Below are 57,671 nucleotides of genomic sequence, written 5' to 3' on the forward strand. Positions count from 1 at the left end.
CTTACTTGATTGTGTCAGGAAGTTTGGATGGAGTGAGTTTACAGACCACCTTGAAAGAACTTGGCTATCAAGGATTTGTTTCGAATGGAGAAGATCCATTTTCGATAGTCTTACTATTGACTGTCACCCCTATGGTGCTACTGAGTTTAGCTATTTTTCTGCTGACCTTTATGAGTTTGACTCTGATTTATCGGATAAAATCCCTCCGTCAAGCAGGGATTCGTTTAATAGCTGGTGAAAGCTTGTTTGGGGTTGCTCTCAGACCAGTATTAGAAGATATGAGACAGCTTATCTTCTCGGTGCTGGTATCCAGTTTTTTGGGATTGGGGGTTCTCTGGTATCAAGGTGCCTTGTTTATGGCAACGGTGCAACTGGTCATCATTGGTCTTTTGCTTTATGGATTGGCCTTGGTAGGGATTTCTACCTTATTAAGTGTCGTGTATCTACTTGGTTTACAGGAAAATAGTCTGGTGGATCTATTGAAAGGGAAACTCCCTCTCAAACGGATGATGACATTGATGATGGTGGGGCAACTCTTGGCCGTGCTGGTGGTCGGCTCGAGTGCGACTGCTCTCCTACCCCACTACCGTGAAATGCAGGAGATGGAGAGAGCTAGCGATAAATGGAGTCAGTCCTCAGATCGTTACCGTCTATCCTTTGGTTGGTCTAGTGCATTTGCCGATGAAGAAGGAATGCGTAAGGATAATCGTGAGTGGCAGACATTTACTGAAGAACGGTTAGCCAATACAGACTCTTTTTATATCATGAGCAATGTTGACAAATTCTCAAATGGCGCAGAAGTGGACCTAGATGGCAATCGTCTCAGTGACTATACACCGTCAGGGAATGTCATCTATGTCTCACCGCGCTATCTGATAGAAGAAAAGATTACCGTTTCTTCAGAGTTTATGGACAAGATGCAAAACTTGTCTGAGGGAGAGTTTGGGCTGATCTTACCTGAGAGCTTGCGAGAGCAGTCTGCCTACTATCAAGGATTATTTACAGATTACCTGCAAAATTTTTCATCTGAAAGTGTAGAGGCGACGAGTCAGAAACACTACCTCCCACAGGTAAGGCTAGCTTTTACAGAAACAGGACAGGAACGCTTCCTCTATAACGATGGGTACAAGACGACACGCCAGTACCTAAAAGATCCGATTATTGTAGTTTTAACGCCGCAAGCGACTGGAACAAGACCTGTTGCAGGGATGTTATGGGGAACTACGGCTAATAGTGCCTTGAAACTAGATCGATATGGAGACAGCATCACAGCTCTAAAAGAGCAAGGTCTGTATCACAAGGTTTCTTACTTGGTAAAAAGCCAGCTATTTTTTGCCAAGGTACTCAATGACAAACGGATGGAGTTTTACTCTCTCCTTATTGGGACGATTTTGACCCTGTCTACGGCTATCTTGTTATTTGATTCCATGAATCTTCTCTATTTTGAGCAGTTTAGACGGGAGATCATGATTAAACGTCTTTCTGGTATGACAATCTATGAGCTTCATGGCAAGTACTTACTGGCGCAAGGAGGAGTTCTCTTGCTTGGCCTAGTCCTATCTAGTGTTTTGACAGGAGATAGCTTGATTAGCGCTTTAGTTGTAGCTTTATTTACTCTTAACGCCCTCTTGATTTTAGTAAGGCAGGATAAAAAAGAAGAAGCTGGTAGTATGGCAGTATTGAAAGGAAAATAAGATGATTGATATTCAAGGATTGGAAAAGAAGTTTAATGACCGCGCGATTTTCTCTGGTTTAAATCTCAAGCTGGAGAAGGGCAAGGTTTATGCCTTAATCGGAAAGAGTGGAAGCGGAAAGACGACTTTACTTAATATCTTAGGAAAGCTAGAAAAGATAGATGGTGGAAGGGTTCTCTATCAGGGGAAAGATTTAAAAACCATTCCCACTCGCGAGTATTTTCGAGACCAGATGGGCTATCTATTTCAAAATTTTGGCCTTTTAGAAAACCAATCAATCAAAGAGAATTTGGATTTGGGCTTTGTTGGTCAGAAAATCTCAAAAGTAGAACGTTTGGAAAGGCAAGTGGAGGCTTTAGAAAAGGTTAATCTAGGGTATTTGGATCTAGAACAAAAAATTTATACTTTATCTGGGGGAGAGGCCCAACGAGTTGCCCTTGCGAAGACTATTTTGAAAAATCCACCCTTGATTTTGGCAGATGAACCAACAGCAGCTCTTGATCCTGAAAATTCAGAGGAGGTTATGAATCTCTTGGTGGGCTTGAAAGATGAAAATCGAATGATCATCATTGCGACCCATAATCCCCTAGTCTGGAATAAGGCCGATGAAATCATTGATATGAGGGAGCTTGCTCATGTGTGAAAAAATTCGTATTCGCAGGGTATCTGATTATCCTAGTGCCAGAGGTGGTTTAGAAGATATTCTCATCATGGAAAATATGACCAATCATCTCCTTTTGGTTCAAATCCGAGTGAATGGCTATTTGCTTGATTTTGCTAGCATTGAAGGGCAAAGGCAAAAGCATTATCGTTTGAAAAATTTACCTCAAACGGTTGAACTGACAGTGGACGATGTGGAGGAGGATGTAGATTTGACCCTACCTGAAAATCGAAGTTATCAAGAAGCTGATTTTTTCGAACGGATGTTTCGAGAGAACCGATAAATCCACCTTTAAAGATTTTCAAGACTATCTTTCTTCATGAGGAAAGATAGTTTTTTGGTATGATTTTCACCCCCAAAATACAAGGGGAATGTGTTACAATAGTAGTAGCAGATAATAGAAAAGAGAATAGATGAGAATTGCAGATTATAGCGTGACCAAGGCAGTGCTGGAGCGTCACGGTTTTACCTTTAAAAAGTCCTTTGGGCAAAATTTTTTGACGGATACCAATATTCTTCAAAAGATTGTAGATACGGCTGAGATTGATGACCAGGTTAATGTTATCGAAATCGGGCCAGGTATTGGTGCCTTGACGGAGTTTCTGGCTGAGCGTGCAGCAGAGGTCATGGCCTTTGAGATTGACCACCGTTTGGTGCCGATTTTGGCAGATACCCTACGTGATTTTGACAATGTGACCGTAGTCAACGAGGACATTCTCAAGGTCGATTTGGCGCAACATATCCAGAATTTTAAAAATCCTGACCTGCCAATCAAGGTAGTGGCTAATTTGCCTTACTACATCACAACGCCCATTCTCATGCACTTGATTGAAAGTGGGATTCCTTTTAGTGAGTTTGTGGTCATGATGCAAAAGGAAGTGGCGGACCGCATTTCCGCTCAACCGAATACCAAGGCTTATGGTAGCTTGTCGATTGCGGTTCAGTACTACATGACTGCCAAGGTTGCCTTCATCGTACCTCGTACGGTATTTGTGCCAGCGCCAAACGTGGACTCTGCTATTTTGAAAATGGTACGTCGTCCAGAACCAGCCGTAGTAGTGGAAGACGAGAACTTCTTCTTTAAGGTTTCCAAGGCTAGTTTTACCCATCGCCGCAAGACCTTGTGGAATAACTTGACAGGTTACTTTGGTAAGACTGAAGAGGTCAAGGACAAACTGACCAAAGCTCTAGACCAAGCAGGCTTATCACCAAGTGTGCGTGGGGAAGCTCTCAGCTTGGCAGAATTTGCCAGCCTAGCAGATGCGCTTAAAGGGCAAGGACTTTAAAATGCAGGGACAAATCATTAAAGCCTTGGCTGGGTTCTACTATGTAGAGAGTGATGGCCAAGTCTATCAAACACGCGCGCGTGGGAATTTCCGTAAAAAAGGCCATACTCCCTACGTTGGGGATTTGGTCGACTTTTCTGCGGAGGAAAATTCAGAAGGCTATATCCTCAAGATTCACGAACGGAAAAACAGTCTGGTTCGTCCGCCTATTGTCAATATTGACCAAGCTGTGGTGATCATGTCCGTCAAGGAACCGGACTTCAACAGCAATTTACTGGATCGCTTCTTAGTTCTTTTGGAACACAAAGGCATCCATCCCATCGTCTATATTTCCAAGATGGACCTACTGGAAGATAGAGGGGAACTGGATTTTTATCAACAGACTTATGGTGATATCGGCTACGATTTTGTAACCAGTAAAGAGAAACTCCTTCCTTTGTTAACTGGCAAGGTTACAGTTTTCATGGGGCAGACAGGTGTTGGGAAATCAACTCTTCTCAATAAAATCGCACCTGATCTCAATCTTGAAACAGGAGAAATCTCAGACAGTCTGGGTCGCGGTCGCCATACCACTCGAGCTGTTAGTTTTTACAACCTCAATGGGGGTAAAATCGCAGACACACCAGGCTTTTCATCACTGGATTATGAAGTATCAACGGCTGAAGACCTCAATCAGGCATTTCCAGAGATTGCCACTATCAGTCGAGACTGCAAATTCCGCACTTGTACCCATACCCATGAGCCTTCTTGTGCGGTCAAGCCAGCTGTAGAAGAAGGAATTATTGCCACCTTCCGTTTTGACAACTACCTGCAATTCCTCAGTGAGATTGAAAATCGCAGAGAAACCTATAAAAAAGTCAGCAAAAAAATTCCAAAATAAGGAGAAACCTATGTCTCAATACAAGATTGCTCCGTCAATTCTGGCAGCAGATTATGCCAACTTTGAACGTGAAATCAAACGCCTAGAAGCAACTGGGGCAGAATATGCCCATATCGATATCATGGATGGGCACTTTGTGCCACAAATCAGTTTTGGTGCAGGTGTGGTCGAAGCTCTTCGACCTCATAGCAAGATGGTCTTTGATTGCCACTTGATGGTGTCAAACCCTGAGCATCATTTAGAAGACTTTGCGCGTGCAGGTGCGGATATCATCAGTATCCATGTGGAAGCAACACCTCATATTCATGGTGCCCTCCAAAAAATTCGTTCACTCGGTGTTAAACCTTCGGTTGTCATTAACCCTGGTACGCCTGTTGAAGCGATTAAGCACGTGCTTCACCTAGTTGACCAAGTCTTAGTCATGACGGTTAACCCTGGCTTTGGTGGGCAAGCCTTTCTACCAGAGACCATGGATAAGGTCCGTGAGTTGATTGCTCTACGTGATGAAAAAGGCTTGAACTTTGAAATCGAAGTCGATGGCGGGATTGATGGCCAAACTATTGCTCAAGCCAAAGAAGCTGGTGCGACCGTTTTTGTAGCAGGTTCCTATGTCTTTAAGGGAGATGTCAATGAGCGAGTACAAACTCTCAGAAAACAACTGGACTAGGGTTGCCGTTTTTGCAGGCGGAGACCGCGGTCATTATCGGACGGACTTTGATAGTTTTGTCGGTGTGGATCGAGGATCGCTCTGGGTCTTGGAAGAAAATCTATCTCTTGCTCTAGCGGTTGGAGATTTTGATTCTGTGACCGAAGAAGAGCGACAGGTGATTCAAAAACGTGCCCAGCATTTTGTCCAAGCCCGACCAGAAAAGGATGATACAGATCTGGAATTGGCTCTCTTGACTATCTTTGAGAAAAATCCTCAGGCTCAGGTCACTATTTTCGGTGCTTTGGGTGGCCGTATTGACCATATGTTGGCCAATGTCTTTCTACCTAGCAATCCTAAGTTAGCCCCCTATATGCGCCAGATAGCGATTGAGGATGGGCAAAACTTGATTACCTATTGTCCAGAAGGGACCAGTCAGCTAGAACCCCGCTCGGACTACGACTATCTAGCCTTTATGCCAGTTCGGGATAGCCAGCTGACCATTCTCGGAGCCAAGTATGAGTTGACAGAGGAAAATTTTTTCTTTAAAAAAGTGTACGCTTCTAACGAATATATAGATAGGGAAGTGTCGGTGACTTGCCCAGATGGCTATGTGGTTGTCTTGCATAGCAAGGACAGGAGGTAGGATGGAAAGTTTACTTGTTCTATTATTAATTGCCAACCTAGCTGGTCTCTTTCTAATTTGGCAAAGGCAGGATAAGCAGGAAAAACATCTCAGCAAGAGCCTAGAGGATCAGGCCGATCATCTGTCAGACCAGTTGGATTATCGTTTTGAACAAGCCAGACAAGCTAGTCAGTTAGATCAAAAAGATTTGGAAGTGGCTGTCAGTGACCGTTTGCAAGAAGTGCGAATGGAATTGCACCAAGGCTTGACTCAGGTCCGTCAAGAAATGACAGATAATCTCTTGCAAACTAGAGATAAGACCGACCAACGGCTTCAAGCCTTGCAGGAATCAAATGAGCAACGTCTAGAACAAATGCGCCAAACGGTCGAGGAAAAACTAGAAAAGACCTTGCAGACGCGCTTACAAGCTTCCTTTGAGACAGTTTCCAAGCAACTGGAGTCTGTCAATCGTGGCCTTGGAGAAATGCAGACAGTTGCCCGTGATGTTGGAGCCCTCAATAAGGTTCTCTCAGGAACCAAGACGCGAGGAATTCTGGGTGAATTGCAATTGGGGCAAATCATTGAAGACATCATGACCCCTGCCCAGTACGAAAGAGAATACGCAACGGTTGAAAACTCCAGTGAACGAGTGGAGTATGCCATCAAGTTACCTGGACAAGGCAACCAGGAATATGTCTACCTGCCGATTGACTCCAAATTTCCTTTGGCTGATTATTACCGTCTAGAAGAAGCCTATGAAGCAGGAGATAGGGATGAGATTGAACGCTGTCGTAAGTCACTCTTAGCAAGCGTCAAGCGCTTTGCCAAGGATATTAGGAACAAGTACATAGCACCACCTCGGACGACCAATTTTGGAGTTTTATTTGTCCCTACCGAAGGTCTCTACTCAGAAATCGTTCGCAATCCGGTCTTCTTTGATGATTTGAGGCGGGAGGAGCAGATTATTGTCGCAGGTCCAAGTACCTTATCAGCCCTTCTTAACTCCCTATCGGTTGGCTTCAAGACTCTCAATATCCAAAAGAGTGCCGACCATATCAGCAAGACTCTTGCCAGTGTCAAGACCGAGTTTGGCAAGTTTGGTGGTATTCTGGTCAAGGCACAAAAGCATCTCCAACATGCCTCTGGCAATATTGAGGAATTATTAAACCGTCGCACTACAGCTATCGAGCGGACGCTCCGTCACATTGAGTTGTCAGAAGGTGAGCCTGCGCTTGATCTACTCCATTTCCAAGAAGATGAGGAAGAATATGAAGATTAGTCACATGAAAAAAGATGAGCTATTTGAAGGCTTTTATCTAATCAAGTCAGCTGACCTGAGACAAACTCGCGCTGGGAAAAATTACCTAGCCTTTACCTTCCAAGATGATAGTGGCGAGATTGAAGGGAAACTCTGGGATGCCCAACCTCATAACGTTGAGGCCTTTACCGCAGGTAAGGTTGTCCACATGAAAGGACGCCGAGAAGTTTATAACAATACCCCTCAAGTCAATCAAATTACCCTTCGCCTGCCTCAGCCTGGTGAACCCAATGACCCAGCTGATTTCAAGGTCAAGTCACCAGTTGATGTCAAGGAAATCCGTGACTACATGTCGCAAATGATTTTTAAAATTGAAAATCCTGTTTGGCAACGGATTGTCCGAAAGCTCTACACCAAGTATGATAAGGAATTTTACTCCTATCCAGCTGCCAAGACCAACCACCATGCCTTTGAAACGGGTTTGGCTTATCATACGGCGACCATGGTGCGCCTGGCAGATGCCATTAGCGAAGTCTATCCACAGCTCAATAAGAGTCTGCTCTATGCGGGGATTATGCTGCATGACTTGGCTAAGGTCATCGAGTTGACGGGACCAGACCAGACCGAATACACAGTGCGAGGCAATCTCCTTGGGCATATAGCTCTGATTGATAGTGAAATTACCAAGACGATTATGGAACTTGGCATTGATGATACCAAGGAAGAAGTCGTTTTGCTCCGCCATGTCATCCTCAGTCACCACGGCTTACTTGAGTATGGAAGCCCAGTCCGTCCACGCATTATGGAGGCAGAGATTATCCATATGATTGACAATCTGGATGCCAGCATGATGATGATGTCAACAGCTCTTGCTTTGGTGGATAAAGGAGAGATGACCAATAAAATCTTCGCTATGGACAATCGTTCCTTCTATAAACCAGATTTAGATTAATAATTTAAGAAAAATGAACATTTTTTAGGATAAGAATGTTCGTTTTTTTATGTGAATATGGTATAATAGATAAAATATCAAAATTAAATGAAGTGGGAAATAGAAATGAAATTAAGAAGAAGTGATCGGATGGTTGTCATTTCCAACTATTTGATTAATAATCCTTATAAACTAACTAGTCTCAATACTTTTGCTGAAAAGTACGAATCTGCTAAATCATCCATCTCAGAAGATATCGTCATTATCAAACGCGCCTTTGAGGAAATTGAAATCGGTCATATCCAAACAGTAACTGGTGCTGGTGGAGGTGTCATCTTTACACCATCAATCTCAAGCCATGATGCCAAGGAAATGGTTGAGGACTTGCGTGCCAAGTTGTCAGAGAGTGACCGTATCTTGCCAGGTGGTTACATCTACCTGTCTGATCTGCTTAGCACACCAGCCATCTTGAAAAATATTGGTCGTATTATTGCCAAGAGCTTTATGGATCAAAAAATTGACGCGGTTATGACAGTAGCGACCAAGGGTGTTCCACTTGCAAATGCAGTTGCCAATGTCCTCAATGTTCCTTTTGTCATTGTGCGCCGTGACTTGAAAATTACCGAAGGTTCAACGGTCAGCGTCAACTACGTTTCAGGTTCAAGTGGTGACCGTATTGAGAAAATGTTCCTTTCAAAACGCAGTCTCAAGGCAGGAAGCCGTGTCTTGATTGTGGATGACTTCTTGAAAGGCGGAGGAACTGTCAACGGGATGATCAGTCTCTTGCGTGAGTTTGATTCAGAATTGGCTGGTGTAGCGGTCTTTGCGGACAATGCCCAAGAAGAACGTGAAAAGCAGTTTGACTACAAGTCACTCTTGAAGGTAACCAATATTGATGTCAAGAACCAAGCCATCGATGTTGCGGTTGGCAATATCTTTGACGGAGATAAATAAGAGATAGAACTAAAGGTTGGAACGATAGTCCCAGCCTTTCTTTGCAAATAGAATAGAAGGAAACTTATGAAAACACCATTTATCAATAGAGAAGACTTAGAAGCGATTGTTGCCGAGTTCCCTACTCCCTTTCACTTATATGATGAGAAGGGGATTCGTGAGAAGGCAAGAGCCGTCAACCAAGCCTTTTCGTGGAACAAGGGCTTTAAGGAATATTTTGCAGTTAAGGCTACTCCAACACCAGCTATTTTGAAAATTCTCCAAGAGGAAGGCTGTGGTGTGGACTGCTCTAGTTATGTAGAGCTTTTGATGAGTCATAAACTGAATTTCCCTGGTTCTGAGATCATGTTCTCTTCAAACAACACGCCAGACAAGGAATATGCCTATGCGCGTGAATTGGGTGCGACCATTAACTTGGATGCCTTTGAAGATATTAAACATCTAGAGCATGCAGCAGGCATTCCAGAAATCATCTCATGTCGTTACAATCCTGGAGGTGTTTTTGAGCTAGGGACAGACATCATGGACAATCCTGGAGAAGCCAAGTTTGGCATGACCAAGGACCAGCTCTTTGAAGCTTTTGCCATCTTGAAGGAAAAAGGAGCCAAGACTTTTGGGATTCACTCCTTCCTAGCGTCCAATACCGTGACCCATCTCTATTATCCAGAGTTGGCTCGTCAGCTTTTTGAATTGGCTGTTGAAATCAAGGAACAGTTGGGCATTTCGCTAGACTTTATCAATCTTTCTGGAGGTATTGGTGTCAACTATCGTCCTGAGCAGGAGCCAAATGATATTGCCTTGATTGGTGAGGGAGTTCGTAAGGTATATGAAGAGGTCCTTACGCCAGCAGGTCTTGGTCAGGTCAAGATTTTTACTGAATTGGGTCGTTTTATGCTCGCCCCTCACGGTGCTTTGGTCACAAGAGTTACCCATAAGAAGGAAACCTACCGTACCTATCTCGGTGTGGATGCATCAGCAGTCAACCTTATGCGTCCAGCCATGTACGGAGCCTACCACCATATTACTAATGTGACCCATCCAGATGGACCAGCTGAAGTGGTAGATGTGATTGGTTCACTTTGTGAAAACAATGATAAATTTGCAGTGAATCGTGAACTTCCTCATACAGAAATCGGTGATTTGCTGGTAATTCATGATACAGGTGCCCACGGTTTTTCAATGGGCTACCAGTATAATGCTAAACTTCGTTCTGCGGAAATTCTTTATACTGAAGAAGGCAAAGCCCGTCAAATCCGCCGTGCAGAGCGTCCTGAGGACTATTTTGCAACCTTGTATGGTTTTGACTTTGAAGAATAAAATGATAAGTAATTGAAAATGAAATTGAAAAACAGATTGCTTTCTAAAAAATAGACAAAAATCTTGTTTTTCCTTCAAGTCGTGATATAATAAAACTATAAAACGTTTTCAAGGAAGGTAACGATATGTCTGAAGAAACAATTGATTATGGACAAGTGACAGGAATGGTGCATTCAACGGAGAGCTTTGGTTCGGTAGACGGACCTGGTATTCGCTTTATTGTCTTTTTGCAGGGCTGTCACATGCGTTGCCAATATTGCCACAACCCAGATACTTGGGCCATGGAGTCCAACAAATCACGTGAACGGACGGTAGATGATGTCTTGACAGAAGCCTTGCGCTACCGCGGTTTCTGGGGGAATAAGGGTGGGATTACAGTCAGTGGAGGAGAAGCTCTCTTGCAGATTGATTTCCTAATTGCCCTCTTTACCAAGGCTAAGGAACAAGGAATCCACTGTACCTTGGATACCTGTGCACTGCCTTTCCGTAATAAACCACGTTACCTTGAGAAGTTTGACAAACTTATGGCTGTTACTGACTTGGTTCTCTTGGATATCAAGGAAATCAACGAAGAACAGCACAAGATTGTTACTAGCCAAACCAATAAAAATATCTTGGCCTGTGCCCAGTATCTATCAGATATTGGAAAACCTGTCTGGATTCGCCACGTGTTAGTTCCGGGATTGACAGATAGAGATGATGACTTGATTGAACTTGGTAAGTTCGTCAAGACCCTCAAAAATGTTGATAAGTTTGAAATTCTACCTTATCACACCATGGGTGAGTTCAAATGGCGTGAATTGGGAATCCCTTATTCGCTCGAAGGGGTCAAACCTCCAACAGCAGACCGCGTCAAGAACGCTAAAAAACTCATGGATACCGAAAGTTACCAAGACTATATGAAACGTGTACATGGATAGAAAAGAAGCCTGATGGAAAAGAGCCCACTGAAAAAGTCATCAATTGATGGCTTTTTTGTTATACTAGAGATGAGGTGAAATGATGCTTGATAATCAGTTAACTATGGATGTCAGTCCTTATTCTAGTTTGTATAATATCGTGGTTCCTAAAACCCACTTTTTTCGTCAGCTAACTGAACTCTGTGATTTTAGCTTTATTCATGATGAACTAGAAAAGAATTATCGTCCCGATTTTGGGTGTAAAGCTTATTCACCGATTATGATGTTCAAATATCTCTTGTTAAAAGATATTTATAAGTTATCAGATGTCGATGTGGTGGGACGTTCCTTGTCAGATATGGCCTTTAAATTTTTTCTTGGTCTAGCTCCTGAGGATTCTGTTATCGAGCCATCCTCTCTGACAAAATTTAGAAAGCTAAGAATTAAAGATGACAAACTGCTTGATGTATTGATTCAGAAGTCTGTTCAAATTGCACTCGAACACAACTTGATTAAGAGTAAAATCCTCATTGTGGATGCCACTCACACCAAATCTCATTATAATCATAAGAAACCCCAAGAAATTCTTAGGAAGCGTTAAAAAGCTTTACGTAAAACGATTTATCAACATTCAGAAGATATCAAAATAGAATTTCCAAAGAAACCCCAAGAAGATAAACTCGAAGCAGAATTGACATATACAGAGGAGTCAATGGCTATGGTTAAAAAACACGAGGAACTCTTAGCCCTACCGGCTGTCTCTCAAAAGTTCAATTACCTAAAAGAGGCTGTTGAGGACGACTTAGAATACTTGGAAGCTTCTGTTAAGGAGGAGACTAGGCTCGGACATAAGACAGCCGACAGCTCTTTCTATGGATATAAAAGTCATATCGCTATGACGGATGAACGGATTATTACTGCTTGTGTGGTCACTTCTGGCGAACAAAGTGATAGGAAATATTTACCTGAGTTATATGCTAAAACAAAGGAAAATAGTCTGGCCATCGAGACTATTATTAGTGATGCGGCTTATTCAGTAAAGGACAATATTCAACTAGCTCGCAAAGAAAAGATTCATTTGGTGTCAAAACTGAACCCTTCTGTTTCAAAAGGTTACCGTAAAGAAGAGGATGGGTTTGAATTTAATAAAGACGCAGGGCTATTTGTCTGTCCTGAAGGACACATGGCTATTCGCAAAACAAGGACAGGGAAAAAATATCAAAATAAGAATCAAGTTGTCACTCATTACTTTGACATTGAGAAGTGCAAGAGTTGCCTTTCCAAGGAAGGTTGTTATAAGGAGGGGACAAAGTCTAAAACTTATTCATTAGCTATTAAGAGGAACGACCATCTTTTCCAGAAGAAATTTCAGGAAACATCTTATTTTAAAGAAATTACCAGACATCGCTATAAACTCGAAGCGAAGAATGTCGAACTAAAACATAGACATGGCTTTGATGTCGCAAGGGCATCAGGTCTTTTCAACATGGAATTACAGGCAGCAACAAGTATATTCGTGGTCAATATGAAACGAATTATGACCTTAATAAATACAAAATAACCGAGGAATTCGCTCAAATTGATGAGAGATTCCTCGGTTTTCAGTTTATTAAAAGTAAGAGGCTTATTTTTTCAGTGGGCTAAGTTTTTAATGTTTGTCTTTTATATATCTAATCTTCAAATTGTTTAATAATAAAACATTAAAAGGCGTATCTAAAAAATGTAAATGCTTGCTAAAAACGGATTTTCATAAAAATCTTCTTTTTAAAAAATAGAATTATGTTAAAATACTAAAGAGGTGTAAATTATCAGATTATTTCAGCCGTACAGTGTAATTTGTAGATATTTCATAATTTTACGGCCTTTCAAAAATAGGATTGATTTTATTTGTAAGTAATGAAAAGTTTGAGAACAATTTAGTCACGTTCTACTTCAACGTATAAGTATTAGTTTAGGTGATGATAAAAATTAATTGTCCTACCATATTTGAATAGAGTTTTTTGAGAAATGGTTTAATCTTTACTTTGTATAGCACAGACTTTTCTGGAAAGGAGTATTAAGAAAGATTTTACGAAGAATAAATAATTTGATAATCAAAAAGACAGTCAAAGAGTAACTTGAAAGATATTATTGCAATAGGAGATATTTGAATGAAGGAAGTTTTAAAATTAAGAAAACGCAGAACAGGCCAATGGGTAACTGTTGCTGGTATGGTATTAATTGGTGCATGTATGACAATCGGGAATACAGTGGTTTTTGCAGATGATACTCAAACATACCCGATTGAGGCATCAAATAGTAATAAATTTAATTTAACGGACTCCCCCTCTCCTTTAAGTAGTGAAAATTTAGGAACAAATAATCGAGGGCATGAGGTAGCTACTTTACCATCTACAGGACACGTTGATTCAAGTGCCAAAACCACACCAGAATATTTGATGAGTGAATCGTCAACTGTTTCTTTAGTCACAAGTGATGTGGCGACTACAGAGACCTCAACCTCAGTATTGGCTAGTCTTTCTGAAGTCGCACCAACTAAGTCAACCGACAGCTCTGAAACGCTAGTGCCCTCAACTTTATCGGAAGATCCAAAGCATTCATCAACTTCAGAGGGGGCAGTAGCTGAAGTTAAAAGCCACTCTGAAACACTAGTAGAACATTCTACTAATAGTAATAATGAAGAGGAAAGTGGTGATAATTTAATTTACGATATACACAATCAAGAAGTGACAATTACTGATATCAAGCGAAAAGAAACAATTAAAAAACTGATTATTCCTCAAAGAATTTCTAATTATAGAGTCACCGAAATAGGTTCTTCAGCTTTTTCAGGTTCTAGTTTGAAGGAAGTAGTATTACCAAAAACGTTAACGAAGATAGGCGATTCTGCCTTTAGAGGTACCCAGTTGACAAAACTTACCCTTCCAGAAGGCGTAACTGAGATAGGCTCTTCAGCTTTTTCAGGTTCTAGTTTGAAGGAAGTAGTATTACCAAAAACGCTAACACAGATAGGCAGTTATGCTTTTAGTGAGACACAGTTGAGAGAGATCACTCTTCCAACCAGTGTCACAACTATAGGAAGTAGAGCCTTTGGATCTATTGATAGTTTAAGCAGCGTTGTTATTCCAAAGAATTTGAGTAATGCTTATGGAGCTTTTGAGGGTTCACAACATCTCAAGACAATTCATTTTGAAGAAGGCATAACTAAGATAGCTGACGGTCTTTTTAAAGGTTCAGGGATTTCGAGCATAACAATTCCTAAGACAGTCACTGAAATAGGATACGAAGCTTTCCGTAATACAAGAATTACAGAACTTTATATTCCAGACAGTGTTACTAAGTTAGGTGATAATTCCTTTAGTTTTTCTGATAACTATTCTAATGATTTACCTTCTCTTACTAAAGTTAGCTTGCCATCAGAGTTGCAATCAACTAGTTCACCATTCTATGGACAGAAGAATCTCAAGGAAGTAGTGCTTCGTGGAAATTGGAAGACAATTCCAAGTGGATTGTTTTCTGGAACAGGAATTGAAAAACTAGTGATTCCAGAGGGTGTTACTGAAATAGGTTCTTCAGCTTTTTCAGGTTCTAGTTTGAAGGAAGTAGTATTACCAAAAACGTTAACGAAGATAGGCGATTCTGCCTTTAGAGGTACCCAGTTGACAAAACTTACCCTTCCAGAAGGCGTAACTGAGATAGGCTCTTCAGCTTTTTCAGGTTCTAGTTTGAAGGAAGTAGTATTACCAAAAACGCTAACACAGATAGGCAGTTATGCTTTTAGTGAGACACAGTTGAGAGAGATCACTCTTCCAACCAGTGTCACAACTATAGGAAGTAGAGCCTTTGGATCTATTGATAGTTTAAGCAGCGTTGTTATTCCAAAGAATTTGAGTAATGCTTATGGAGCTTTTGAGGGTTCACAACATCTCAAGACAATTCATTTTGAAGAAGGCATAACTAAGATAGCTGACGGTCTTTTTAAAGGTTCAGGGATTTCGAGCATAACAATTCCTAAGACAGTCACTGAAATAGGATACGAAGCTTTCCGTAATACAAGAATTACAGAACTTTATATTCCAGACAGTGTTACTAAGTTAGGTGATAATTCCTTTAGTTTTTCTGATAACTATTCTAATGATTTACCTTCTCTTACTAAAGTTAGCTTGCCATCAGAGTTGCAATCAACTAGTTCACCATTCTATGGACAGAAGAATCTCAAGGAAGTAGTGCTTCGTGGAAATTGGAAGACAATTCCAAGTGGATTGTTTTCTGGAACAGGAATTGAAAAACTAGTGATTCCAGAGGGTGTTACTGAAATAGGTTCTTCAGCTTTTTCAGGTTCTAGTTTGAAGGAAGTAGTATTACCAAAAACGTTAACGAAGATAGGCGATTCTGCTTTTAGTGGGACACAATTGACAAAACTTACCCTTCCAGAAGGCATCACCGAAATAGGTTCTTCAGCTTTTTCAGGTTCTAGTTTGAAAGAGGTAGTATTACCAAGTACGCTAAGGAAGATAGGAAATTCTGCTTTTAGTGGGACACAGCTGACAAATATGTCGGTTCCTTCTAGTGTTAGGGAAATTGGCTCTTATGCCTTTAATAGTACGCTACTTGAGGCAATTAATTTACCTTATGGTTTGCAAATAATCGGTAGTGGAGCTTTTAGAAACACCAAGCTCAAAACAATTGAGATCCCAGAAGGTGTGACTTATCTTGATGATTACACTTTAGCCAATATTCCAACACTGAAGTCTGTGTATCTTCCAAAAAGTTTGACAACTCTCGTTCAGTCTTGGGATACACCTTCTGAAAGCATAGAATATCATGTTTATCTGGATTCTTTTGCTTTAGAATATATGATTGAAAAACAACTTAACTTTAAACTTCGTGATGAAAATGTAGCAAATGATGACAGTAAAGTATTAGACAGCAGCAATTCTTACTATCTGACAACGACAACAGGTACTCGTCGACAAGGATATTTAGGTCTAGACCTAAAGTACGCTATAAAAAAAGATAAATCAAGTGATGATGGTAAGTATGTTCTTCACCTCAATATACCATCTACAACGAAAGTTTTTGAAAGTAAAATACGAGTAAATGGCCAAGATGTAACGGCAACAGTTTCTAATGGTTATCTAGATATTCCAGTTTCTGAAGAGGTGGGTAAGATTAAGTTAACTTTGATGACAGAAAATAGAGAACTCACTAATGTCCGTTTATTTGCACAGCTTTCCTATCAAAAAGATAGAAAAAAAGTATCCGAAAATATTGGAGCTATCAATGTTAATATACCTGTCTTAACACTAACAGCTAATCAGGTAACATCAAGGAGTTACTCTCGTATTAGTGGGGTAGCTGACCCTAATGACCAGGTAATTGCTTATCTTGATGATATGGTTGTTGGTCAAGTCAAGATTAAAAAAGATGGAAGTTATACCTTTGATGTACCTCTGGTTACTCCTGTAGACAATAAAGAATATACAATCAAAGTGAAGGCTTTATCATCAGATGGTCGAGAAATCAGTGAGACAACAACAGTTCGCTATGAGAAAAATTATCCTGAGTTAGTGAACTTTATCATGCGTCATAATGGCTACACTTATAATTTGAAAGAGAACCAAGACAAAGTTCCAGTTATCAGTTTTAGACCTGGTGGACAATTTGATTTTGAAGTTGAGTATACAAATACTGAACAGATAGAAAATATTTATTTGGTAAGTGTCAGAGAGGGAATCAAAAAGTATGTTCAGCTTTATTATGATGAAAATTTAAAAAAATATATTTATCATGGCTACTTTGATGAAAAAAATACTTCTTATGTCCCAGGAAAATTAGAACTTCAGATTATTAATAAGGAAAAACGTATTCCCTCTATTCTAGTTGAACTAGAAGGTAAAAAGGTTGACTATTTAAGCAGTGAGTTTAAAGAAAAATATAAAATAATTGACGAGTTAAACCGAGATAAGTTTGTTACTCGAATTATCAATAGGGAAACACAGAAGGTTGTATTAACAGAAGAAATATCAATAGATATATTAAAAGAATTGTTTGATAATATTCAAAACAATTCTGAATCTCAACCTAAAAAATCTTCAATTTTAGTTAAAGAGAAAGAAAATAATTTAGGATTTAGGTCTGCTGAAGGAACCAAGGGAGAACCTATATTAAATCTATTTTATGCTTTATTGTTGGAAGAAGCAGGAATAATTAATCTGAATCAATTTCTCAATCCTGCAAAATTTGCACTCGATGAATTATACAAAATACCAGAATTAATTTTTAGAAAGTATGCAGGTCTTTCAAAAGATCTTACTACCGTTAGTGACAATGTGTTTGATGGTATTAAGGATAAACTACTTGAAAATAAAGCTGTTAAAGATGAAATCGCAAAAGTTCCTGGTTTAGACAAGGTAGTAAATAATATAGGGCTTTTTCAAGAATTAGGAAATTTTGTGCTGAAGTGGTCCATGTTAGAATTACTCGAACAACTTTTAGAAAATCCTAAACTAGTAATTCAAGGGAATTACAAATATAATGCACTTCAAACTATCAAAAGAGAGAAAAATAATTTTATTAATTCTTCAATTAAGTCAATTGGGGTTAGCGCTGCTTCTATTGGTATTCACGTACGTTTAGGTGCTCTAATATATGATTTTGGTGCAACTTTTTATAATTTTAGTAGAGGTTTAGGTGGTGAGCTAAAGAAATGGGAACGCATTCCTACAGTATCGGGTCTCCCTGAGTCATTTTATGAAAATATTATTGATGACTTAAAAATTGGTGCTCCAACATTAACTGACTGGAAGGTAAAAACTCCTTCCAATAATACAAATTCCAATAATACAAGAGAAGAAGATATAGGCACAAAAGTCAATTCTAATTCACTTGATGCCTCAAATTTATTTTCTGTAAGATACACTACACCTCATAATAATTTATCTAGATTTACTTCATTTAATATACCAGCTTTTAAATTCGTTGTTGACCCATCAGGAATAGTAATAAATAATGTTTCAAAGAATCCAGTAACGGGAGCAACAATTAATCTTTATTATCAAGGAGAGAATGGTGAGGAGGTTTTATGGGATGCAGGGGAGTATTCGCAGTTTAATCCTTTGGTGACGACAGTTAATGGTGAGTATGCTTGGGATGTGCCTGAAGGCTTCTGGAAAGTCAAGGTAAGTAAAGAGGGATATGAGTCTGCAGAGTCTGATTGGCTACCGGTACCGCCACCTCAGACAGAAGTACACTTTAACTTGAAACCATTGTCCTATAAGATAGCTTATAAAGTTGGAGATGGCATATTAAAGGAAGATGTTCCAAGGAGTTACCAAACTGATGTAGACACGGAGTTGCCTTATCCTGTTCGTAAAGGATACGTTTTTACAGGATGGTATTTAGATGATAATTTCTCAGGTGAACCTTTCTTTAATACATTGTTCGATAAAGCAGGTGACAAGGTGCTTTATGCTAAGTGGGAAAAGGACACAAAAATTTTAAGTGATGATAATAACGTTGTTACGGTGACAGTTTCTGGAAATGATGTAAATGTGATTGGCAAGGTTGTTAAAAAGGAAGTTACTAATGCTGATATCTTGGAAAAGGTTGGGGATCATAATAACCTTCTTATGGAAATTCAAGCTTTAGATGATGATGGTAATGTAGTATCCTTATCTGAAGATGCTGAAATTAAACTAGCAGTGATTTCAGGTCGAAAACCTTATAAGGTGTTACATTATGTAAAAGATAAGTCGACTTTTGAGGAGGTACCATTTAATTGGAATGAAAAGGACAAGAACATTTCCTTAACCACGTCAACTTTAGGGGTTTATTTGATTCAAAATAAATTGACAGAAAAACAAATGACTTCCAAGGTTCGTCAAGAAAGTCGAGTTCTTAAGACAGATAAGATTGAATATATTGATGATTCAAATCTCGATGCAGGCAAAGTTCGAGAAGTTGCAGCAATAAACGGAAAAGTTTTAGTAGAAATCACAGACGTATATGTAAATGGTGAGTTGCAATCAAGCACAGAAAAAGAATTATCACGTATTGAGCCGCAAGCTAAGAAGGTTTATCGAGGAACAAAACAGGTATCACAAGTTCCAGATGTTGCACCAATTGAACACAGTAAACCAGAGGCTATTCTTGAAACCAAGGTTCGTCAAGAAAGTCGAATTCTTAAGACTGATAAGGTTGAATATGTTGATGATTCAAGTCTCGATGCAGGCAAAGTTCGAGAAGTTGTAGCAATAAACGGAAAAGTTTTAGTAGAAATCACAGACGTATATGTAAATGGTGAGTTGCAATTAAGTACAGAAAAAGAATTATCACGTATTGAACCGCAAGCTAAGAAGGTTTATCGAGGAACAAAACAGGTATCTTACGTCCCAGATATTGCACCAATTGAGATTATTAGAATCGAACGTAATAATATTACGAAAGAGCATCAAGGGGTTTCTACTGTAATAAATACTAAGATAGAGCAAGTAGTGATGAATCAATCGTCTTCAGAACCTTTTTCATCAAAAGAAACAACCATAAGAACTAAAGGTTATTTACCAAATACAAGTAGTGAATATGGTTATGGTTTTGAGTTGGCAGGTATTATTGCTTTAGCAACGGCTCATTTTGGAATCATCTCAAATAAGAGAAAGAAAAATATAAAAAACTAGTTATTAGTGATGGATTAACTCAACTTTAAGAATTATTCCACATTAAGACTAATGAGAAAGTTCTCAGAAGTGATATTCGGCTCTATAATATTTGTAGTGGGTAAATCCCCTATGAATATTATAGAGCCTATTTTGTTGTAGAAAAAAAGTCCCATAAGATCTATAATGAAAAGCGACAAAATAACTCATTATAAAGATTTATATGGAACAATTACATTTTATCACAAAACTTCTCGATATCAAAGACCCTAATATCCAAATTATAGATATCGTTAATAGAGATACCCACAAAGAAATCATCGCTAAACTGGATTATGAGGCTCCAACTTGTCCTGATTGCGGAAGCCAAATGAAGAAATATGATTTTCAAAAACTATCTAAGATTCCTTACCTCGAAACGACTGGTATGTCTACCAGAATCCTTCTGAAAAAACGCCGTTTTAAGTGCTATCAATGCTCTAAAATGATGGTCGCTGAAACTTCTATCGTCAAGAAGAATCACCAAATCCCTCGTATCATCAACCAAAAGATTGCTCAAAAGTTGATTGAAAAGACTTCTATGACCGATATTGCCTCATCAGCTGGTCATATCAACTTCAACTGTTATTCGCAAAAGCTCAATGATTTTCACTTTGAGCATGATTTTTCTCGCCTTCCTGAGATTATGTCTTGGGATGAGTACGCCTTCACCGAGGGAAAGATGAGCTTCACTGCACAAGATTTTGACAAGCTCAATATCATCACTGTTCTTGAGGGCAGAACACAAGCTATCATTCGAAATCACTTTGACTTAGCTAAATAGCTTTTTCCGTGTGCTAAAATCGTTCTTGATCGTTTCCATATTGTCCAACACTTGAGTCGTGCTATGAGTCGTGTTCGTGTCCAAATCATGAATCAGTTTGAACGAAAATCCCATGAATACAAGGCTATCAAGCGTTACTGGAAACTCATTCAACAAGATAGTCGGAAGCTCAGCGATAAACGTTTTTATCGCCCTACTTTTCGCATGCACTTGACCAATAAAGAGATTCTAGATAAACTTTTGAGCTATTCAGAAGACTTGAAATACCACTATAATCTCTATCAACTCTTGATGTTTCACTTTCAGAATAAAAAGCCTGACAAATTTTTCGGACTCATTGAGGACGATCTAAAGCAGGTTCATCCTCTTTTTCAGACTATCTTTAAAACCTTTCTAAAGGACAAAGAGAAAATCATCAATGCCCTTCAGTTACCCTATTCCAATGCTAAATTGGAAGCCACCAATAATCTAATCAAACTTATTAAGCGAAATGCATTTGGATTTCGAAACTTTGAAAACTTCAAAAAACGGATTTTTATTGCTCTGAATATCAAAAAAGAAAGGACGAAATTTGTCCTTTCTAGATCTCAGCTTTTCATCAACCCACTACAGTTGACAAAGAGCCAATCTACGTAGCTTTATCTCGAACGTTGTTTTCCAGCGTTGCGATTTTTGTGTTTTTTCTTGTTTGTAATAGCAGTTGGTTGTTCAGGAGTTACGTCTTTTCGTCCGTTTGCTGTTGAGAAAGCACTTGCTTTTGGTGGATTCTTCGCCAATTCTTCACGGACTTTTTTGCGAAGTTTTGGACGAACGATATAGTTGACGATAAACTGTTGGAGAATCATCATGAAACCACCGACAACCCAGTAAAGTGTGACACTGGCTGGTGAAATGAGGGAGAAGACGACAATCGTGATTGGGCTCACGTAAGCCATTTTCTTGATTTGATCTCTTTGCGTTTCATCTTCTACTCCGTGAAGTGAAAGGAGCGATTGAAGATAGTAAAGGACACCAGCGAAGGCAACCAACATCATACTTGGAGAACCTAGAGGAATACCTAGGTAACTTGCTTGAGCAACTCCTTCAGTATGTTGGGCAGCAAAGTAGATAGCAGAGAAGAAAGGCATTTGAAGGAGGATAGGGAAGCATCCTACACCACCAAACATGCTGATACCGTGCTCTTTTTGAGCGGCAAAGAGAGCTTGTTGGGCTTCGAGTTTTTCTTCTTGAGTAGTCGCTTCCTTGAGGCGAGTTTGATGTGGCTCAAGGATGTGCTTGAGGGCGTTCATCTTTTCAGAGTGAAGCGTTGCCTTCCATGATTGGTAGATACCAAGTGGCAAGATAATCAAGCGTACGATAATAGTTACGATAATGATAGCCATACCAAAGCCTAGACCTTTATCAGTAGCGAAGTACTTGATAGCTTCAGCCATAGGCGCTCCGAAAGTATTCCAAATAAATCCTGTGGGTTCTCCTGTTGCTTTATCGACGCTGACACAGCCAGTCAAGACAAGCAACATAGCCACTCCCATAGCCGAGAGTGCAAAACGTTTAATAGATTTCACTGTTTTTATTCCTTCTTTAAAAATTATACCTTTCTATTCTACTGTTTTTTTACAAAATATACAATAGTTCTAGAGACCTAATTTGCGATTTTGAAGTCAGGGTAGGGAGGAAAGTTACTCAATTGGACATCTAAGTAGCTGACTTTTGAAAAAGGTGTGGGTCCTTTTCGGATTTCTTGGATAAATTTTGCCATGATAGCAGATGAGTCTGCTTGGGCTAAGATCTCCACTGTGCCATCGTCGTTATTCCAGACACGGCCTGTGATGCCACCAATTTCAAGTGCCAAGCTGTAAACACCCCAACGAAAGCCGACTCCCTGTACCCTGCCTTGGGCAATCATTCTAACCTTTTGCATACCAAACCCCTTTGATTGTGTTATAATATTTCTATGACTATTATAACCTCAAAAGCTAATTCTGTGGTAAAAAATGCCAAGAAATTACACCAAAAAAATACCGCAAGTCTACCTATTTGATTGAAGGCTGGCACTTGTTTGAAGAAGCTGTTCAAGCTGGAGTGACGATTGAGAAGATTTTTGCCCTAGAAAGTTACCGAGATCAGTTAGCCTCTTTTCCGCAAACTGTCTGGGTATCAGAAGATATTTTACTAGATTTGGCAGATTCTCAGACTCCACAGGGAATTGTTGCCGTCGTTCAAAAAGAAGAAGTAGGGCAAGCTGACTTTAGTCAGGGCAAGTTCTTGTTTTTGGAAGATGTGCAAGATCCTGGTAATGTGGGAACTATCATTCGAACTGCGGATGCAGCAGGTTTTACTGGAGTGATTGTTTCAGATAAGTCAGCAGACATCTACAGTCTCAAGACCCTACGTTCTATGCAAGGCAGTCATTTCCATCTGCCCATTTATCGGATGTCTAGTCAAGCGCTTCTCGAGGAAGCTAAAAAGGCAGGTATCCCAGTGCTAGCAACCACACTTTCCAAGAATTCTAAAGACTATCGTGACTTGCCTCATTTAGATCAATTTGTCTTGGTTATGGGGAATGAGGGTCAAGGAATTAGTCCTCTCATGACTGAAAGTGCAGACCAGTTGGTCCACATTAGCATGAAGGGGCAGGCAGAGAGTCTCAATGTTGCAGTTGCAGCAGGTATTTTGATTTTCCATTTAAGCTAATTTTAACTTTCTTTGCTATAATCAAGGAAAGATGTTCATAGAAAAGGAGAAAAAGATGAATCACACTATTATTCACGACCGCGCAGGTCTCAATCAATTTTACGCTAAGGTTTATGCCTTTGTTGGTCTGGGAATCGGACTATCCGCTTTGGTATCAGGTCTTATGTTGACGGTCTTTCAGTCTCAGTTGGTTTACTTTTTGATGCAGGGGCGTCTCTGGTTGACCATTGCAACCTTTGCAGAGTTGGCCTTGGTTTTCGTTGCCAGTAGTATGGCTTCAAGGAATAGTCCAGCTGCTCTTCCAGTATTTTTACTTTACTCTGTTTTAAACGGATTTACCCTTAGTTTTGTGGTAGCCTTCTATACTCCAGGTACAGTTTTATCAGCCTTCGTGTCGAGCGCCCTTCTCTTCTTTGTCATGGCGGTAGTCGGTATGTTCACTAAGAAAGACTTGAGTGGGATTGGTCGAGCAATGATGGCTGCTCTTATCGGTTTGCTGATTGCCATGGTAGTCAATATTTTCTTGGCTAGCGGTTTCTTTGATTATATGATCAGCGTAGCCATGGTCTTGGTCTTCTCTGGGCTGATTGCTTGGGACAATCAAAGGATTCGCCTTGCTTATGAACAATCGCAAGGTCGAGTAGCGACAGGTTGGGTTGTGTCAATGGCTCTCAGTATCTATCTTGATTTTATCAATCTTTTCCTAAGTATTTTACGTATCTTTGGTCGCAATGATTAAAAGGTCTATGAAATCAGTGTTTTGAGTGACACTGATTTTTTTTTAATTTTCTCTTTTCTTTTTTGGGAAATAGGTGTATAATGCTTTTAATTAAATTTTTGAGGAGTAGCCTATGAAGAAAAGTTTTATCCATCAACAAGAAGAAATTTCTTTTGTCAAAAACACTTTTACCCAGTATTTGAAAGATAAGCTAGAAGTCGTCGAAGTTCAAGGTCCTATCTTGAGCAAGGTCGGTGACGGGATGCAGGATAACCTGTCTGGTGTGGAAAATCCAGTATCCGTCAAGGTTTTGCAGATTCCTGATGAAACCTATGAAGTGGTTCATTCGCTTGCTAAATGGAAACGCCATACCCTAGCTCGTTTTGGTTTCGGTGAGGGTGAAGGTCTTTTCGTCCACATGAAAGCACTTCGTCCAGACGAAGACTCGCTGGATGCAACCCACTCTGTCTTTGTGGATCAGTGGGACTGGGAAAAGGTCATTCCAAATGGTCAACGTAATATTGCCTACCTAAAAGAAACAGTTGAGAAGATTTATAAGGCCATTCGTTTGACAGAACTAGCTGTTGAAGCTCGTTATGACATTGAGTCTATCTTGCCAAAACAAATCACTTTCATCCACACAGAAGAGTTGGTAGAACGCTACCCAGACTTGACACCGAAAGAGCGTGAAAATGCTATCTGTAAAGAATTCGGAGCTGTCTTCTTGATTGGTATTGGTGGCGAGTTGCCAGACGGTAAACCGCACGATGGACGCGCACCAGACTACGATGACTGGACAAGTGAGTCTGAAAATGGCTACAAGGGTCTTAACGGCGATATTCTTGTCTGGAATGAGTCTCTAGGTGGAGCCTTTGAGTTGTCTTCTATGGGAATCCGTGTAGATGAAGAAACTCTTCGTCGCCAGGTTGTCATCACAGGTGATGAAGACCGCTTGGAATTGGAATGGCACAAGGCTTTGTTGAATGGCTTATTCCCATTGACAATCGGTGGAGGAATTGGACAATCTCGTATGGCCATGTTCTTACTTCGCAAGAAACATATCGGAGAAGTGCAAACAAGTGTTTGGCCTCAAGAAGTCCGCGATACTTACGAAAATATTTTGTAGAGAATCGAACCGCAAGGTTCGGTTTTCTTTCTCTTTTCGCCCATAATTTGGTATAATAAACGGTATGAAAATCGTATCAGGAATCTATGGGGGACGCCCCCTCAAGACGCTAGAAGGCAAGACGACAAGACCTACTTCGGATAAGGTTAGGGGAGCCATTTTTAACATGATTGGTCCCTACTTTGAGGGGGGACGAGTCTTGGACCTGTATGCAGGTAGTGGTGGTTTATCTATAGAGGCAGTCTCGCGTGGCATGTCCAGCGCTGTTTTAGTGGAGCGAGACCGTAAGGCTCAGGCCATCGTGGCTGAAAATATTCAGATGACCAAGGAAGTTGGAAAATTTCAACTCCTCAAGATGGATGCAGAAAGAGCCTTGGAACAGGTATCTGGGAAATTTGACCTCATTTTCTTAGACCCTCCTTATGCCAAGGAACAAATCGTAGCAGATATTGAAAAAATAGCTGAGAGAGAGCTTTTTTCTGAAGATGTCATGGTCGTGTGTGAGACGGATAAGGCCGTTGAACTTCCAGAAGAAATTGCCTGCCTGGGTATCTGGAAGGAAAAAATTTATGGAATTAGTAAGGTGACAGTCTATGTCAGATAAGATTGGCTTATTCACAGGTTCATTTGATCCGATGACAAATGGGCATTTGAATATCATTGAACGGGCTAGCAAACTCTTTGATAAGCTCTATGTGGGTATCTTTTTTAATCCCCACAAACAAGGATTTCTCCCTATCGAAAATCGTAAACAGGGGTTAGAAAAGGCTGTGAAACATTTGGAAAATGTTGCAGTCGTGTTTTCTCATGATGAATTGGTAGTTGATGTTGCGAAAAGACTGGGGGCTACTTGTTTAGTGCGAGGCTTGAGAAATGCGGCGGATTTACAATATGAAGCCAGTTTTGATTACTACAACCATCAGCTGTCTCCTGATATAGAGACCATTTATTTACATAGTCGACCTGAACATCTCTATCTCAGTTCATCAGGCGTTAGAGAGCTTTTGAAGTTTGGTCAGGATATTACCTGCTATGTTCCCGAGAGTATTTTGGAGGAAATAAGAAATGAAAAAAAGATTAGATGGCCCTTATACGTCATTGCGGCCTTGATTGTGACTTTCTTGGCATTTGTAGTGCCCTTGCCCTACTATATAGAGGTTCCAGGTGGTTCGGAAGATATTCGCCAAGTCCTTAAAGTAAATGACACAGAAGATAAGGAAGCTGGTGCCTATCAATTCGTTACGGTTGGTGTCCAGCACGCTACTTTAGCTCATATGATTTATGCTTGGTTGACGCCTTTTACAGATATTCGTAGTGCCCAAGAGACTACAGGTGGCTCTTCCGATGTTGAATTTATGCGAATCAATCAGTTCTACATGCAAACATCGCAAAATATGGCCAAATATCAAGGACTGAAAACAGCTGGTAAAGATATCGAACTTAAATATCTTGGAGTTTATGTCTTGACTGTGACGGATAATTCGACCTTTAAAGGGATTCTCAATATTTCTGATACGGTCACAGCAGTCAATGATCAGACCTTTGACAGTTCCAAAGATTTGATTGATTACGTAAATTCTCAAAAACTAGGGGACTCTGTCAAGGTGACCTATGAAGAGGATGGGCAAACCAAGTCTGCAGAAGGAAAAATTATTACTCTAGAAAATGGCAAAAATGGGATTGGAATCGGTTTGATTGACCGTACGGAAGTGACCAGTGATGTCCCAATTCGCTTTTCAACAGCTGGTATCGGCGGACCAAGTGCTGGTCTCATGTTTAGTCTGGCCATCTATACCCAAATAGCTGACCCTGGTCTTCGTAATGGCCGTATCGTTGCCGGTACCGGAACTATTGACCGCGATGGGAATGTGGGGGACATTGGAGGTATTGATAAGAAAGTTGTAGCTTCGGCTAGAGAAGGTGCCGCTATTTTCTTTGCCCCTGATAACCCTGTTAGCGAAGAAGAACAAAAAGCGCATCCAGATGCGAAAAACAACTACCAAACAGCCCTGGAAGCAGCCAAAACAATCAAGACAGATATGAAAATCGTGCCAGTTAAAACCCTACAAGATGCAATTGATTACTTGAAAAACAATCCCTAGTTTTAAGTGAAGTTTCTAAACTAGCGCACAAACAGAGAAGATGGTATAATAGTCAAATGGTTCAATTATTATTCACTCTAAGCAGTCACATGCTCTTTATTTATGTGAGTTTTTACCTTTTAAAGAATCTTGTTAGATGGGAAAAGGTTTTAAAAGTGACAACTGAGAATACAGGAAAAGTTCGTTTATTGATTGCTCTTTTCAGCATTGTAATGGGCTATATCATGAGTTCTTTCTTTATCAGTCTGTATCAACTGTGGCAAGAAGCGCTTAGAGGATTATTATAAAATCAATAGTAAAGGAAACAAGTATGGAAAAAATTGTGGTTCAAGGTGGCGATAATTGTCTGGTAGGAAGTGTTACGATCGAAGGAGCAAAGAATGCAGTCTTGCCTTTGTTGGCAGCGACTATTCTAGCCAGTGAAGGAAAGACCGTCTTGCAGAACGTTCCTATCTTGTCAGATGTTTTCACTATGAATCAGGTGGTTCGTGGTTTGAATGCCAAGGTGGATTTTGATGAGGAGGCTCATCTTGTCGAGGTAGACGCGACTGGCGATATCACTGAGGAAGCTCCTTACAAGTATGTCAGCAAGATGCGTGCATCTATCGTTGTCTTAGGACCAATTCTTGCCCGTGTAGGTCATGCCAAAGTATCCATGCCAGGTGGTTGTACGATTGGTAGCCGTCCTATTGATCTTCATTTGAAAGGTCTAGAAGCTATGGGGGCTAAGATTAGTCAGACAGCTGGTTACATCGAAGCCAAGGCTGATCGCTTACATGGAGCTCATATCTATATGGATTTCCCAAGTGTTGGTGCTACTCAGAACTTGATGATGGCAGCGACTCTGGCTGATGGTGTGACAGTGATTGAAAATGCTGCGCGTGAGCCTGAGATTGTTGACTTAGCCATTCTCCTAAATGAAATGGGAGCCAAGGTTAAGGGTGCTGGTACAGAGACTATTACCATTACTGGTGTTGAGAAACTTCATGGTACGACTCACAATGTAGTCCAAGACCGTATCGAAGCAGGAACCTTTATGGTGGCTGCTGCCATGACCGGTGGTGATGTCTTGATTAAAGACGCTGTTTGGGAGCACAACCGTCCCTTGATTGCTAAATTGCTTGAAATGGGAGTGGAAGTGACGGAGGAGACTGAAGGAATTCGAGTTCGCTCTCAACTAGAAAATCTAAAAGCTGTTCATGTAAAAACCTTGCCCCACCCAGGATTTCCAACAGATATGCAGGCTCAATTTACAGCCTTGATGACAGTCGCAAAAGGGGAATCAACTATGGTGGAGACAGTTTTTGAAAATCGTTTCCAACACCTAGAAGAAATGCGCCGTATGGGCTTGCACTCTGAAATTATCCGTGACACAGCTCGTATTGTTGGTGGACAGCCTTTGCAGGGAGCAGAAGTTCTTTCAACTGACCTTCGTGCCAGCGCAGCCTTGATTTTGACAGGTTTGGTAGCACAAGGAGAAACTGTGGTCGGTAAATTGGTTCATTTGGATAGAGGTTACTACCGTTTCCATGAGAAGTTAGCGCAGCTGGGTGCTAAGATTCAGCGGATTGAGGCAAGTGATGAAGATGAATAAGAAATCAAGCTACGTAGTCAAGCGTTTACTTTTAGTCATTCTGGTACTGATTTTAGGCCTTCTAGCCCTAGGAATTGGTTTAATGGTAGGTTATGGGATCTTGGGTAAGGGTCAAGATCCATGGGCTATCCTGTCTCCAGCAAAATGGCAGGAATTGATTCATAAATTTACAGGAAATTAGGCTGGGAGACCAGCCTTTTTCTAGAGATAAGGAGAAATATGAACAAAAAAACAAGACAGACACTGATTGGACTGTTAGTGTTATTGCTTTTGTCTGCAGGGAGCTACTATATCAAGCAGATGCAGTCGACAACTAATAGTCCTAAAACAAAGGTTAGTCAGAAAAAACAAGCGTCTGAAGCTCCTAGTCAAGCATTGGCAGAAAGTGTCTTAACAGACGCGGTCAAGAGTCAAATAAAAGGGAGTCTTGAGTGGAATGGATCAGGTGCTTTTATCGTCAATGGTAATAAAACAAATCTAGATGCCAAGGTTTCAAGTAAGCCTTACGCTGATAATAAAACAAAGACAGTGGGCAAGGAAACTGTGCCAACCGTAGCTAATGCCCTCTTGTCTAAGGCTACTCGTCAGTACAAGAATCGTGAAGAAACTGGGAATGGTTCGACTTCATGGACTCCTCCAGGATGGCATCAGGTTAAGAATCTAAAGGGTACTTATACCCATGCGGTCGATAGAGGTCATTTGCTAGGTTATGCCTTAATCGGTGGTTTGGATGGTTTTGATGCCTCAACAAGTAATCCTAAAAATATTGCTGTTCAGACAGCCTGGGCAAATCAGGCGCAAGCTGATGATTCGACAGGGCAAAACTACTATGAAAGCATGGTGCGTAAAGCCCTGGACCAAAACAAGCGTGTTCGTTACCGTGTAACCCTTTATTACGCTACAAATGAGAACTTAGTTCCTTCAGCTTCACAGATTGAAGGCAAGTCTTCAGACGGAGAATTGGAATTCAATGTTCTAGTTCCCAATGTTCAAAAGGGACTTCAACTGGATTACCGAACTGGAGAAGTAACGGTTACTCAGTAAAAGATAAGATAAACTCCTATGTCACTTGTGGATGTAGGGGTTCTTTTTTGGACAATTTAGGTCGGATTACAAATAGACATTGAGAAAAAATAATATGTACTGGACTAAATTTTGTGATATAATAGAAGGTAAGATACTATTTTAGGAGAAGAACTATGGAAGACCCAAGTAGTCAGAATTTGTTGCTACAATTTGTTTTATTGTTTATCTTGACGGTGTTAAATGCCTTTTTCTCAGCCACAGAAATGGCCATGGTGTCACTAAACCGTGCGCGGGTTGAACAAAAGGCAGAAGAAGGAGATAGACGCTATATCCGTCTGCTGAAGATACTAGAAAATCCTAATCACTTTTTATCAACCATTCAAGTAGGGATCACCCTGATTACGATCTTATCAGGGGCGAGTTTGGCAGACACTCTGGGACGAGAAATTGCATCTTGGCTTGGAAATGGTGAAACAGCTTATGCCGTTGCAAGTTTTCTATCTTTAGCATTTTTGACTTATATTTCCATTGTTTTTGGGGAATTGTATCCTAAGAGAATCGCTCTTAATCTAAAGGATGCCTTGGCGATTCGTACAGCGCCAGTTATTATTGGATTGGGGAAACTAGTTAGTCCCTTTGTTTGGCTCTTATCTGCATCTACCAATTTCTTGAGTCGCTTGACTCCGATGACCTTTGACGATGCTGATGAAAAAATGACCCGTGATGAAATTGAGTACATGCTGACAAATAGTGAAGAAACACTAGATGCTGACGAAATTGAGATGTTACAGGGGATTTTTTCATTGGACGAATTGATGGCCAGAGAAGTCATGGTTCCTCGAACGGATGCCTTTATGGTGGATATTCAGGATGATAGTCAAACCATTATCCAAAGTATTTTAAAACAAAATTATTCTCGTATCCCTGTCTATGATGGAGACAAGGATAACGTGATTGGGATCATTCACACCAAGAGTCTTCTTAAGGCAGCCTTTGTAGACGGTTTTGATAACATTGTATGGAAGAGAATTTTACAAGATCCACTTTTTGTTCCTGAAACTATTTTTGTGGACGACTTGTTAAAAGAATTGCGCAATACCCAAAGACAAATGGCAATTTTGCTAGATGAATACGGTGGGATGGCTGGTTTGGTAACCCTTGAAGACCTCTTAGAGGAAATCGTTGGGGAAATCGATGACGAAACAGATAAGGCAGAAATCGAAGTTCATCAAATCGGAGAAGATACTTATATCGTTCAAGGTACCATGAATCTCAATGATTTTAATGACTACTTTGATGTTGAACTGGAAAGTGATGATGTTGATACCATCGCTGGTTATTATTTGACAGGAGTGGGGACCATTCCAACGACTGAGAAACTCAGTTATGAATTAGTCAGCCAAAACAAACAGCTTATCCTAACCAATGATAAGGTGAAAAATGGACGTGTTACCAAGGTAAAAGTCCAAATTACCGAAGTTGAAATAGAAGAAGAAACAGAGTAAACTAGAGGCTTTTGTCACCAGGTGTGACGAAGCTTTTTTCAGTTGATTTCATACTCTTCGAAAATCAAATTCAAACCGCGTTAACGTCGCCTTGCCGTACGCAAGTACAGCCTACGGCTAGTTTCCTAGTTTGCTCTTTGATTTTCATTGAGTATCAAAAGATTGTCTCCTAAAAAGAAGTCTGTCCCAAATTTGCTCCAAAAATTTTTGTAAGTTATATGTATCCATTAGAAGAAAAAGAAAAAAGCCCTCCAAACTGGGCTTTCTATTAATTTGAAACCTGATAAATCAAGTTATAGAAGGCGGTAGACGGATTTGAACCGACGATCAAGCTTTTGCAGAGCCGTGCCTTACCACTTGGCTATACCGCCTTAACGTTTATTATTATACCTTGAAAATCATTCTCAGTCAATAGTTTTTTCAGATTTTTTGTATGAATAAGCCTAAATATTCTGAAAATTCGTTTACTTTTCTTGAAATCTATGATATAATTGATAACGACCTATATTTTATAAGAGGAGTAAAGAAATGAAAAAAAGTCAAGTGCTTGCTGTAGCGGGAGCTACCTTATTAGCGTCAGGAGTTCTAGCTGCGTGTTCAAACACTAGTTCAAATAATGCGAAATTAGCAAAAGATTACCAATATGTTTATCAAACAGATCCAGAAACCTTGGATTATATCGTTAGCAATATTGATTCAACATCATTTATCACAACAAATGCTGTAGATGGTTTATTAGCTAATGATAAATATGGTAATCTAGTTCCTTCTATTGCCGAATCATGGACAGTTTCAAAAGATGGTTTGACGTATACCTATAAAATCCGTCAGGATGCTAAATGGGTGACAGCAGAGGGAGAAGAATATGCTCCTGTAACTGCTAAAGACTTCGTTACTGGTTTGAAACATGCTGTAGATGGAAAATCAAAAGGACTTTCAATCGTTAGCTCTTCTATCAAGGGATTGGATGCATATATCAAGGGTGAAACAAAAGACTTTTCAACGGTTGGTGTAAAAGCACTTGATGATCAAACTTTAGAATATACCTTGAATCAACCAGAAACTTTCTGGAATGATAAGACAACTAGCGGTGTCATGATGCCGGTTAATGAAGAATTCTTAGCTTCAAAAGGGGAAGGTTTTGGTGCCCCAACAGATGCTAACTCTATTCTTTATAACGGACCATTTGTCTTGAAGGCTGTAACTCCTAAATCATCTATCGAGATGGCTAAAAATGACGCTTACTGGGATAAAGAAAATGTAAAAATTGAGAACGTTAAGTTCACTTTCTGGGATGGTAAAGATCAAGATGTGATTGCTAAAGGTTTTGCTGATGGTCAATATAGCAAGGCTCGTATCTTCCCTACAAGTTCGACATATGAAAAATATGCAGCTGACTTCAAAGATAACATTTACTTTAACGAACCAGGTGCGGGTGTTGCGACTGTCAGCTTGAACTATGGCCGTACAACTTATAACCACACTGCTAAGACAAGTGAAGCACAAAAGACCTCTACTCAAAAAGCCTTGTTGAACAAGGAGTTCCGTCAAGCCCTGAACTTTGCGGTAGATCGTAATTCTTATTCAGCTCAAACAAATGGTACTGATGGTGCTGCAGTAGCCATCCGTAATACATTTGCACCATATAATCTTCAAGTTGGTAAGAAAACATTTGGTGAATTGGTACAAGATAGCTTAACTAAGACAAATTCTTCTACTTGGGCCAAGGTTTCTCTAGCTGATTCTCAAAATGGGCTTTATAATGAAGAAAAAGCTAAAGAGGTATTTGCTAAAGCTAAATCAAGTCTACAAGCTGAAGGTGTTGAATTCCCAATCCACTTAGATGCCTTGGTTATTCAAGAATCAACAGCGGTTGTAAACCGTGTTCAATCATTGAAGCAATCAATTGAAAAAGTATTGGGTTCAGATAATGTTGTTGTAGACTTACAACAAATGACTCAAGCAGAAGCTTTACCAATTTCATTTAGTGCTCCAACAGCTAAAGAGCAAGACTGGGATATCCATACCTTGTCAGGATGGAACCCTGATTATCAAGATCCGTCTACTTTCTTGGATCAGTTCGTCATTAAGGGAGGAAATACTCGCCTTTACCTTGGTATTGATAAGAACACAGATGCAACAGTAGCAAGTAAACTTGGTTTAGGTGACTATGAAAAATTACTTGATGACGCAAACAGCGAAAACCAAGATGTTCAAAAACGTTATGAAAAATACGCGTTGGCACAAGCTTGGTTGACTGATAATGCTTTGACAATTCCAGTAATGGCTACTCCTAAAGAAACAGCCGTTTCATTTGTTTCAAAGGTTTTACCATTTAGCTCTTCATATTCTGTAGCTGGCCTTAAAGGTGAAAATGCAGGATACTTGAAGTATACTCAAGTTGGTGAAAAAGCAATCACCAAAGAAGAGTATGAAAAAGCTCGTGAAAAATGGTTGAAAGAAAAGACTGAGTCAAACGAGAAAGCTCAAAAAGAATTGGCAAGTCATGTGAAGTAAATAATTTTCAATAGAACTTTCTCTCCATGAGGAGAAGGTTCTTTTGGGATTTTTAAAGGAAATGATATGAAAAAATATATTTTTATGCGTGTTTTGCGGTCATTGGTTTCTATCTTTTTAGTAACAACCTTGACTTACACGATCATCTATACAATGGTTCCTCGAAAATTGATTTTCAAACAGGATACCAACTATAACAAGATTGCGACAACTGCTGATAAACGTGATAACTATGAAAATACCGTTTATGAGCGTATGGGCTATATCGAGTACTACGATACCAAAGAGTTGCAAGAAAAAGCTAGCCAGATGGATTCTTCTGTAACAGTTGAAGCTAATGACACCAACAAGGCCATCTATGAAAAATACATCAAACAAATCGGTCATGGTTGGACCTTGGGAGAATTTACTGAAAGTGGTCAATTCTACGCTACTCGTGAAATCCCAATTTTTGAACGTGTTTTCAAATTCTATGCTAACTTGATTGACATTGACCATACAAATAAAATTCAAGACCCTGAAAACCCAGACTTGAAACGTTACCTTCGTTTCGAAAACGATCCAGCGATCGGATGGTCATTGGTCGGTTCAGGAACTAAACACAAATATCTTTTGTACTTCAACAGTCAGTTCCCATTCGTTCATCAAAACTTTGTGAACATTAATTTAGGTGATTCTTATCCAACCTATGCTAATAGCCCTGTTTTACAGGTTATTACTCAGGGGCAAGGGCAAACAAAAACGGGTCAAGTTCAGTTCCCAACAGGTAAGAAAACTTCTTCTGTAAATATTTACTCAAGAACCTACAAATCACCTAGTCAGGCTGATTCTCGTGAAGTAGCTAACTACGGAAAAGATGATCCTTATACAGCTACTGAAAGTAACTACCAATATCCTTCTATGATCGCCAGCTCTGCTGTCGTTGGATTGATTGGTTTGGTGATTTCTTATGCGATTGCCGTGCCACTTGGTTCAGCTATGGCTCGCTTCAAGAATACTTGGATTGATAGCTTCTCAACAGGGGCTTTGACCTTCTTGATGGCTCTTCCAACCATTGCCTTGGTTTATATCGTTCGTTTAGCTGGTTCTTCAATCGGCTTGCCAGATTCATTCCCTATCTTGGGTGCTGGAGATTGGCGTTCTTACGTTTTACCAGCAGTTATCCTTGGTTTGTTGGGGGCTCCTGGTACAGCTATTTGGATTCGTCGTTACATGATTGACTTGCAATCACAAGACTTTGTACGTTTTGCTCGTGCAAAAGGTTTGTCTGAAAAAGAAATTTCAAACAAACACATCTTTAAAAACGCCATGGTTCCGCTGGTTTCAGGAATTCCTGGTGCTGTTATCGGGGTTATCGGTGGTGCAACCCTTACTGAAACAGTCTTCGCCTTCCCAGGTATGGGTAAAATGTTGATTGACTCTGTAAAAGCATCTAATAACTCTATGGTCGTTGGTCTTGTCTTCATCTTTACATGTATTTCTATCTTCTCACTTCTTTTAGGAGATATTTGGATGACCATTATTGACCCACGTATTAAATTGACTGAGAAAGGAGGCAAATAATGTCTACAATCGATAAAGAAAAATTTCAGTTCGTAAAACGTGACGATTTTGCCTCTGAAGCCATTGATGCGCCAGCCTATTCTTACTGGGGATCAGTGTTTAGACAATTTATGAAGAAAAAATCAACTGTAGTCATGTTGGGAATCTTGGTAGCTATCATTTTGATGAGTTTCATCTACCCAATGTTTTCTAAGTTTGATTTTAATGATGTCAGCAAGGTAAACGACTTTAGTGCTCGTTATATCAAGCCAAATGCGGAGCATTGGTTCGGTACTGACAGTAACGGTAAATCGCTCTTTGACGGTGTCTGGTTCGGAGCTCGTAACTCTATCCTCATTTCTGTGATTGCGACAGTGATTAACTTGGTTATCGGTGTCTTTGTCGGTGGTATTTGGGGTATTTCAAAATCAGTTGACCGTGTCATGATGGAAGTTTATAATGTCATCTCAAACATCCCATCTCTTTTGATTGTCATTGTCTTGACTTACTCAATCGGAGCTGGATTCTGGAATCTGATTTTTGCCATGAGTGTGACAACATGGATTGGGATTGCCTTCATGATCCGTGTGCAAATCTTGCGTTATCGTGACTTGGAATACAACTTGGCGTCACGTACTTTGGGAACACCAACCTTGAAGATTGTTGCCAAAAACATTATGCCACAATTGGTATCTGTTATTGTGACAACGATGACTCAAATGCTTCCAAGCTTTATCTCATACGAAGCCTTCTTGTCATTCTTCGGTCTTGGATTACCGATTACAGTGCCAAGTTTGGGTCGTTTGATTTCGGATTATTCACAAAACGTAACAACTAATGCTTACTTGTTCTGGATTCCATTGACAACCCTTGTCTTGGTATCCTTGTCCCTTTTCGTAGTTGGTCAAAACTTAGCGGATGCTAGTGATCCACGTACACATAGATAGGAGTAGAAATGACAAAAGAAAAAAATGTAATTTTGACTGCTCGCGATATTGTCGTGGAATTTGACGTTCGTGACAAAGTATTGACAGCCATTCGCGGTGTTTCCCTTGAACTAGTTGAAGGTGAAGTATTGGCCTTGGTAGGTGAGTCAGGATCAGGTAAATCTGTTTTGACAAAGACCTTTACAGGTATGCTTGAAGAAAATGGTCGTATTGCCCAAGGTAGCATTGACTATCGTGGTCAGGATTTGACAGCCTTGTCTTCTCACAAGGATTGGGAACAAATTCGTGGTGCTAAGATTGCGACTATCTTCCAGGACCCAATGACTAGTTTGGATCCCATTAAAACAATTGGTAGTCAGATTACAGAAGTTATTGTAAAACACCAAGGGAAAACAGCCAAGGAAGCAAAAGAATTGGCCATTGACTACATGAATAAGGTTGGGATTCCAGACGCAGATAGACGTTTTGATGAATACCCATTCCAATATTCTGGAGGAATGCGTCAACGTATCGTTATTGCGATTGCCCTTGCCTGCCGACCTGATGTCTTGATCTGTGATGAGCCAACGACTGCCTTGGATGTAACTATTCAAGCTCAGATTATTGATTTGCTAAAATCTTTACAAAACGAGTACCATTTCACAACAATCTTTATCACCCACGACCTTGGTGTGGTAGCAAGTATTGCGGATAAGGTAGCAGTTATGTATGCAGGAGAAATCGTTGAGTATGGAACGGTTGAGGAAGTCTTCTATGACCCTCGCCATCCGTATACATGGAGTCTCTTGTCTAGCTTGCCTCAGCTTGCTGATGATAAAGGGGAACTTTACTCAATCCCAGGAACACCTCCGTCACTTTATACTGACCTGAAAGGGGATGCCTTTGCCTTGCGTTCAGACTACGCAATGCAAATTGACTTCGAACAAAAAGCTCCTCAATTCTCAGTATCAGAGACGCATTGGGCTAAAACTTGGCTTCTTCATGAGGATGCTCCAAAAGTAGAAAAACCAGCTGTGATTGCAAATCTCCACGATAAGATTCGTGATAAAATGGGATTTGCCCATCTGGCAGACTAGGAGGAAGGAAATGTCTGAAAAATTAGTAGAAATCAAAGATTTAGAAATTTCCTTCGGTGAAGGAAGTAAGAAGTTTGTCGCGGTTAAAAATGCCAACTTCTTTATCAACAAGGGAGAAACGTTCTCGCTTGTAGGGGAGTCAGGTAGTGGGAAAACAACTATTGGTCGTGCTATCATCGGTCTAAATGATACAAGTAATGGAGATATCATTTTTGAAGGTCAAAAGATTAATGGTAAGAAATCGCGTGAACAAGCTGCGGAATTGATTCGTCGAATCCAGATGATTTTCCAAGACCCTGCCGCAAGTTTGAATGAACGTGCGACTGTTGATTATATTATTTCTGAAGGTCTTTACAATCATCATCTGTTCAAAGATGAAGAAGAACGTAAAGAGAAAGTTAAAAATATTATTCGTGAAGTGGGTCTTCTTGCTGAGCACTTGACTCGTTACCCTCATGAGTTTTCAGGTGGTCAACGTCAACGTATCGGTATTGCCCGTGCCTTGGTCATGCAACCAGATTTTGTTATTGCGGATGAGCCCATTTCAGCCTTGGACGTTTCTGTACGTGCCCAAGTCTTGAACTTGCTCAAAAAATTCCAAAAAGAGCTCGGTTTGACCTATCTCTTCATCGCCCATGACTTGTCGGTAGTTCGTTTTATTTCAGATCGTATCGCAGTTATTTATAAGGGTGTTATTGTAGAGGTTGCAGAAACAGAAGAATTGTTTAACAATCCAATTCACCCATATACTCAAGCCTTGCTTTCAGCGGTACCAATCCCAGATCCAATCTTGGAACGCAAAAAGGTCTTGAAGGTTTATGACCCAAGTCAACACGACTATGAGACTGATAAACCTTCTATGGTTGAAATCCGTCCAGGTCATTATGTTTGGGCTAACCAAGCCGAATTGGCACGTTATCAACAAGGATTAAACTAATATTGGTTTTATAATTTCCATGTCAACTTTTATGGAAATTATAAACCTTTTTTTGTTGGACTGATTCGAAAATGCTTTGCAAATATCCTGAAAGAATTTTCGAAAAATTTTAAAAAATTCTGAAATATTCTTGACAGCTAATGAAAAAGGTGGTAAGATAGGAAACATCAAAAAAGAAAGCAGAAAAAGAAATGAATAAGAGACAAGCTGTAACTATGAATCAAAACTTTTACTTTAGCTACTTTAGATAGTGTTTGTAGACATGTCACCATGGATGCAAACAGTTCAAGCAATTTGTTTGTATCTATGTGGCTAAGATTTTTGATTGTGGTCCATGTAGATGAATATCTAAATGGACTAGCAAAGTTATAATTTGTTAGATTATTTCAAGCATCCGTTTAGATAGTATCTAGGCGGTTTTTTTGTTTTATCTTTTCTGAGAAGGAGTTTCATTATGAAAGTTGTTCGAAAATTACTAGCTCCCCTCTTGGTAGTGGGGATTCTCTTGACCTCTCTGATTAGTTTGCATCAGTTGAAGGCAGATAAGAAAAAAGATGTGTTTCGTATCGGTATTTCGCAATTTATTACCCACCAGTCTTTGGACGCTACTAGAGAAGGCTTTGTGGATGAACTAGCCAAACAAGACTATGTGGAGGGGAAAAATATTGAGATTGATTTGCAAAATGCACAGGGAGAACAAAGAAATCTAAAAACTATTTCCCAGCAGCTAGCAGAATCCAGTGATGTTGTTCTAGCTATCGCAACGCCTTCTGCTCAGAGTTTGGCCAATACAACACAAACGACACCTGTTATCTTTTCAGCGGTAACAGATCCTGTCAGTGCCAAGTTGGTTGAGTCAAGAGAGCATCCTGGGGGCAATGTAACTGGGACAAGTGATCAGTCATCAGATGCCATTTCAACTCAAATCAATTTGGTAAAGAAAGTGTTGCCAAAGGCTAAAACGATTGGAATTCTCTATACTCAGAGCGAGCCAAACTCAGTTGTACAAAAGGATGAAGCTAAACGTCTTCTGGAAGAAAAAGGCTTTACCGTTGTTGAAAAAACAATCTTGGACAGTAACAACGTCAAGGCGGCGGCAGAGAGCTTGATGACAGAGGTGGATATGGTTTTTGTACCAACGGATAATATCATTTCGTCAACCATGGAAACAGTCAAGCAGGTTTCTATTAAACACAAGGTTCCAGTATTTGGTGGTTCAACAGAAATGGTTGCGGTTGGTGGCTTGTATAACTACGGAACCAATTATGAAGAATTGGGAAGACAGACAGCTCGCATGCTGATTCGTGTTTTAAAAGGTGAGAAGCCAGAAAATATAGCAGTTGAGTTGCCTGAAAAACTGGAATTGAATACCAATCAAGAAATGGCAGATGCATTGGGAATTGATATTAGTAAGTTAGAAGGCAAGGAATAAGGAGGTTTAAGATGAATTTTGTGTTATCTAGTTTATCAGAAGGTTTGTTGTGGTCGATTATGTCTATTGGAGTCTACTTGACTTTCCGTATTTTGGATATTGCGGATATGACTGCGGAAGGAGCCTTTCCTCTGGGGGCGGCTGTCGTCGTATCTCAGATACAGGCAGGGACAAATCCTTGGATTGCGACCTTACTTGCTTTGCTGGCAGGTATGGTAGCAGGTCTTGTATCAGGAATGCTCCATACCAAGATGAAAATTCCAGCTCTCTTGACAGGGATTGTGACCTTGACAGGGCTTTATTCCATCAATATTAAAATCATGGGAAGTGTGCCCAATCTTTCCTTGGGAGATTCTTCGACTGTCTTTAAACAGTTGGCTAGCTTGGGATTGACAACTGAAGAAGCTGTTTTCTCACTCAGTTTAGCCTGTCTCTTACTTGTTTGTTTGCTCTTGACCCTTTTGATGAAAACAGAGATTGGATTAGTCTTGCGTTCGACTGGTGACAATATTCCGATGAGTGAGGCAAATGGGGTCAATGTAGACACCATGAAGATTGTTGGTTACATGATTTCAAACGGTTTAATTGCCCTATGTGGTTCCTTGTTTGCCCAAAATGATGGATTTTCAGATGTGACTTCTGGGACAGGAACCATCGTTGTTGGTTTGAGTGCAGTGATTATTGCGGAAGTCTTGATACACGACTTGACCATTGGAGGCCGCTTATTATCTATTGGAATTGGTGCAATTGTTTACCGCTTGATTATTTTAAATATCTATGAAATTCCAAATCTAGATCAAAATCTAGTTCGTCTCTTTAATGCAATCTTGTTAGCCTTGGTTTTATTTGCACCAGAATTGCAAAAGAGATTAAAGATTCGTGGTCTGAAATTGAGAAATGAATAGGGGGAGAAAGTTATGGCAAGTTTGTTAACACTTGAAAATATTCACAAGACATTTGAAGCAGGGACGGTCAATGAGAACCATGTCCTCAAAGGATTAGATTTAGAAGTTGAAGAGGGAGATTTTATATCTGTGATTGGTGGAAATGGAGCAGGGAAATCCACTTTGATGAATATCTTGGCTGGCAATCTATCGGTGGACGAAGGAGACCTTTTATTGGCAGGCAAATCCATTAAAAATATGAGTGTAAGAAAGAGAGCCAAGGATATTGCCCGTGTTTTTCAAGATCCGAAGATGGGGACAGCTTCTCGTTTGACGATTGAGGAGAATATGGCCATTGCCTTGAGACGTGGTCAGAAGAGAGGACTTGGCTGGGGTGTGAAGGAGAAGGATAGAATCCAGTTCCAAGAAGCTTTGAAAGAGTTGAATATTGGTCTTGAAAATCGCTTGAAAGTAGATACTCAATACCTCTCGGGAGGACAAAGACAGGCCTTGACCCTAATCATGGCTGCTCTGGTGAAACCCAAACTTTTGCTTTTGGATGAACATACTGCGGCACTTGACCCGAAAACTAGTCAAATGGTGATGGATTTGACGCAAAAGATTGTGGAACACCATCAGTTGACGACTTTGATGATTACCCACGATATGAACCATGCGATTGAGTACGGCAATCGTCTCATTATGCTCTATCAGGGCAAGATAGTGGTGGATGTCAAAGGAGAAGAGAAAAAGCATCTGACGGTTGAAGATCTCATGCATCTTTTCCAGAAAAATAGTGGCCAAAGTCTAGTCAGTGATGAGTTGGTTTTGGGATAAAGAAAAAGGCTGAAATCTAGTGTTTCAGTCTTTTATTTCTTACGTTTTGCAAAATCGACAAATCGAAATTCTCGTGGGACACCTTATATCTACATGGGTGAGGAAATCGGAATGGTTGACCCTGACTATGATTCCATGGATGATTATGTGATGTCGAATCGCTCAATGCCTATCAAATGCTGTTAGAAGAAGGAAAAAATCAGCAAGAAGCTTTCAAGCTCATTCAGGCTAAGTCACGTGATAATTCACGCATTCCCATGCAGTGGGATACTTCGGAAAATGCAGGATTTTCAACAGGCACTCCATGGTTGAAAGTTGGTAAATCCTATAAAGATATTAACGTAGAAAATGAAATCCAAGGTCCGATTTTCACCTTCTATCAAGACTTGATTCGACTGCGTAAGGAAATGCCAATCATTTCAGAAGGAAGTTACCAATCCGCCTTTGAAGACAGTCAGCAAGTCTATGCTTTTGAACGCCAGTTTGAGGATCAAAAGTTACTAGTGCTCAATAACTTTTATGCTACAGAAGTAGAAATCGAGCTACCAGCAGCCTACCAAAATGGACAAATTGTCAGCTCTATCTGTCACCTCAAAACAGTGTTTTGAGCAACCTGCGCTAGCTTCCTAGCTTCCTAGTTTGCTCTTTGATTTTCATTGAGTATTACTCATAACCTTTTCGGTATTATGATATTATCGTACCTTGGACGAAGTGAATGACGTAGCTCAGATGCATGCGCTAAGTCAAGAACGAAAACGTTGGATGCAATGGGATATTGGCATTAAAATATTAGGGCTCATCTTGTCCCTGACAATTTTTCTAGCAGGAGTGGACTTATCAGTCATAGTAAGGCTTTTGTTTATTGTTATTCCGAGACAAGTTGAAAAATAATGAGCCTTGCCCTCGTAATACGCAGACAAGGACTTCGCAGCCATAACAGCCAATCAGTGACACACTATTGCGACAGCTTCGACAATTTATACGACTTAAAAAACAAGAACACTTTGCCTTTATTAGAGTGTTTCTTGTAAAACAGAAGCATTATCTAGTTTCAAATACCACAGTTAGACAAACTTATGTTAAAATGACTGAGAGGGAATGTTTCCTAAGAGCAATCCTATCGATTCGCTATTGGAGGTATGATGGTACACTTAAAATTAGTAAAAAAAGAAATAGAGGCTGAAAAGCCAGCGTCTGTAGAAGCTTGGGTTATTTCTGTCAAATTTAGAAAAGGTTGCTACCGACATATACAGATTCCAAAAACAAAAACGTTAGCGGAACTAGCAGATGTTATTTTATGGAGTTTTGAATTTGCAAACGATCATGCTCATGCATTTTTCATGGATAATGTTGCGTGGAGTCATGCAGATTCTTACTTTCTTAGCTTTGTTAGTGACGATGTTGAAGAACGTTACACGGAAAATGTCTATCTGGATATCCTAAGTGTCAAACAAAAATTTAAGTTTATTTTTGACTTCGGTGATGAATGGCGTTTCGAATGCCAAGTGCTGAGAGAAATCGAGGCAGAGGACGAAGGAGCTTATCTCGTACGTGAGGTCGGAACACCGCCAGAACAATATCCAGATTATGATAGTTTTGATGATGAAGAATGGTAGAAATTGCTACATTGGATAAAGACAAACGTTATTATGATACACCGATTGAGGCACGAGCAAAACTATAGCGTGGGATTATTCCACAAGAGATTAAGAGTGTTTTTGGAAAAGTTATAATTTCAGTTTTGCTTTTAAGGAGCAGTTAGTAAGAAATACACAGAAGCTGATGGGGTATTGCTCTTAAGGCTTGGGAGACATCTTATCTTAACTGACTCTGTAATCTAAAAAAGTTCCCTTCTTTTTCAGAAAAGTAGGGTTCTTTTTGCTGTCTATTCCATCCCTGAAAGTGTAGAACAAACTAGTCAGGGTGGCTAGTTTATGGTATAATGAAAGGGACTCAAAAAGAAACAGGAGAAAAATGATGGATTTACTATTAGCAATTGTATTGATTGTGCTAGCTTTTCTAGGAGGAGCTCTGGGAGGAATGTACTTGGTTCGTAAGCAAATCGAAAAAGAATTCGCTGACAACCCACGTTTAAATGCTGAAGCAGTTCGTACTCTTTTGAGTGCAAATGGACAAAAACCAAGCGAAGCAAAGGTACAACAAGTTTACCACCAAATCATCCGCCAACAAAAGGCAGCCCTTGCTAACAATAAAAAGAAAAAATAAATAATAAATAAGGAAAAGTCTGGAATGAAAGTTCCAGACTTCTCACTATGTTGGCTAAGGGTTTAGGGATGAGACTTTTTCCTTGCATTCTATTGATATTTGATTATGATTAAGAGAGATAGTTGTTGATTAGGCTGTCATTATTTAGTTCATAAGGAACGGTAATCATAATGAACTATCAATCAGAAAAAAGACTAGAAAGAAGACTGTATGGATAATCGACCAATTGGTTTTTTGGATTCGGGTGTCGGGGGCTTGACCGTTGTGCGGGAGCTCATGCGCCAGCTTCCCCATGAAGAAATCGTCTATATTGGAGATTCGGCGCGGGCACCCTATGGTCCCCGACCTGCTGAGCAAATTCGTGAATATACTTGGCAGCTGGTCAACTTTCTCTTGACCAAGGATGTCAAAATGATTGTCATTGCTTGTAATACTGCTACTGCGGTCGTCTGGGAAGAAATCAAGGCTCAACTAGACATTCCTGTCTTGGGTGTAATTTTACCAGGAGCTTCGGCAGCTATCAAGTCCAGCCAAGGTGGGAAAATCGGGGTCATTGGAACGCCCATGACGGTACAATCAGACATTTACCGTCAGAAAATCCATGATCTGGATCCAGATTTACAGGTGGAGAGTTTGGCCTGTCCCAAGTTTGCTCCTTTGGTGGAGTCAGGGGCCCTGTCAACCAGTGTCACCAAGAAAGTGGTCTATGAAACCCTGCGTCCTTTGGTTGGAAAGGTGGATAGCCTGATTTTGGGTTGTACTCATTATCCACTCCTCAGACCCATTATTCAAAATGTCATGGGGCCAAAGGTTCAGCTCATTGATAGTGGGGCAGAGTGCGTAAGGGACATTTCAGTCTTACTCAACTATTTTGAAATCAATCGTGGTCGCGATGCTGGACCACTCCAACACCGTTTTTACACAACAGCTAGTAGCCAAAGTTTTGCCCAAATAGGTGAAGAATGGCTGGAAAAAGAAATTCATGTGGAGCATGTAGAATTATGACAAATAAAATTTATGAATACAAGGATGACCAGGACTGGTATGTCGGGTCCTATAGTATTTTTGGTGGCGTCCGGACGTTGACTGATGAAGACTTGGATTTCCCTCTGGTTGGATTGGCCAAGATTTTTCGAGACGAGGAACGAGGTTTTCCTATTTCGGTTGCTGTTTTGCGCTATGGTTCTCGCTACCGTTTATTGTCCTTTGTGGTAGATATCCTCAACCAAGAAATGGGACGAAATTTGGAAGTCATTCAACGTCAGGGAGCCCTGCTCTTGGTTGAAAATGGACAACTCTTGTATGTAGAATTGCCTAAAGAAGGGGTCAATGTTCATGATTTCTTTGAGACAAACAAGGTAAGAGAAACCTTGTTGATTGCGACTCGTAACGAGGGCAAGACCAAGGAATTTCGAGCTATCTTTGACAAGTTAGGATACGATGTGGAAAATCTCAATGACTATCCTGATCTGCCTGAAGTAGCAGAAACAGGTATGACCTTTGAAGAAAATGCCCGCCTCAAGGCAGAAACCATTTCACAGTTAACAGGCAAGATGGTTCTGGCAGATGATTCTGGACTCAAAGTCGATGTCCTAGGTGGCTTGCCAGGTGTCTGGTCAGCTCGTTTCGCAGGTGTGGGAGCTACTGACCGTGAAAACAATGCTAAACTTTTGCACGAATTGGCTATGGTCTTTGAACTTAAGGACCGCTCGGCTCAATTCCATACAACCCTAGTCGTAGCCAGCCCAAACAAGGAAAGCTTGGTTGTTGAGGCTGACTGGCCTGGCTACATTAACTTTGAAGCTAAGGGTGAAAATGGCTTTGGCTATGATCCCCTCTTCCTTGTGGGAGAGACTGGTAAATCATCAGCTGAGTTAACCCTTGAAGAAAAAAATAGTCAATCTCACCGTGCCTTAGCTGTTAAGAAACTTTTGGAGGTGTTTCCATCATGGCAAAGCAAACCATCATTGTAATGAGCGATTCTCATGGCGATAGCTTGATTGTGGAAGAAATCCGTGATCGCTATGTAGGCAAAGTTGATGCCGTTTTTCATAACGGCGATTCTGAACTGCGTCCTGATTCTCCCCTTTGGGAAGGCATCCGTGTTGTTAAAGGGAACATGGACTTCTACGCCGGCTACCCAGAACGTTTGGTGACTCAGTTGGGACCAACTAAAATCATTCAGACCCATGGTCACTTGTTTGACATCAATTTCAACTTTCAAAAGTTGGACTACTGGGCTCAGGAAGAAGAAGCCGATATCTGCCTTTATGGTCACTTGCATGTGCCAAGCGCTTGGATGGAGGGCAAAACTCTCTTTCTAAATCCAGGTTCCATCAGCCAACCACGAGGTACCATCAGAGAATGTCTCTATGCTCGCGTGGAGATTGATGATAGTTACTTCAAAGTGGACTTTTTGACACGAGACCACGAGGTGTATCCAGGCTTGTCCAAGGAGTTTAGCCGATGATTGCCAAGGAGTTTGAGAATTTCTTGCTAGGCCAAGAGGGAACTTTTTTGACTCCTGCTGAAAATCTAGCTGTGTTGATTGATACCCACAATGCGGATCATGCGACCCTCTTGCTCAGTCAGATGACCTACACCCGTGTTCCCGTTGTGACAGATGAAAAACACTTTGTTGGGACGATCGGGCTTAGAGATATTATGGCTTATCAGATGGAGCATGACTTGAGCTCAGAAATCATGGCGGATACGGACATTGTCCACATGACCAAAACAGACGTAGCGGTCGTTTCGCCTGATTTTACCATTACAGAGGTCTTGCACAAGTTGGTAGATGAGTCCTTCTTGCCAGTTGTGGATGCAGAGGGTATTTTCCAAGGGATTATCACGCGCAAGTCTATCCTCAAGGCTGTCAATGCTCTCTTGCATGATTTTAGTAAGGACTATGAGATTCGATGCAAATGAGAGATAGGATTTCAGCCTTTTTAGAGGAAAAGCAGGGCTTGTCTGCCAATTCCAAGCAGTCCTATAAGTATGATCTGGAGCAATTTTTAGACATTATGGGCGAGCGGATTTCTGAGACCAGTCTCAAGATTTACCAAGCCCAGCTAGCCAATCTAAAAATCAGTGCCCAGAGGCGGAAGATTTCGGCCTGTAATCAATTTCTCTACTTTCTCTATCAAAAAGGAGAAGTGGACAGCTTTTATCGTTTGGAATTAGCCAAGCAAGCTGAAAAGAAGACTGAAAAACCAGAGATTCTAGACTTAGACTCTTTTTGGCAGGAAAGTAATTATCCAGAAGGACGCTTACTGGCTCTACTTATCTTGGAAATAGGGCTCTTGCCGAGTGAGATTTTAGCCCTCAAGGTTGCGGATATCAATCTGGATTTTCAGGTGTTGCGAATCAAAAAGGCTTCCCAACAGAGGATTGTCACCATTCCTGCGACCTTGCTGTCAGAATTGGAACCCTTGATGGGCCAGATCTATCTCTTTGAAAGGGGAGGGAAAGCCTATTCTCGTCAATGGGCCTTTCGTCAGCTAGAGTCCTTTGTCAAGGAGAAAGGTTTCTCAACCTTATCCGCTCAAGCCTTGCGGGAACAGTTCATTCTAAGACAAATAGAAAACAAGGTCGATTTGTACGAAATTGCAAAAAAATTAGGATTAAAAACAGTCCTGACCTTAGAAAAATATAGATAATGGATATTAAATTAAAAGATTTTGAAGGACCCCTGGACTTGCTCCTGCACCTTGTTTCTAAGTATCAGATGGATATCTACGATGTGCCCATTACGGAAGTCATCGAACAGTATCTAGCTTATGTCTCAACTCTGCATGCCATGCGTCTGGAAGTGACGGGTGAGTACATGGTTATGGCCAGTCAGCTCATGCTGATCAAGAGTCGCAAACTTCTTCCAAAGGTGGCAGAAGTGACAGACTTGGAGGATGACCTGGAGCAGGATCTTCTCTCTCAAATCGAAGAATACCGCAAGTTCAAGCTCTTGGGTGAACACTTGGAAGCCAAGCACCAAGATCGGGCCCAGTATTATTCCAAAGCGCCGACAGAGTTGATTTACGAAGATGCGGAGCTTGTGCATGACAAGACGACCATTGACCTCTTTTTGGCTTTTTCAAATATCCTAGCCAAGAAAAAAGAGGAGTTTGCACAGAACCACACGACTATCTTGCGGGATGAGTATAAGATTGAGGACATGATGGTCATCGTAAAAGAGTCCTTGACTGGACGAGATCAGTTGCGCTTGCAGGATTTGTTCAAGGAAGCCCAGAATGTCCAAGAGGTCATCACCCTCTTTTTGGCAACCCTAGAGTTAATCAAAACCCAGGAGCTAATTCTTGTGCAAGAGGAAAGTTTCGGAGATATTTATCTCATGGAAAAGAAGGAAGAAAGTCAAGTGGCCCAAAGCTAGACTTGATAGAGAGGAAAGATGAGTACTTTAGCAAAAATAGAAGCGCTCTTGTTTGTAGCGGGTGAAGATGGGATTAGAGTCCGCCAGTTAGCTGAACTCCTCTCTCTGCCACCGACAGGCATCCAACAGAGTTTAGAAAAATTAGCCCAGAAGTATGAAAAGGACCCAGATTCCAGTTTGGCTCTGATTGAGACAGGGGGTGCTTACAGATTGGTGACCAAACCTCAATTTGCAGAGATTTTGAAGGAATACTCTAAGGCACCTATCAACCAGAGTTTATCTCGGGCTGCACTTGAGACCTTGTCCATCATTGCCTACAAACAGCCCATCACACGGATAGAGATTGATGCCATCCGTGGAGTCAACTCGAGTGGGGCCTTGGCAAAGTTGCAGGCCTTTGACTTGATACGAGAAGACGGGAAAAAAGAAGTGTTGGGACGCCCCAACCTCTATGTGACTACGGATTATTTCCTAGATTACATGGGGATAAACCATTTAGAAGAATTACCAGTGATTGATGAGCTTGAGATTCAAGCCCAAGAAAGCCAATTATTTGGTGAAAGGATAGAAGAAGATGAGAATCAATAAGTATATTGCCCACGCAGGTGTGGCCAGTAGGAGAAAAGCAGAAGAGTTGATCAAGCAAGGTTTGGTGACGGTTAACGGCCAAGTGGTACGTGAACTAGCAACCACTATCAAGTCAGGCGACAAGGTCGAAGTTGAAGGCCAACCAATCTACAACGAAGAAAAAGTCTACTATCTGCTTAACAAACCACGCGGTGTCATTTCCAGTGTGACAGATGACAAGGGCCGCAAGACGGTTGTCGATCTCTTGCCCAACGTGAAGGAGCGCATCTACCCTGTAGGTCGTTTGGACTGGGATACATCAGGAGTCTTGATTTTGACCAATGACGGGGATTTTACAGATGAGATGATTCACCCTCGTAATGAGATTGACAAGGTTTATGTTGCGCGTGTTAAAGGTGTGGCCAATAAGGATAATCTCCGCCCCTTGACCCGTGGACTTGAGATTGATGGCAAGAAAACCAAGCCGGCTGTCTATGAGATTCTCAAAGTGGACCCGGTTAAAAACCGCTCTGTGGTGCAGTTGACCATCCATGAAGGGCGTAACCACCAGGTTAAAAAGATGTTTGAAGCTGTCGGTCTCCAAGTGGACAAGTTGTCACGAACCCGTTTTGGACATCTAGACTTGACAGGACTCCGTCCAGGAGAATCCCGTCGTCTTAACAAAAAAGAAATCAGCCAACTACATACCATGGCTGTAACTAAGAAATAATGAAACGAATTTTAATAGCACCTGTGCGCTTTTACCAACGTTTTATCTCACCAGCCTTTCCACCCTCTTGTCGTTTTGAGCCTACCTGCTCAAACTATATGATTGAGACTATTGAAAAACATGGCTTCAAGGGTGTTTTGATGGGATTGGCTCGGATTCTACGTTGCCATCCCTGGTCGAAAACAGGCAAGGACCCCGTCCCAGACCATTTTTCCCTCCAACGAAATCAAGAAGGGGAATGAGTCTGGGCAAAAGGTTTCAAAATGATAAAAACGCATCCTATCAGGTTTGAGTAAACTTGATAGGATGCGTTTTAGAATGTCAAAATTTTATACTCTTCGAAAATCTCTTCAAACCGCGTCAGCTTCCATCTGCAACCTCAAAACAGTGTTTTGAGAAGCCTGCGGCTAACTTCCTAGTTTGCGCTTTGATTTTCATTGAGTATTAAATTGAGTTTGAAGCGGCTTATTTCAAGGCTTTTTGTGCGTCTTCAATCATGAGTTTAGTTGATTCAAGACCGCCTCCGCTTAGATACCAGAGGTCTGGTGTTAGTTGGATAATCTTACCATTTTTAGCGGCAGGAGTTTCAGCGATAAGGGCATTTTCTAGGACGCCATCGTTGCTTGAGTTGTCACCACCGATGGCAAGGGTACGGTTGATAACAAAGAGGATGTCAGGATTGATTTCTTTGACACTTTCAAAGCTGACTTCTTGTCCGTGGCGAGAATCTTCAAATTGAGTATCAGTTGGCTTAAATTTCAAGGTTTGATACAAGAAAGAAAAACGAGATTGGGCACCAAAGGCAGCCATTTTTCCTTCATTGAGGAGGATGGCAAGGGATTTTTTGTCAGAGCTTCCATTTTTAGTAGCTACTTCTTGGATGCTCTTGTCTAGCTTGACTAATTCTTCCTTGGCTTTCTGTGTACCAGTTTCACCAAAGGCGCTTGCTAAGGATTCGATATTAGCCTTGGTAGAAGTCCAGTAGTCGTCTTTGCTTGCTTGGAAGAGAACGGTTGGGGCGATTTCTTTGAATTTGTCTACGAATTTTTGTGTACGTATGGAAGCAATAATCAAATCAGGCTCAAGGGCGGCGATAGCTTCTAAATCAGGTTCTTTCATAGAACCAACATTTTTAACTTTTCCAGCTAGGTCTTTGAGATAGGTTGGTACTGTTTTTGTAGGCATTCCAACGATATTTTTTTCAAATCCTAGAGCACGAATAGTATCCGCAGCACCAAGGTCAAAGGTCACAATCTTTTCAGGAACTTTTGAAAGTTTGACTTCGTCTAATGAACTTTTAATGGTTATCTCTGTTGGAGCAGAGTTGCTTGTTTCCGACTGACTAGTGCTTGAGTTGGTACTACATGCACCAAGTAAGAGTAAGAAGCTGGCCACTAGGGCAGTGAAATAAAGTTTAAGGGATGTTTTCATGATTTCTCCTTTTTAAAATGTGATAACGATGTAGGGAGTCTCTTAGACAGGTTTGTTAGCTAAGAGACTGAGGGTTCTCTAACTCGAGTTTCTATGTTACTAGCTATAGATACAGATCTTTTTGCCATTGATATCAGCCAGTGTGATGGGAATTTCATAAAGTTGACTGAGCAGGTCAGCCTGCATGATTTGAACTGTCGTTCCCTTGCTAAAGACTTGACCGTCCTTGAAGGCGACAATTTCATCCGCATACTGGCTGGCCATGTTAATATCGTGGAGGACGATAATAATGGTCTTCCCTAGTTCCTCCACCAGTCGCCGAAGAATCTGCATCATGCTGACGCTTTGCTTGATATCGAGATTATTTAGTGGTTCATCTAGCAAGATAAAGTCTGTATCCTGGGCCAGTACCATGGCGATAAAGACACGTTGGAGTTGTCCTCCAGATAGGCTATCGATGTAGCGATCCTTTAAGTTAGTCAGTTCCAGATAGTTTAGAGTTTCTCGGATTTTTTCCCAGTCTTCTGCTCTCAGACGTCCTCTACTGTAGGGAAAACGTCCAAAGCTGACCAGTTCTTCAACAGTCAATTTAGCTTGGTAATTGATTTTCTGCTTTAGGATAGTCAGTTCTTGGGCCAGTTCTTGCGAATTCCAACTCTCGATTTCACGGCCTTTGATACTGAGGATTCCATGATCCTTCTTGGTCAGTCTGCTCATGATGGAGAGGAGAGTCGATTTTCCAGCACCATTTGGACCAATAAAGGCTGTCAGTTTCTGAGGACTGACTTCAAGGGAAATGCCTTGCAAAATATCCTGTTTTTGAATGGATTTGTCAATGTTTTCCAGTTTCACCGACGCGCCCTCCTGTAGAGTAAGATAAAGAATAAGAGACCACCCACACTCTCAATGATCATGCTGATGCGAATTTCCAGTGCAAAGACTCGTTCAATCAGGGCTTGTCCCAAAGTCAAACTAATAAATCCAATCAGAATGGCTACGATAAAGAGTAACTTGTGCCGATAATCTTTGACAATCAGGTAGGTGAGGTTGGCCAGCATAAAACCGAAGAAGGCCATAGGCCCTACCAAGGCAGTGGCCGTTGAGGTCAAAAGCACGATACCCCAGAGGAGCTCTCTCTGTTCTTTTTCAACATCGAGTCCCAGTATCTGAGCCGTTTCTCTTTGCAGGTGCAAGACATCCAGAATGACTGCTTTTCGAAAGAAAAAGATGGTCAAAGCGAGGATGATCAAAGAACCGATGGCTAGGATGGAAGTGTTGAGATGTTGAAAGGAAGCAAAGAGACTGTTTTGCAGTTTATCGTATTCATTTGGATCCATCAGGACCTGAAGGAAGGTACTGATATTTCGAAAGAGACTTCCGAGGGCTAGACAGACCAGCAGAATGAAGACCAGGTCTTGCTTCATCAGTGTCTTCAAGTAGCCTTGTAAGGCGAGAAAGAAGAGGGATTGAAGCAGAAGTAAAACTAGGAATTCTAAGATAGGGGACTTACCAAGCTGAAGAAGCTTGCTTTCAAAAACCAGTAGTAGAGTTTGCAGTAGGACGTAGAAGGATTGGATTCCTAAAATACTAGGTGTTAGGAAGCGATTTTCTGTTAGGGTTTGAAAACTAATGGTTGAAATCCCAGTCGCGATAGCTACCAAGAGATAAACGACGATTTTTTGGGAACGCAACTTCCAAGCAAAGGCAGACAGGTGGGTGATGGGCCAAAAATAGAGGAGACAAGCTCCGATGGCAAGAATAATGAGAATCCAGAAGAGCTTGGTATGTTTGCTTTTAAACTGCATCTTTTCGTCCCCCTCTCCATAGAAGTAGGATAAAGATGATGCTACCGATGATTCCTAGCAGGAGACTGACAGATAGCTCATAGGGCCGAATCAGAACTCGGGATAGGATATCACAGGCCAGAACCAGATTGGCACCAACCAGAGTGACGATGAGTTTGGTCTGGCTTAGATTATCTCCGTAGCGCTTGCGAACCAGATTGGGAACAATGACCCCGAGAAATGGCAAGCCACCCACGGTAATCATGGTGACACTTGTCGTTAGCGCGACCAGAAAGAGGGCCAGTTTTTCAAGCAGGGAGTAGGAAATCCCCAGACTCTCACTGGTTTCCTTGCCCAGATTCATGATGGTAAAGGTTTGGGACAATTTCCAAACGGCAATCAGGATAATGAGGCCTAAGAAGAGCCACTCATACTGATGGGTCTGAATCATGGAGAAGGACCCCTGGGTCCAAGCAGTCATACTCTGAACCAGATTGAACCGATAGGCGATAACTTCTGTCACAGAACCGATAATCCCACTATAAATAATCCCAATTAGAGGTAACATCCACCTTTCCTTTACAGTAAAAATGGTCATAAAGGCTAGGAAGAAGAGGGTAAATAAGATGGATGAAACAAAAGCAAAGACCATCTTTTGGGTCAGACTAGCCGATGGAAAGACAAAGAGGCTCAATACCATTCCTAGTTTGGCGGCTTCAGTAGTCCCAACTGTACTCGGTGCAGCAAACTGATTTTGGGTAATAGTCTGCATGAGAAGTCCTGCCATACTCATGCTAGATGCAGTCAGGAGAATGCTGATGGTTCTTGGGAGACGTGATTCTTGAAAGAGAAGCCAGGTCTGCTGGTCGAAAGCAAAGAGCTTTTCCCATGAAAAATCACTGGTTCCAATGCTAATGGAGAGAAAGACTAGGAGTAGAAGTAAGCCAATTAAATAATGAGAAAGTTTCATACCCAGTCCTTTCATGTAGATTTGGTATCGAAAGATACCTTCAGATATAAATGTAACACTATTTTTTTAATCTGTCAATAAATTTTCTGACAATTTAATGAATAAAACAAGGAGAGAGTAACAAGACTTTCTCCTTTGTTATCCTATTCCAAAATGTTTTTACCTTCTTTAACACGCCAATGATAATCCGATAAAATAATATCTTCAAGAGAGTAACTAGCCTTCCAATCAAGGTGTTTTTTAGCTTTTGAAGCATCTGCTAGGACACTGGCTGGGTCACCAGCACGGCGAGCAACAATTTCGTGTGGTATTTTTTGATTCAGTAATTCTTCAGCAGTTTTAAAGATTTCTTTGACGGTATAGCCTTTTTCAGTTCCTAAGTTAAAGATTTGAGAAGAACTGTCTTCTTGAAAGAGGTAATTCATCCCTTTGACGTGGGCTTGTGCAAGGTCTAAGACATGAATGTAATCCCGAATACATGAACCGTCACGTGTATCGTAGTCATCTCCAAATATTTTGAGGCTATCATTTTGTCCCAATGCAGTCTTGTTGATGTTAGGAATGATGTGAGTTGGATTTTTCACTCGCAGACCGTTTGAAGCATCCATTTCAGCCCCAGCAACATTAAAGTAACGGAAAATAACATATTTCCAATCGTAGCGATTAGCCATCCAGTAAATCATTCGTTCGCCCATCAGTTTTGTCTCTGCATAAGGGTTGACAGGGTTGAGCAGGGTATCTTCAGTTGCTGGCTTGTCAATACAGTTATTACCATAGAGAGAAGCAGTCGAAGAGAACATGATTTTTTGAATGCCAACTTCAGATAAGACTTTGAGAACTTGGTTCATACCAGCAACATTGGCAGTGAAGTATTTACTTGGATTTTCAATACTTTCGCTCACAACAATTTCACCTGCACAATGTAGAACAGCGTCAACCTTGTTTTCTTCCAAGTAAGTTTTTAAAGCACTAGCATCATAAACATCCAGTTGTTTAAAGCTAGCACGACTATCCACAGCCGAACGATTTCCTGTAGAGAGATTATCTAGGACATGCACCTGGTAACCAGCATTTAAAAGAGCTTTAACGGTATGGGAGCCAATGTAGCCAGCTCCACCTGTAACAAGAATTGTTTTGGTCATGATTTTTTCCTTTTCCTATTTTTGTACTATTTTAAAGAAAGAAGAAAGGAAAGTCAATTATTTTCTGTAATTTTTACGAAAAAACTGAACAGATATAGTATTGAATTGTTTTTTGTTTGGAAATTAAGAGTTGAATTAATCTTGGAATAGTTCTTAGATTTCACCTCACATGTAAGGGAATACAATCTTTTTCTAAGATACAGCAAGAATATGATACTAATTTAGAAATCCACCTTCCCACTACCCTTCTCCTATAAAAAGTGGTAAAATGGATGAAAGAAAGAAGGAACTGAAATGACAACATTATTTTCAAAAATCAAAGAAGTAACAGAACTTGCTGCGATCTCAGGTCATGAAGCGCCTGTCCGTGCTTATCTTCGTGAAAAGTTGACACCGCACGTGGATGAAGTGGTGACAGATGGCTTGGGTGGTATTTTCGGAATTAAACATTCAGAAGCTGCAGATGCACCGCGTGTCTTGGTCGCTTCTCACATGGATGAAGTTGGTTTTATGGTCAGCGAGATCAAGCCAGATGGTACCTTCCGTGTCGTAGAAATCGGTGGGTGGAACCCCATGGTAGTCAGCAGCCAACGTTTCAAACTCTTGACTCGTGATGGTCGTGAAATCCCTGTGATCTCAGGCTCTGTCCCTCCACATTTGACACGTGGAACAGGTGGACCAACCATGCCAGCTATTTCAGATATTATTTTTGATGGTGGTTTTGCGGACAAGGTTGAGGCAGAAAGCTTTGGTATCCGTCCTGGTGATACCATCGTACCAGATAGTTCTGCAATCTTGACAGCAAATGAAAAAAATATCATCTCAAAAGCTTGGGACAACCGCTACGGTGTTCTTATGGTGAGCGAGTTGGCGGAAGCTCTGTCAGGTCAAAAACTCGAAAATGAACTCTATCTTGGCTCTAACGTCCAAGAAGAGGTTGGTCTTCGTGGTGCTCATACTTCTACAACTAAGTTTGATCCAGAAGTCTTCCTCGCAGTTGACTGTTCACCAGCAGGTGATGTCTACGGTGGTCAAGGCAAGATTGGAGATGGAACCTTGATTCGTTTCTATGATCCAGGACACTTGCTTCTCCCAGGAATGAAGGATTTCCTTTTGACAACGGCTGAAGAAGCGGGTATCAAGTACCAATACTACTGTGGAAAAGGCGGAACGGATGCAGGTGCAGCTCATCTGAAAAATGGAGGTGTTCCTTCTACAACTATAGGTGTCTGCGCTCGTTATATCCACTCTCACCAAACACTCTATGCGATGGATGACTTCCTAGAAGCGCAAGCTTTTTTACAAGCCTTGGTGAAGAAATTGGATCGTTCAACGGTTGATTTGATTAAAAATTATTAAACATAAGGGAGGTGGTAGGGATGGTAGAACCAAACCTAGAAAGCCTTATAAAAGATCTTTACAATCATGCTCGACATGATTTGAGTGAAGATTTAGTTGCTGCTCTCCTAGAGACTGCTAAAAAACTGCCTACTACAAATGAGCAATTGCTGGCAGTTCGTCTCTCAGGCCTGGTCAATCATGAATTGCTCCTAAATCCCAAACATCCAGCACCTGAGTTGCTCAACTTGGCTCGCTTTATCAAAAGAGAAGAAGCAAAGTACAGAGGAACTGCGGCTTCTGCAATTATGTATGGGGAGCTCTTTAAAATGCTTTGATTCCATTGTGAATCAAAGCATTTTTCTATATGGTGGAAAAGCAACTATTGCTAAGGAGAAGAAAAAAGCCATCCTATTCAGGATAGCTTCTTGGTACTTATACTCAATGAAAATCAAAGAGCAAACTAGGAAACTAGCCGCAGGCTGTACTTGAGTACGGCAAGACGACGTTGACGTGGTTTGAAGAGATTTTCGAAGAGTATTAGATTTGTTCAGCGATGACCTTTTCAGCTAGATTCATAGCATGGTCAGACACTCGAGTGTAGTGGGAAATGATGTCGATAAAGTTGACCCCAGCTTGTGTTGAACACTCGCCCTTGTTAAGGCGTTTGATATGGGTTTTTCTGAGAATACGCTCTATATTGTTGATTTCTTTATGGCGTTCAATCAGACTTTGAGCTTTTTCGATATCATTATTTTCCACGCTATCAAGGGCATCCTTGATAAAGCCAGTGGTTTTTTGATAGATATCAGCCAATTCCTGCAAAGCAGCTTCAGAGAACTCAACATTTTTACGTTGAAGATAGTCAGTCAGGTTGAGAAGAGCTTCTGCGTGGTCCCCAATCCGTTCCAAATCACGGGATGAATCAAGGATGTTGGTCAGTACTTCACTTTCTTTCTGGCTAAGGGCCTCGCTTGAAAGAGTAATCAGGTAACGAGTCAATTTTTCATCAATGGTATTGATGGCTTCTTCTGTCTTGTGTCCTTTTTCAGCAACCTTTTCATTAAGGTCAATGATATAGTTATAAGAAAGGTCAAAGGCTTTAGAAGCATAATTTCCCAAGTGAAGGAGTTCTTTCTTGGCATTTCCGAGAGCGATTGATGGAGCTTGTTTAATCAAATGCTCATCAAGATAAAGTGGCTCGTACTTCACAACTTCATCTTCACCAGGGATGAGCTTGGTTACAAAGAAAGCCAAAGCTCCGATGAATGGAAATTGTACGATGGTATTACTTACGTTAAAGGCACCGTGAGAGAAGGCAATAGTCATCTCAGGTGATAGGTGAAGGAGTGCTTGGAAGTACTCAATCATAGCAGTGAAGGGGCCTAAGAAGATTAAGCAAAGAATAGTTCCTAAAACGTTAAAGGTAACGTGGGTTGCAGCAACGCGTTTCGCAGAGACATTGGCTCCTGCTGCCGCGATGATAACGGTTAGGGTTGTTCCGATATTATCCCCGAATAGAACTGGT

Annotated in this window: 51 protein-coding genes, 1 tRNA gene and 4 pseudogenes (2 of these 56 cut by a window edge); 47 read left to right on the top strand and 9 right to left on the bottom strand. The window is 40.8% G+C overall.

The features are described 5' to 3' along the window. The 15 genes and pseudogenes from SK629_RS01630 to SK629_RS11135 form a co-directional block, all read left to right on the top strand. Window positions 1-1,694: the 3' portion of a bacteriocin-associated integral membrane family protein gene (locus tag SK629_RS01630; RefSeq protein WP_042900296.1), read on the top strand. Its footprint begins 337 nt before the window's first position; the window shows 1,694 of its 2,031 coding nt (coding positions 338-2,031); its start codon lies off the left edge, out of view; its stop codon occupies window positions 1,692-1,694. A gap of 1 nt (window position 1,695) precedes the next feature. After that, window positions 1,696-2,337: an ABC transporter ATP-binding protein gene (locus SK629_RS01635; protein WP_000565529.1), complete on the top strand. Its 642-nt coding sequence runs from the start codon at window positions 1,696-1,698 to the stop codon at window positions 2,335-2,337. Next, complete coding sequence (locus SK629_RS01640; protein WP_000333264.1) at window positions 2,330-2,638, top strand: hypothetical protein; 309 nt, start codon at window positions 2,330-2,332, stop codon at window positions 2,636-2,638. Before SK629_RS01635 ends, SK629_RS01640 begins: the two co-directional genes overlap by 8 nt. Before the next feature lie 130 nt (window positions 2,639-2,768). Continuing rightward, complete coding sequence (gene rsmA, locus SK629_RS01645) at window positions 2,769-3,641, top strand: 16S rRNA (adenine(1518)-N(6)/adenine(1519)-N(6))-dimethyltransferase RsmA (protein ID WP_001216844.1); 873 nt, start codon at window positions 2,769-2,771, stop codon at window positions 3,639-3,641. 1 nt (window position 3,642) lies between these two features. Continuing rightward, window positions 3,643-4,521, top strand: a complete 879-nt coding sequence (rsgA, locus tag SK629_RS01650; RefSeq protein WP_042900297.1) for a ribosome small subunit-dependent GTPase A — start codon at window positions 3,643-3,645, stop codon at window positions 4,519-4,521. Window positions 4,522-4,531: 10 nt separating this feature from the next. Then, on the top strand, window positions 4,532-5,188 hold the full coding sequence (gene rpe, locus SK629_RS01655) for a ribulose-phosphate 3-epimerase (RefSeq protein ID WP_042900299.1): 657 nt from the start codon (window positions 4,532-4,534) through the stop codon (window positions 5,186-5,188). Beyond that, a complete protein-coding gene (locus SK629_RS01660; RefSeq protein WP_042900300.1) occupies window positions 5,151-5,813 on the top strand; it encodes a thiamine diphosphokinase in 663 nt (220 codons plus the stop codon). The genes rpe and SK629_RS01660 overlap by 38 nt, the downstream gene beginning before the upstream one ends. 1 nt (window position 5,814) lies before the next feature. Continuing rightward, window positions 5,815-7,071: a DNA recombination protein RmuC gene (gene rmuC / locus SK629_RS01665; RefSeq protein WP_042900301.1), complete on the top strand. Its 1,257-nt coding sequence runs from the start codon at window positions 5,815-5,817 to the stop codon at window positions 7,069-7,071. Then, window positions 7,061-8,002, top strand: coding sequence for a 3'-5' exoribonuclease YhaM family protein (locus tag SK629_RS01670; RefSeq protein WP_042900302.1), 942 nt, complete (start codon window positions 7,061-7,063; stop codon window positions 8,000-8,002). The genes rmuC and SK629_RS01670 overlap by 11 nt, the downstream gene beginning before the upstream one ends. Window positions 8,003-8,107: 105 nt before the next feature. Further along, a complete protein-coding gene (purR, locus tag SK629_RS01675) occupies window positions 8,108-8,935 on the top strand; it encodes a pur operon repressor (RefSeq protein ID WP_042900303.1) in 828 nt (275 codons plus the stop codon). A gap of 66 nt (window positions 8,936-9,001) precedes the next feature. Beyond that, on the top strand, window positions 9,002-10,252 hold the full coding sequence (locus SK629_RS01680) for a diaminopimelate decarboxylase (RefSeq protein WP_042900305.1): 1,251 nt from the start codon (window positions 9,002-9,004) through the stop codon (window positions 10,250-10,252). A 125-nt stretch (window positions 10,253-10,377) separates the two neighbouring features. Next, a complete protein-coding gene (pflA, locus tag SK629_RS01685; protein ID WP_001288288.1) occupies window positions 10,378-11,172 on the top strand; it encodes a pyruvate formate-lyase-activating protein in 795 nt (264 codons plus the stop codon). A gap of 82 nt (window positions 11,173-11,254) precedes the next feature. After that, window positions 11,255-12,712: pseudogene (locus tag SK629_RS01690) on the top strand (IS1182 family transposase). Window positions 12,713-13,301: 589 nt separating this feature from the next. Beyond that, window positions 13,302-19,829, top strand: coding sequence for a leucine-rich repeat protein (locus SK629_RS01695; protein WP_042900306.1), 6,528 nt, complete (start codon window positions 13,302-13,304; stop codon window positions 19,827-19,829). 202 nt (window positions 19,830-20,031) lie between these two features. Continuing rightward, window positions 20,032-21,267, top strand: a pseudogene (locus SK629_RS11135) (transposase). A gap of 2 nt (window positions 21,268-21,269) precedes the next feature. Here SK629_RS11135 and yidC read toward each other — a convergent pair. Together yidC and SK629_RS01715 are read right to left on the bottom strand one after the other, a co-directional pair. After that, entirely contained in the window at window positions 21,270-22,196 is a 927-nt protein-coding gene (gene yidC / locus SK629_RS01710; RefSeq protein WP_042900307.1) for a membrane protein insertase YidC, read from the bottom strand. A gap of 77 nt (window positions 22,197-22,273) precedes the next feature. After that, a complete protein-coding gene (locus SK629_RS01715) occupies window positions 22,274-22,552 on the bottom strand; it encodes an acylphosphatase (RefSeq protein ID WP_020903085.1) in 279 nt (92 codons plus the stop codon). Window positions 22,553-22,585: 33 nt separating this feature from the next. Between SK629_RS01715 and SK629_RS01720 the strand changes: the two are divergent. From SK629_RS01720 to SK629_RS01770, 10 genes and pseudogenes are all read left to right on the top strand, one after another. After that, window positions 22,586-23,325 (top strand): annotated as a pseudogene (locus SK629_RS01720) (TrmH family RNA methyltransferase). Between the two features lie 55 nt (window positions 23,326-23,380). Continuing rightward, window positions 23,381-24,064, top strand: coding sequence for a Bax inhibitor-1/YccA family protein (locus SK629_RS01725; protein WP_042900308.1), 684 nt, complete (start codon window positions 23,381-23,383; stop codon window positions 24,062-24,064). A gap of 112 nt (window positions 24,065-24,176) precedes the next feature. Continuing rightward, a complete protein-coding gene (gene asnA / locus SK629_RS01730; protein WP_042900310.1) occupies window positions 24,177-25,169 on the top strand; it encodes an aspartate--ammonia ligase in 993 nt (330 codons plus the stop codon). 64 nt (window positions 25,170-25,233) lie between these two features. Beyond that, window positions 25,234-25,773 carry a 16S rRNA (guanine(966)-N(2))-methyltransferase RsmD gene (gene rsmD / locus SK629_RS01735; RefSeq protein WP_042900311.1) on the top strand — a complete coding sequence of 180 codons (540 nt, stop codon included), beginning with the start codon at window positions 25,234-25,236 and terminating at the stop codon, window positions 25,771-25,773. Next, on the top strand, window positions 25,763-27,271 hold the full coding sequence (locus tag SK629_RS01745; RefSeq protein WP_080710163.1) for a SepM family pheromone-processing serine protease: 1,509 nt from the start codon (window positions 25,763-25,765) through the stop codon (window positions 27,269-27,271). The genes rsmD and SK629_RS01745 overlap by 11 nt, the downstream gene beginning before the upstream one ends. Window positions 27,272-27,327: 56 nt before the next feature. Next, on the top strand, window positions 27,328-27,558 hold the full coding sequence (locus tag SK629_RS01750; protein ID WP_080710164.1) for a DUF1146 family protein: 231 nt from the start codon (window positions 27,328-27,330) through the stop codon (window positions 27,556-27,558). 23 nt (window positions 27,559-27,581) lie between these two features. Then, window positions 27,582-28,865, top strand: coding sequence for a UDP-N-acetylglucosamine 1-carboxyvinyltransferase (gene murA / locus SK629_RS01755; RefSeq protein WP_042900315.1), 1,284 nt, complete (start codon window positions 27,582-27,584; stop codon window positions 28,863-28,865). Next, on the top strand, window positions 28,858-29,046 hold the full coding sequence (locus SK629_RS01760) for a DNA-directed RNA polymerase subunit beta (protein WP_033676361.1): 189 nt from the start codon (window positions 28,858-28,860) through the stop codon (window positions 29,044-29,046). Before murA ends, SK629_RS01760 begins: the two co-directional genes overlap by 8 nt. A gap of 38 nt (window positions 29,047-29,084) precedes the next feature. Then, window positions 29,085-29,909, top strand: a complete 825-nt coding sequence (endA, locus tag SK629_RS01765) for a DNA-entry nuclease EndA (RefSeq protein ID WP_042900316.1) — start codon at window positions 29,085-29,087, stop codon at window positions 29,907-29,909. A 155-nt stretch (window positions 29,910-30,064) separates the two neighbouring features. Continuing rightward, a complete protein-coding gene (locus SK629_RS01770) occupies window positions 30,065-31,396 on the top strand; it encodes a hemolysin family protein (RefSeq protein WP_042900317.1) in 1,332 nt (443 codons plus the stop codon). A gap of 300 nt (window positions 31,397-31,696) precedes the next feature. Here SK629_RS01770 and SK629_RS01775 read toward each other — a convergent pair. Continuing rightward, window positions 31,697-31,767 (bottom strand) — tRNA-Cys (locus SK629_RS01775). 157 nt (window positions 31,768-31,924) lie between these two features. Between SK629_RS01775 and SK629_RS01780 the strand changes: the two genes are divergently transcribed. The 20 genes and pseudogenes from SK629_RS01780 to yidD all read left to right on the top strand — a co-directional run bounded on the left by SK629_RS01780 (window position 31,925) and on the right by yidD (window position 49,720). Next, window positions 31,925-33,913 carry a peptide ABC transporter substrate-binding protein gene (locus tag SK629_RS01780; RefSeq protein WP_042900318.1) on the top strand — a complete coding sequence of 663 codons (1,989 nt, stop codon included), beginning with the start codon at window positions 31,925-31,927 and terminating at the stop codon, window positions 33,911-33,913. A 66-nt stretch (window positions 33,914-33,979) separates the two neighbouring features. After that, window positions 33,980-35,476, top strand: coding sequence for an ABC transporter permease (locus SK629_RS01785; RefSeq protein ID WP_042900319.1), 1,497 nt, complete (start codon window positions 33,980-33,982; stop codon window positions 35,474-35,476). Beyond that, window positions 35,476-36,402 carry an oligopeptide ABC transporter permease OppC gene (gene oppC / locus SK629_RS01790; RefSeq protein WP_000103691.1) on the top strand — a complete coding sequence of 309 codons (927 nt, stop codon included), beginning with the start codon at window positions 35,476-35,478 and terminating at the stop codon, window positions 36,400-36,402. Before SK629_RS01785 ends, oppC begins: the two co-directional genes overlap by 1 nt. Window positions 36,403-36,410: 8 nt before the next feature. Next, window positions 36,411-37,478, top strand: a complete 1,068-nt coding sequence (locus SK629_RS01795; RefSeq protein ID WP_042900320.1) for an ABC transporter ATP-binding protein — start codon at window positions 36,411-36,413, stop codon at window positions 37,476-37,478. A 10-nt stretch (window positions 37,479-37,488) separates the two neighbouring features. Beyond that, on the top strand, window positions 37,489-38,415 hold the full coding sequence (locus SK629_RS01800) for an ATP-binding cassette domain-containing protein (RefSeq protein ID WP_042900321.1): 927 nt from the start codon (window positions 37,489-37,491) through the stop codon (window positions 38,413-38,415). A gap of 454 nt (window positions 38,416-38,869) precedes the next feature. Further along, window positions 38,870-39,847 (top strand): ABC transporter substrate-binding protein, encoded by a 978-nt coding sequence (locus SK629_RS01805; RefSeq protein ID WP_042900322.1) that lies wholly within the window; start codon window positions 38,870-38,872, stop codon window positions 39,845-39,847. 11 nt (window positions 39,848-39,858) lie between these two features. Continuing rightward, entirely contained in the window at window positions 39,859-40,752 is an 894-nt protein-coding gene (locus SK629_RS01810; RefSeq protein WP_042900323.1) for an ABC transporter permease, read from the top strand. A gap of 12 nt (window positions 40,753-40,764) precedes the next feature. Continuing rightward, the gene (locus SK629_RS01815; RefSeq protein ID WP_042900324.1) at window positions 40,765-41,568 is read left to right on the top strand and encodes an ABC transporter ATP-binding protein; all 804 of its coding nucleotides are present in this window, start codon (window positions 40,765-40,767) and stop codon (window positions 41,566-41,568) included. A gap of 69 nt (window positions 41,569-41,637) precedes the next feature. Continuing rightward, window positions 41,638-42,149: pseudogene (locus SK629_RS01820) on the top strand (alpha-glucosidase C-terminal domain-containing protein); the annotation flags it as partial. A gap of 561 nt (window positions 42,150-42,710) precedes the next feature. Continuing rightward, on the top strand, window positions 42,711-43,184 hold the full coding sequence (locus tag SK629_RS11145) for an IS1096 element passenger TnpR family protein (RefSeq protein WP_080710166.1): 474 nt from the start codon (window positions 42,711-42,713) through the stop codon (window positions 43,182-43,184). Window positions 43,185-43,545: 361 nt separating this feature from the next. Continuing rightward, a complete protein-coding gene (locus tag SK629_RS01830; RefSeq protein WP_000364990.1) occupies window positions 43,546-43,794 on the top strand; it encodes a YneF family protein in 249 nt (82 codons plus the stop codon). 210 nt (window positions 43,795-44,004) lie between these two features. Further along, complete coding sequence (racE, locus tag SK629_RS01835; protein ID WP_020901104.1) at window positions 44,005-44,799, top strand: glutamate racemase; 795 nt, start codon at window positions 44,005-44,007, stop codon at window positions 44,797-44,799. Beyond that, window positions 44,796-45,767, top strand: a complete 972-nt coding sequence (locus tag SK629_RS01840; RefSeq protein WP_042900326.1) for a nucleoside-triphosphate diphosphatase — start codon at window positions 44,796-44,798, stop codon at window positions 45,765-45,767. Before racE ends, SK629_RS01840 begins: the two co-directional genes overlap by 4 nt. Further along, entirely contained in the window at window positions 45,743-46,264 is a 522-nt protein-coding gene (locus tag SK629_RS01845; RefSeq protein WP_042900327.1) for a metallophosphoesterase, read from the top strand. Before SK629_RS01840 ends, SK629_RS01845 begins: the two co-directional genes overlap by 25 nt. Continuing rightward, on the top strand, window positions 46,261-46,722 hold the full coding sequence (gene cbpB, locus SK629_RS01850) for a cyclic-di-AMP-binding protein CbpB (RefSeq protein ID WP_042900328.1): 462 nt from the start codon (window positions 46,261-46,263) through the stop codon (window positions 46,720-46,722). Before SK629_RS01845 ends, cbpB begins: the two co-directional genes overlap by 4 nt. Next, window positions 46,719-47,453 (top strand): site-specific tyrosine recombinase XerD, encoded by a 735-nt coding sequence (gene xerD, locus SK629_RS01855; protein WP_284697428.1) that lies wholly within the window; start codon window positions 46,719-46,721, stop codon window positions 47,451-47,453. Before cbpB ends, xerD begins: the two co-directional genes overlap by 4 nt. Continuing rightward, window positions 47,453-48,181: a segregation/condensation protein A gene (locus SK629_RS01860; RefSeq protein WP_042900330.1), complete on the top strand. Its 729-nt coding sequence runs from the start codon at window positions 47,453-47,455 to the stop codon at window positions 48,179-48,181. Before xerD ends, SK629_RS01860 begins: the two co-directional genes overlap by 1 nt. A gap of 18 nt (window positions 48,182-48,199) precedes the next feature. Beyond that, window positions 48,200-48,769, top strand: a complete 570-nt coding sequence (scpB, locus tag SK629_RS01865) for an SMC-Scp complex subunit ScpB (RefSeq protein WP_000105303.1) — start codon at window positions 48,200-48,202, stop codon at window positions 48,767-48,769. Then, complete coding sequence (locus SK629_RS01870) at window positions 48,756-49,478, top strand: pseudouridine synthase (protein ID WP_001222228.1); 723 nt, start codon at window positions 48,756-48,758, stop codon at window positions 49,476-49,478. The genes scpB and SK629_RS01870 overlap by 14 nt, the downstream gene beginning before the upstream one ends. Continuing rightward, window positions 49,478-49,720, top strand: coding sequence for a membrane protein insertion efficiency factor YidD (gene yidD, locus SK629_RS01875; protein WP_042900331.1), 243 nt, complete (start codon window positions 49,478-49,480; stop codon window positions 49,718-49,720). Before SK629_RS01870 ends, yidD begins: the two co-directional genes overlap by 1 nt. A 223-nt stretch (window positions 49,721-49,943) precedes the next feature. Here the strand turns inward: yidD and SK629_RS01880 are convergent, their stop codons facing one another. The 5 genes from SK629_RS01880 to galE form a co-directional block, all read right to left on the bottom strand. After that, a complete protein-coding gene (locus tag SK629_RS01880; RefSeq protein WP_042900332.1) occupies window positions 49,944-50,909 on the bottom strand; it encodes a siderophore ABC transporter substrate-binding protein in 966 nt (321 codons plus the stop codon). 99 nt (window positions 50,910-51,008) lie between these two features. Further along, entirely contained in the window at window positions 51,009-51,761 is a 753-nt protein-coding gene (locus tag SK629_RS01885) for an ABC transporter ATP-binding protein (protein WP_042900333.1), read from the bottom strand. Beyond that, window positions 51,758-52,714 carry an iron chelate uptake ABC transporter family permease subunit gene (locus SK629_RS01890; protein WP_042900335.1) on the bottom strand — a complete coding sequence of 319 codons (957 nt, stop codon included), beginning with the start codon at window positions 52,712-52,714 and terminating at the stop codon, window positions 51,758-51,760. The genes SK629_RS01885 and SK629_RS01890 overlap by 4 nt, the downstream gene beginning before the upstream one ends. Further along, window positions 52,704-53,663 (bottom strand): ABC transporter permease, encoded by a 960-nt coding sequence (locus SK629_RS01895; protein WP_042900337.1) that lies wholly within the window; start codon window positions 53,661-53,663, stop codon window positions 52,704-52,706. Before SK629_RS01895 ends, SK629_RS01890 begins: the two co-directional genes overlap by 11 nt. A 143-nt stretch (window positions 53,664-53,806) precedes the next feature. After that, a complete protein-coding gene (gene galE / locus SK629_RS01900; protein WP_042900338.1) occupies window positions 53,807-54,805 on the bottom strand; it encodes a UDP-glucose 4-epimerase GalE in 999 nt (332 codons plus the stop codon). 294 nt (window positions 54,806-55,099) lie between these two features. Between galE and pepA the strand changes: the two genes are divergently transcribed. After that, window positions 55,100-56,164: a glutamyl aminopeptidase gene (pepA, locus tag SK629_RS01905; protein WP_042900339.1), complete on the top strand. Its 1,065-nt coding sequence runs from the start codon at window positions 55,100-55,102 to the stop codon at window positions 56,162-56,164. 20 nt (window positions 56,165-56,184) lie between these two features. Further along, window positions 56,185-56,481: an enterocin immunity protein gene (locus SK629_RS01910; RefSeq protein WP_042900340.1), complete on the top strand. Its 297-nt coding sequence runs from the start codon at window positions 56,185-56,187 to the stop codon at window positions 56,479-56,481. Window positions 56,482-56,683: 202 nt separating this feature from the next. Here SK629_RS01910 and SK629_RS01915 read toward each other — a convergent pair whose 3' ends face one another. Next, window positions 56,684-57,671, bottom strand: partial view of a Na/Pi cotransporter family protein gene (locus tag SK629_RS01915; RefSeq protein ID WP_042900341.1) — the 3' portion only. It continues 644 nt past the right edge of the window; only the last 988 of its 1,632 coding nucleotides appear in the window; the start codon falls outside the window, past its right edge; the stop codon is at window positions 56,684-56,686.

It is taken from the genome of Streptococcus mitis, from assembly GCF_000722695.1.
Classification (GTDB): Bacteria; Bacillota; Bacilli; order Lactobacillales; family Streptococcaceae; genus Streptococcus; species Streptococcus mitis_O.

Coding starts and splice junctions, on each gene's coding strand:
- rpe (WP_042900299.1), top strand. CDS start 4,532: ATGTCTCAATACAAGATTGCTCCGTCAATTCTGGCAGCAGATTATGCC.
- SK629_RS01670 (WP_042900302.1), top strand. CDS start 7,061: ATGAAGATTAGTCACATGAAAAAAGATGAGCTATTTGAAGGCTTTTAT.
- murA (WP_042900315.1), top strand. CDS start 27,582: ATGGAAAAAATTGTGGTTCAAGGTGGCGATAATTGTCTGGTAGGAAGT.
- SK629_RS01770 (WP_042900317.1), top strand. CDS start 30,065: ATGGAAGACCCAAGTAGTCAGAATTTGTTGCTACAATTTGTTTTATTG.
- rsmD (WP_042900311.1), top strand. CDS start 25,234: ATGAAAATCGTATCAGGAATCTATGGGGGACGCCCCCTCAAGACGCTA.
- galE (WP_042900338.1), bottom strand. CDS start 54,805: ATGACCAAAACAATTCTTGTTACAGGTGGAGCTGGCTACATTGGCTCC.
- rsgA (WP_042900297.1), top strand. CDS start 3,643: ATGCAGGGACAAATCATTAAAGCCTTGGCTGGGTTCTACTATGTAGAG.
- SK629_RS01815 (WP_042900324.1), top strand. CDS start 40,765: ATGGCAAGTTTGTTAACACTTGAAAATATTCACAAGACATTTGAAGCA.
- SK629_RS01810 (WP_042900323.1), top strand. CDS start 39,859: ATGAATTTTGTGTTATCTAGTTTATCAGAAGGTTTGTTGTGGTCGATT.
- SK629_RS01660 (WP_042900300.1), top strand. CDS start 5,151: ATGAGCGAGTACAAACTCTCAGAAAACAACTGGACTAGGGTTGCCGTT.
- SK629_RS01680 (WP_042900305.1), top strand. CDS start 9,002: ATGAAAACACCATTTATCAATAGAGAAGACTTAGAAGCGATTGTTGCC.
- xerD (WP_284697428.1), top strand. CDS start 46,719: ATGAGAGATAGGATTTCAGCCTTTTTAGAGGAAAAGCAGGGCTTGTCT.
- SK629_RS01845 (WP_042900327.1), top strand. CDS start 45,743: ATGGCAAAGCAAACCATCATTGTAATGAGCGATTCTCATGGCGATAGC.
- SK629_RS01860 (WP_042900330.1), top strand. CDS start 47,453: ATGGATATTAAATTAAAAGATTTTGAAGGACCCCTGGACTTGCTCCTG.
- purR (WP_042900303.1), top strand. CDS start 8,108: ATGAAATTAAGAAGAAGTGATCGGATGGTTGTCATTTCCAACTATTTG.
- SK629_RS01795 (WP_042900320.1), top strand. CDS start 36,411: ATGACAAAAGAAAAAAATGTAATTTTGACTGCTCGCGATATTGTCGTG.
- racE (WP_020901104.1), top strand. CDS start 44,005: ATGGATAATCGACCAATTGGTTTTTTGGATTCGGGTGTCGGGGGCTTG.
- SK629_RS01640 (WP_000333264.1), top strand. CDS start 2,330: ATGTGTGAAAAAATTCGTATTCGCAGGGTATCTGATTATCCTAGTGCC.
- oppC (WP_000103691.1), top strand. CDS start 35,476: ATGTCTACAATCGATAAAGAAAAATTTCAGTTCGTAAAACGTGACGAT.
- pepA (WP_042900339.1), top strand. CDS start 55,100: ATGACAACATTATTTTCAAAAATCAAAGAAGTAACAGAACTTGCTGCG.
- SK629_RS01800 (WP_042900321.1), top strand. CDS start 37,489: ATGTCTGAAAAATTAGTAGAAATCAAAGATTTAGAAATTTCCTTCGGT.
- endA (WP_042900316.1), top strand. CDS start 29,085: ATGAACAAAAAAACAAGACAGACACTGATTGGACTGTTAGTGTTATTG.
- asnA (WP_042900310.1), top strand. CDS start 24,177: ATGAAGAAAAGTTTTATCCATCAACAAGAAGAAATTTCTTTTGTCAAA.
- SK629_RS01910 (WP_042900340.1), top strand. CDS start 56,185: ATGGTAGAACCAAACCTAGAAAGCCTTATAAAAGATCTTTACAATCAT.
- SK629_RS01890 (WP_042900335.1), bottom strand. CDS start 52,714: ATGCAGTTTAAAAGCAAACATACCAAGCTCTTCTGGATTCTCATTATT.
- SK629_RS01715 (WP_020903085.1), bottom strand. CDS start 22,552: ATGCAAAAGGTTAGAATGATTGCCCAAGGCAGGGTACAGGGAGTCGGC.
- SK629_RS01830 (WP_000364990.1), top strand. CDS start 43,546: ATGGATTTACTATTAGCAATTGTATTGATTGTGCTAGCTTTTCTAGGA.
- SK629_RS01805 (WP_042900322.1), top strand. CDS start 38,870: ATGAAAGTTGTTCGAAAATTACTAGCTCCCCTCTTGGTAGTGGGGATT.
- SK629_RS01745 (WP_080710163.1), top strand. CDS start 25,763: ATGTCAGATAAGATTGGCTTATTCACAGGTTCATTTGATCCGATGACA.
- SK629_RS01750 (WP_080710164.1), top strand. CDS start 27,328: ATGGTTCAATTATTATTCACTCTAAGCAGTCACATGCTCTTTATTTAT.
- SK629_RS01695 (WP_042900306.1), top strand. CDS start 13,302: ATGAAGGAAGTTTTAAAATTAAGAAAACGCAGAACAGGCCAATGGGTA.
- SK629_RS01840 (WP_042900326.1), top strand. CDS start 44,796: ATGACAAATAAAATTTATGAATACAAGGATGACCAGGACTGGTATGTC.
- SK629_RS01880 (WP_042900332.1), bottom strand. CDS start 50,909: ATGAAAACATCCCTTAAACTTTATTTCACTGCCCTAGTGGCCAGCTTC.
- pflA (WP_001288288.1), top strand. CDS start 10,378: ATGTCTGAAGAAACAATTGATTATGGACAAGTGACAGGAATGGTGCAT.
- SK629_RS01635 (WP_000565529.1), top strand. CDS start 1,696: ATGATTGATATTCAAGGATTGGAAAAGAAGTTTAATGACCGCGCGATT.
- SK629_RS01895 (WP_042900337.1), bottom strand. CDS start 53,663: ATGAAACTTTCTCATTATTTAATTGGCTTACTTCTACTCCTAGTCTTT.
- SK629_RS11145 (WP_080710166.1), top strand. CDS start 42,711: ATGGTACACTTAAAATTAGTAAAAAAAGAAATAGAGGCTGAAAAGCCA.
- SK629_RS01725 (WP_042900308.1), top strand. CDS start 23,381: ATGAATCACACTATTATTCACGACCGCGCAGGTCTCAATCAATTTTAC.
- scpB (WP_000105303.1), top strand. CDS start 48,200: ATGAGTACTTTAGCAAAAATAGAAGCGCTCTTGTTTGTAGCGGGTGAA.
- SK629_RS01780 (WP_042900318.1), top strand. CDS start 31,925: ATGAAAAAAAGTCAAGTGCTTGCTGTAGCGGGAGCTACCTTATTAGCG.
- yidD (WP_042900331.1), top strand. CDS start 49,478: ATGAAACGAATTTTAATAGCACCTGTGCGCTTTTACCAACGTTTTATC.
- SK629_RS01870 (WP_001222228.1), top strand. CDS start 48,756: ATGAGAATCAATAAGTATATTGCCCACGCAGGTGTGGCCAGTAGGAGA.
- SK629_RS01785 (WP_042900319.1), top strand. CDS start 33,980: ATGAAAAAATATATTTTTATGCGTGTTTTGCGGTCATTGGTTTCTATC.
- SK629_RS01760 (WP_033676361.1), top strand. CDS start 28,858: ATGAATAAGAAATCAAGCTACGTAGTCAAGCGTTTACTTTTAGTCATT.
- rsmA (WP_001216844.1), top strand. CDS start 2,769: ATGAGAATTGCAGATTATAGCGTGACCAAGGCAGTGCTGGAGCGTCAC.
- cbpB (WP_042900328.1), top strand. CDS start 46,261: ATGATTGCCAAGGAGTTTGAGAATTTCTTGCTAGGCCAAGAGGGAACT.
- rmuC (WP_042900301.1), top strand. CDS start 5,815: ATGGAAAGTTTACTTGTTCTATTATTAATTGCCAACCTAGCTGGTCTC.